The sequence below is a fragment of the candidate division TA06 bacterium genome (assembly GCA_016235665.1).
In the GTDB taxonomy this organism is placed as follows: Bacteria; Edwardsbacteria; AC1; order AC1; family EtOH8; genus UBA5202.
The window spans coordinates 1-57,671 of sequence record JACRJI010000015.1 but is presented as its reverse complement, the minus strand read 5'-3'; the positions used below and the strand labels follow the sequence as shown (position 1 = coordinate 57,671).

Annotated in this window: 40 protein-coding genes, 1 rRNA gene and 1 pseudogene (1 of these 42 running past the window's edge); 39 read left to right on the top strand and 3 right to left on the bottom strand. The window is 49.5% G+C overall.

Translation table 11 applies throughout. The features are described 5' to 3' along the window. From HZA73_10135 to HZA73_10065, 15 genes are all read left to right on the top strand, one after another. Positions 1-1,005: the 3' portion of an O-antigen ligase family protein gene (locus HZA73_10135; GenBank protein ID MBI5806391.1), read on the top strand. The gene continues 303 nt to the left of window position 1, outside the view; 1,005 of the gene's 1,308 nt are visible here — the last part of the coding sequence; the start codon falls outside the window, past its left edge; it ends in the stop codon at positions 1,003-1,005. Further along, complete coding sequence (locus HZA73_10130) at positions 998-2,257, top strand: flippase (GenBank protein ID MBI5806390.1); 1,260 nt, start codon at positions 998-1,000, stop codon at positions 2,255-2,257. Before HZA73_10135 ends, HZA73_10130 begins: the two co-directional genes overlap by 8 nt. 1 nt (position 2,258) lies before the next feature. Beyond that, on the top strand, positions 2,259-3,524 hold the full coding sequence (locus HZA73_10125; GenBank protein ID MBI5806389.1) for a glycosyltransferase family 4 protein: 1,266 nt from the start codon (positions 2,259-2,261) through the stop codon (positions 3,522-3,524). Positions 3,525-3,567: 43 nt separating this feature from the next. Next, positions 3,568-4,392 (top strand): glycosyltransferase family 2 protein, encoded by an 825-nt coding sequence (locus HZA73_10120; GenBank protein ID MBI5806388.1) that lies wholly within the window; start codon positions 3,568-3,570, stop codon positions 4,390-4,392. Between the two features lie 31 nt (positions 4,393-4,423). After that, positions 4,424-5,299: a glycosyltransferase family 2 protein gene (locus tag HZA73_10115; protein MBI5806387.1), complete on the top strand. Its 876-nt coding sequence runs from the start codon at positions 4,424-4,426 to the stop codon at positions 5,297-5,299. A gap of 40 nt (positions 5,300-5,339) precedes the next feature. Then, positions 5,340-6,554: a glycosyltransferase family 4 protein gene (locus HZA73_10110; protein ID MBI5806386.1), complete on the top strand. Its 1,215-nt coding sequence runs from the start codon at positions 5,340-5,342 to the stop codon at positions 6,552-6,554. Between the two features lie 14 nt (positions 6,555-6,568). Next, a complete protein-coding gene (locus HZA73_10105) occupies positions 6,569-7,489 on the top strand; it encodes a glycosyltransferase family 2 protein (GenBank protein ID MBI5806385.1) in 921 nt (306 codons plus the stop codon). Further along, a complete protein-coding gene (locus tag HZA73_10100; GenBank protein ID MBI5806384.1) occupies positions 7,486-8,949 on the top strand; it encodes a radical SAM protein in 1,464 nt (487 codons plus the stop codon). Before HZA73_10105 ends, HZA73_10100 begins: the two co-directional genes overlap by 4 nt. Further along, entirely contained in the window at positions 8,946-9,923 is a 978-nt protein-coding gene (locus HZA73_10095) for a glycosyltransferase (GenBank protein MBI5806383.1), read from the top strand. Before HZA73_10100 ends, HZA73_10095 begins: the two co-directional genes overlap by 4 nt. Positions 9,924-9,948: 25 nt before the next feature. After that, positions 9,949-11,364, top strand: a complete 1,416-nt coding sequence (locus HZA73_10090) for an undecaprenyl-phosphate glucose phosphotransferase (GenBank protein MBI5806382.1) — start codon at positions 9,949-9,951, stop codon at positions 11,362-11,364. Between the two features lie 108 nt (positions 11,365-11,472). Continuing rightward, positions 11,473-12,051, top strand: a complete 579-nt coding sequence (locus HZA73_10085) for an N-acetyltransferase (protein ID MBI5806381.1) — start codon at positions 11,473-11,475, stop codon at positions 12,049-12,051. Then, positions 12,048-13,121: a bifunctional phosphoglucose/phosphomannose isomerase gene (locus HZA73_10080; GenBank protein ID MBI5806380.1), complete on the top strand. Its 1,074-nt coding sequence runs from the start codon at positions 12,048-12,050 to the stop codon at positions 13,119-13,121. The genes HZA73_10085 and HZA73_10080 overlap by 4 nt, the downstream gene beginning before the upstream one ends. After that, complete coding sequence (locus HZA73_10075; protein MBI5806379.1) at positions 13,118-14,095, top strand: NTP transferase domain-containing protein; 978 nt, start codon at positions 13,118-13,120, stop codon at positions 14,093-14,095. The genes HZA73_10080 and HZA73_10075 overlap by 4 nt, the downstream gene beginning before the upstream one ends. 43 nt (positions 14,096-14,138) lie before the next feature. Next, positions 14,139-15,284: a methionine adenosyltransferase gene (locus HZA73_10070; protein ID MBI5806378.1), complete on the top strand. Its 1,146-nt coding sequence runs from the start codon at positions 14,139-14,141 to the stop codon at positions 15,282-15,284. A 106-nt stretch (positions 15,285-15,390) separates the two neighbouring features. Next, positions 15,391-16,647, top strand: a complete 1,257-nt coding sequence (locus HZA73_10065; GenBank protein ID MBI5806377.1) for an adenosylhomocysteinase — start codon at positions 15,391-15,393, stop codon at positions 16,645-16,647. 224 nt (positions 16,648-16,871) lie between these two features. On the opposite strand, the gene lptG is transcribed toward HZA73_10065, so the two are convergent. Both lptG and HZA73_10055 read right to left on the bottom strand, forming a co-directional pair. Beyond that, positions 16,872-17,966 (bottom strand): LPS export ABC transporter permease LptG, encoded by a 1,095-nt coding sequence (gene lptG, locus HZA73_10060; GenBank protein ID MBI5806376.1) that lies wholly within the window; start codon positions 17,964-17,966, stop codon positions 16,872-16,874. Continuing rightward, positions 17,963-19,189: an LptF/LptG family permease gene (locus tag HZA73_10055; GenBank protein MBI5806375.1), complete on the bottom strand. Its 1,227-nt coding sequence runs from the start codon at positions 19,187-19,189 to the stop codon at positions 17,963-17,965. Before HZA73_10055 ends, lptG begins: the two co-directional genes overlap by 4 nt. Before the next feature lie 164 nt (positions 19,190-19,353). Here HZA73_10055 and HZA73_10050 point away from each other — a divergent pair, with 164 nt between their 5' ends. The 23 genes and pseudogenes from HZA73_10050 to HZA73_09940 all read left to right on the top strand — a co-directional run bounded on the left by HZA73_10050 (position 19,354) and on the right by HZA73_09940 (position 55,601). Beyond that, on the top strand, positions 19,354-25,044 hold the full coding sequence (locus tag HZA73_10050) for a hypothetical protein (protein MBI5806374.1): 5,691 nt from the start codon (positions 19,354-19,356) through the stop codon (positions 25,042-25,044). 5 nt (positions 25,045-25,049) lie between these two features. After that, positions 25,050-25,484 (top strand): ComEA family DNA-binding protein, encoded by a 435-nt coding sequence (locus tag HZA73_10045; GenBank protein ID MBI5806373.1) that lies wholly within the window; start codon positions 25,050-25,052, stop codon positions 25,482-25,484. 326 nt (positions 25,485-25,810) lie between these two features. Next, positions 25,811-27,505, top strand: a complete 1,695-nt coding sequence (gene pilB, locus HZA73_10040; GenBank protein ID MBI5806372.1) for a type IV-A pilus assembly ATPase PilB — start codon at positions 25,811-25,813, stop codon at positions 27,503-27,505. Positions 27,506-27,633: 128 nt separating this feature from the next. Continuing rightward, the gene (tadA, locus tag HZA73_10035; GenBank protein MBI5806371.1) at positions 27,634-29,355 is read left to right on the top strand and encodes a Flp pilus assembly complex ATPase component TadA; all 1,722 of its coding nucleotides are present in this window, start codon (positions 27,634-27,636) and stop codon (positions 29,353-29,355) included. A gap of 52 nt (positions 29,356-29,407) precedes the next feature. After that, positions 29,408-31,168, top strand: a complete 1,761-nt coding sequence (gene pilB, locus HZA73_10030) for a type IV-A pilus assembly ATPase PilB (GenBank protein ID MBI5806370.1) — start codon at positions 29,408-29,410, stop codon at positions 31,166-31,168. Positions 31,169-31,364: 196 nt separating this feature from the next. Further along, positions 31,365-32,438: a type IV pilus twitching motility protein PilT gene (locus HZA73_10025; protein MBI5806369.1), complete on the top strand. Its 1,074-nt coding sequence runs from the start codon at positions 31,365-31,367 to the stop codon at positions 32,436-32,438. Between the two features lie 52 nt (positions 32,439-32,490). Then, positions 32,491-33,705, top strand: a complete 1,215-nt coding sequence (locus tag HZA73_10020; protein MBI5806368.1) for a type II secretion system F family protein — start codon at positions 32,491-32,493, stop codon at positions 33,703-33,705. Between the two features lie 190 nt (positions 33,706-33,895). After that, complete coding sequence (locus HZA73_10015) at positions 33,896-36,067, top strand: sigma 54-interacting transcriptional regulator (GenBank protein MBI5806367.1); 2,172 nt, start codon at positions 33,896-33,898, stop codon at positions 36,065-36,067. 73 nt (positions 36,068-36,140) lie between these two features. Next, positions 36,141-36,866: a glycosyltransferase family 2 protein gene (locus tag HZA73_10010; protein ID MBI5806366.1), complete on the top strand. Its 726-nt coding sequence runs from the start codon at positions 36,141-36,143 to the stop codon at positions 36,864-36,866. A gap of 798 nt (positions 36,867-37,664) precedes the next feature. After that, positions 37,665-37,793: pseudogene (locus HZA73_10005) on the top strand (prepilin-type N-terminal cleavage/methylation domain-containing protein). Between the two features lie 509 nt (positions 37,794-38,302). After that, complete coding sequence (locus tag HZA73_10000; GenBank protein ID MBI5806365.1) at positions 38,303-40,636, top strand: fused MFS/spermidine synthase; 2,334 nt, start codon at positions 38,303-38,305, stop codon at positions 40,634-40,636. Between the two features lie 21 nt (positions 40,637-40,657). Then, positions 40,658-42,367: a tetratricopeptide repeat protein gene (locus HZA73_09995; protein ID MBI5806364.1), complete on the top strand. Its 1,710-nt coding sequence runs from the start codon at positions 40,658-40,660 to the stop codon at positions 42,365-42,367. A gap of 189 nt (positions 42,368-42,556) precedes the next feature. Continuing rightward, positions 42,557-43,027, top strand: a complete 471-nt coding sequence (locus HZA73_09990; GenBank protein ID MBI5806363.1) for a type II secretion system protein — start codon at positions 42,557-42,559, stop codon at positions 43,025-43,027. Between the two features lie 186 nt (positions 43,028-43,213). Beyond that, positions 43,214-43,579 carry a hypothetical protein gene (locus HZA73_09985; protein ID MBI5806362.1) on the top strand — a complete coding sequence of 122 codons (366 nt, stop codon included), beginning with the start codon at positions 43,214-43,216 and terminating at the stop codon, positions 43,577-43,579. Then, positions 43,576-44,505 carry an ABC transporter ATP-binding protein gene (locus HZA73_09980; GenBank protein ID MBI5806361.1) on the top strand — a complete coding sequence of 310 codons (930 nt, stop codon included), beginning with the start codon at positions 43,576-43,578 and terminating at the stop codon, positions 44,503-44,505. The genes HZA73_09985 and HZA73_09980 overlap by 4 nt, the downstream gene beginning before the upstream one ends. Beyond that, positions 44,498-45,265: an ABC transporter permease gene (locus tag HZA73_09975; GenBank protein ID MBI5806360.1), complete on the top strand. Its 768-nt coding sequence runs from the start codon at positions 44,498-44,500 to the stop codon at positions 45,263-45,265. Before HZA73_09980 ends, HZA73_09975 begins: the two co-directional genes overlap by 8 nt. Beyond that, on the top strand, positions 45,265-46,122 hold the full coding sequence (locus HZA73_09970; protein MBI5806359.1) for a hypothetical protein: 858 nt from the start codon (positions 45,265-45,267) through the stop codon (positions 46,120-46,122). The genes HZA73_09975 and HZA73_09970 overlap by 1 nt, the downstream gene beginning before the upstream one ends. A gap of 78 nt (positions 46,123-46,200) precedes the next feature. After that, positions 46,201-46,692: a hypothetical protein gene (locus HZA73_09965; protein MBI5806358.1), complete on the top strand. Its 492-nt coding sequence runs from the start codon at positions 46,201-46,203 to the stop codon at positions 46,690-46,692. 128 nt (positions 46,693-46,820) lie between these two features. After that, entirely contained in the window at positions 46,821-47,750 is a 930-nt protein-coding gene (locus HZA73_09960) for a tetratricopeptide repeat protein (GenBank protein MBI5806357.1), read from the top strand. Positions 47,751-47,796: 46 nt separating this feature from the next. Continuing rightward, a complete protein-coding gene (mutS, locus tag HZA73_09955; protein MBI5806356.1) occupies positions 47,797-50,385 on the top strand; it encodes a DNA mismatch repair protein MutS in 2,589 nt (862 codons plus the stop codon). Continuing rightward, positions 50,378-53,911 (top strand): hypothetical protein, encoded by a 3,534-nt coding sequence (locus HZA73_09950; protein MBI5806355.1) that lies wholly within the window; start codon positions 50,378-50,380, stop codon positions 53,909-53,911. The genes mutS and HZA73_09950 overlap by 8 nt, the downstream gene beginning before the upstream one ends. A gap of 52 nt (positions 53,912-53,963) precedes the next feature. Then, positions 53,964-54,677 (top strand): polyprenol monophosphomannose synthase, encoded by a 714-nt coding sequence (locus HZA73_09945; protein ID MBI5806354.1) that lies wholly within the window; start codon positions 53,964-53,966, stop codon positions 54,675-54,677. 81 nt (positions 54,678-54,758) lie between these two features. Beyond that, positions 54,759-55,601 carry a glycosyltransferase family 2 protein gene (locus HZA73_09940; protein MBI5806353.1) on the top strand — a complete coding sequence of 281 codons (843 nt, stop codon included), beginning with the start codon at positions 54,759-54,761 and terminating at the stop codon, positions 55,599-55,601. 34 nt (positions 55,602-55,635) lie between these two features. Here HZA73_09940 and HZA73_09935 read toward each other — a convergent pair whose 3' ends face one another. Beyond that, positions 55,636-56,739, bottom strand: a complete 1,104-nt coding sequence (locus tag HZA73_09935) for a metallophosphoesterase (protein MBI5806352.1) — start codon at positions 56,737-56,739, stop codon at positions 55,636-55,638. 316 nt (positions 56,740-57,055) lie between these two features. Between HZA73_09935 and HZA73_09930 the strand changes: the two genes are divergently transcribed. Further along, positions 57,056-57,671: ribosomal RNA gene (locus tag HZA73_09930) — 16S ribosomal RNA — on the top strand; the annotation flags it as partial.

Below are 57,671 nucleotides of genomic sequence, written 5' to 3'. Positions count from 1 at the left end.
TATCTAGGGATTCAATGGTATACAACTTTAGCCATTATCCCCTTTATGCTTTATGTTTTGATACAGGATGAATATATCTCAAATGAAGGACAGCAATGGATATTAGTAAGAGGTTTACCATTCTTGTTCGGGTTTATAGTGATAGAGGCAATAATCGCTTTTATGTCCATATTGGTACAAAATGATTTAAATGTCAGTGCTTTTACATTTGCATTGTTTCGTAAATTATCGATACCGGGGAATGGAAGCAATCGATTAGCCGATATCCTTATTTTTATTGCAGTGTTCGGGTATACCAGTATGGATTTGTGGAAAGGGCGATGGGTGAAAAATATTTTTATGCAATTTATTGTCGTTTCTGCTTTTTTTATAGCACTTACAATGATGTCACGAGGGTCATTAGTCGGGTTATTCATGGCTGTTGTAACTTTTATATTCGGGAAAATGTTAACAGATAAAAAAATAAAAATATTGCCAATAATCATCTCTCTGTTAACAGTATTATTTCTGCTTAGGCCATTCATTAATCAAATAATATTTCGAGTGCAAAACATAAAAGTTGACTTTTCAACGTTGTATCGTTTATCAATGTGGTGGGATTGCTTGGTGCAAATAAAAAATGGGATATTTATCGGAACAGGCCCTGGTCAATTCCCTTATCGAATATTTAACGAAATACATGATGATCCCCACAATATGTTGTTGCGATATGGTGTTGAATTCGGTGGAATCAGTATTATATTAATGATGGCAATACTTGCGTTTCCGTTCTATCTATTTTTTAAAAAATATCGCAGTGATCCTAAAACCACAATGGCAATATTTCTTCTTTTTGCTCCTGCCTTGCTAGGTACACTGATGCATAGCCAAATAGATTATATAATAAACTCCAAGAGTTATGGTCCATTTTTCTGGTTAATGTGGGCAATATGTATAAAAATGTTGTCAAGCAATGTACAGCTAAACAAAACAAATTCTTTTGATTATTTGCCAAATCATGAGTGAACGTAAAATAATATTAGAAAATATGTTTTCATTAATGGGTGTGCAATTCATTAATTATGCCTTCCCATTGATTACATTCCCATATTTAGTTAGAGTGCTTGGAATTGATGGATTCGGGTTATACACATTTGTATTCTCGTTCAATCAATATTTTACGACATTAACAGATTACGGCTTTAATTTGACAGCCACGAGGGATGTTTCGATTGCTCGCGATAATAAACAAAGGCTTTCGGAAATATTCTCATCGGTCATGGCTGTAAAAACTTTATTTTTTATTATTAGCATATTTATAATGGTACTAGTTGTATTTGCTGTTCCGAAATTTACAAATGATTGGAAACTTTATACTGTTTCATTAATTAGTGTTTTGGGTAATTTAATATTTCCAGTATGGTATTATCAAGGTATAGAATTAACAAAATATATCGCAATATTTAATGTAATAGCAAAAATAATCACAACCGCATGTATATTTATTTTTGTGAACACTAAAAATGATCTGTTCTTGTTGGTTGTTATTCAGTCTATGGGAGTAATAATTGCAGCAACAATCAGTTTGCTGGTAATAATAAAATACAGACCGATAAAATTGATAATACCCGAAAAAAATGATCTTATAAAAACAATAATAGACGGAAAGGATGTGTTTTTAACAATCCTTTCTTCAACGCTTGTAAATAATACAAACATATTTCTCCTTGGTATAATGACAAACAATCAAACAGTGGGATATTTCGCAGTTGCTGATAAAATAGTAAAAGTATTCATTGCATTATGTGCGCCTATAAGCACAGCAATATTCCCAAGGGTAAGTAAATTGTTTTGTGAATCTCGTGAAAACGCAATCAAGTTTTTAAGAAAAGTATTGTTTTGGGGAGGAATTACTTTTTTTGCGATCTTTCTGACATTAATACTTTTCCCTGATATATTTATACAAATGATTACTGGCAGTCATTCAGCCCATATAAATAAACTTATAATGATCATGGCTATATTGCCATTAAGCATTTATATTGATAATATTTATGGCACTCAAATACTAATTAATATAGGGCGTACAAAGGATTTCTTAATGTCAGTTCTTATTCCTGGCTTGATATCTCTCGTTTTGTCATTTATATTTGTTCCCATGTATAAAGATTCTGGAACGGCATTTATTTATTTAATATCCGAAATAATGATATTGTTATTAATGATTCGTTTTGTCCGGAAACAAGGGATATATCTTTTACGATTGGGATGGTTATAATATGCGCATTGCAGTTTGGCATAACTTGCCGAATGGTGGTGGTAAAAGAGCGCTGTATGATCAGGTTAAAGGATTGCTATCATTAGGGCATCATGTAGAAGCATGGTGCCCATCAACAGCAGACCGCGAGTATTTACCATTAGATCAATTGATTACAGAGCATGTGTTGCCGATTGGTGAAGCTATGACGCTACCAGGGAACGTCGGAAATAAACTGATGCGATTGATTCGTAAATGGAAGCTATATCGGGAACTTGACATAAGTTGCCGTCGCTGTGCAGGTGAAATCAGGTTGGGTGGTTATGATGTATTATTGGCGCACCCTTGTCAATATTTTAGTGCTCCACACATTGGGAGATATTTAGCTATTCCTAAAGTGCTTTATTTACAAGAGCCGTGTCGTGTACTATATGAAGCATTGCCAGAGTATCCCTGGAAAGCCCGTGAGAAATATCGACGCGGCGAAAATATTAGTAATTACTTGATCAACACAATTGAAGATCACATAAGAATACATCAGATGCGTTTTAAAGTAAGGGAGGAATATCGTAATGCTGCTTCCTTTGATGATATTCTTGTAAATTCATATTTTTCCAGGGAAAATGTGTTGCGGGCGTACGGTCTTCAATCAAGCGTATGCTATTTAGGCATAGATGCCGATCATTTTATGCCCGACGAAGGTGTTATTAAAAGCAACATTGTAATCACAGTTGGTGCAATAGCCCCAAGTAAAAACATTGGTTTTATTATCAAAGCCCTTTCATTATTAGGTCCGGATAAGCCTTCCTTAGTTTGCATTGGTAATGGCAGTAATCAAGATTATAAAGATAAGCTAATTGAAGAGGCCCTGCAATCAAATGTAGTTGTAGAATTTATGACTAATGTTAGCGATAAAACAATGTTGCAGTATTTAAACAAGTCAAAAATATTTTTATATGCACCGCGCTTAGAACCTTTTGGGTTTACTCCATTAGAAGCAAATTCATGTGAAATCCCAGTTGTTGCAATTGCTGAAGGTGGGCTAAGGGAAACTATAATCAACAATGTTAACGGGATTTTGGTTGATTATTCACCATCACAAATGGCAGATGCAATTAAGTATTTACTCAATAATCAGAGTGTCAGGGAATCACTTGGGAAAAACGGGAGATTGCAGGTAAAAGAAAAATGGTCATTGCACATTGCAACAAAGCACCTTGAACAGCTGTTGGAAAAGGCGTGTCAGAATAAAAACAACAAAGGAATGCCACCGGTTAAAGTTTGTTAGCTTTTGTTAAACTTTTAAATATACATTACATAGGGGCAATTAAATGTCATTAGGAAAATATGATTTAGTTGTTGCGTATCGTATTTATCCGTTAGTGTCGAAAACCCCGTTCGTCCATAAAACAGATAAATATAAATTATCAGAGGTATGTCTTTGTTCATTTAAGAAAGCTCTTGGGCCATTAAAAGTTAAAATGTTTGCCATTTTAGATAATTGCCCTTACGAATATAATGAATTATTCCACAAATATTTTAGTGAAGATGATCTCGAGATCGTAAGAGTAAATGGTGTTGGGAATAAAGAGACTTTCAAAAAACAAATAGAATTGTTGTTGTCTCAAAACCAATCGGAGACAATCTATTTTGCTGAGGATGATTATCTTTACTTGCCAAATAGCATTGTCCACATGGTTGATTATCTAAATAATGTTGAAAATGTTGACTTTATTTCTGTTTATGATCATCTTGATTTATATACATATGAATTACATAAACACAACAACTATTTACAATTATTTGGGGATCATCATTGGAGAACAGCAAATTCTACTTGTCTAACATTTATTACAAAGAAAAAAATATTAGAGCAAACAAAGAAAGTGTTTTTAAGTTATTCAACAGGGAATCTTGATGCGAGCCTTTGGATTAGCTTAACAAAGCATAAACTAAATGTTGTAAAATGTCTATTTTATTATTTTACTGATATCGAGATGTTTCGAATCATTGCGAAAGCTTGGTATTATTGTTGGCCATATATATTATTTGGCAAAAGAAGAAAACTCTGGATACCAATACCTGCATTAGGGACACATGTTGAAAAAAAATATTTAGCACCAACAATTAACTGGAAAAAATATATTTCTGGTTAAGAAATATTATAAATATGTTATCATGGTATCTATGAATGTCGATGTAGCTATAGTAATTGTCAATTGGTGTAAAGCTGATCTGACAATTAAGGCAATTGAAAGCATTAAGTATGACCCTAATATAATAGTTAAAATTATTGTTGCGGATAATGGTTCCAATGATGATTCCATTGAAAAATTAAAACGTCTTTCAAATATTGATTTAATGCCATTGGATAAAAATTATGGTTATGCCATAGGTAATAATATTGCAACCAGGTATGCAATAAAGAATTATAATCCCAACTATATACTGTTGTTAAATAATGATGCAATTCTATCCCCCAATACGCTAAATCTATTTATGAAATTCTCAGAAACAGCTGCGATATTGGCACCCAAAATATATTATTATAATTCAGATATTATATGGGCATGCGGAGGATATGTTAAGAACAAGCAAGCGATGGCTATGAATATTGGACAGGATGAATGTGACAGGAATCAATTTAATATTATAAGGGATGTTGATTTTGCCAGTGGTTGTGCTATGTGGATAGATACAAAAGTAATTAAAGGAATAGGTTTGCTGGGAGAAAAATATATTAGTTATTACGAAGATGTTGACTATTGTTTGCGTGCCAGGAGATCTGGTTACTCAATAAAATATGTGCCAGATATTGTTGTTTATCATCATACCGGGGCAACTTCAGGAGGTGAATATAATAGTTATCAAAGTTATTTCCGTTGGCGTAATAGATTATTGCTTAACCAATCAAATGGCACTCAAATTCATAAAATAGTATTCATGATAATCTTACCTATAATAATCATAAGGGATTCGTTTAAATATGTATCTCGTGGCAAACACAGAGAACTAATTGAAGCTTATAAAGGGTTGCTAAGTGTGATCCAATATGGTAAATGATCTGAGAGGCGCAATTAATGTCATATAGAAGTAAAAATATATGAAGATTGCTGTTTGGCACAATCTGCCAAGTGGTGGAGGGAAAAGGGCTTTATATAACCACATTTGTGGTTTAATTGAGAGAGGGCATGATATTGAAGTATGGCAACCGTCATGTGCTGATAGGTCATTTCTTGATTTATCTGCAAAGGTAAAAGTGACAATTACTGATTGTAAGTATTATGATAAGCAAGCAGTAAGCAAGTATGATAAACTAAAGAGATTGATAGGGCATCGGCTAAATATAATTAATTTAAAAAATAATGCTATCAAAAGTGCCTCTCAATTATGTAATACAGAATACGATTTATTGTTTGCCAACACTTGCCAATTTATGGCTTCGCCGTTTATTGGCCGCTATTCAAATCTGCCATCTGTTCTTTATTTGCAAGAACCTAAAAGATCAATATTTGAGGCAAATAATAACAATCCATTAGCCTTGCCTAATGTCCCAAAAGGATTGTCGCAGATTCCATCTTTCATCGAGGATATGGGGGTGCATGAGTTCTATAAATTGAAAGCCAGAGAAGAAATAACTAACGCGCGTGCCTTCAAAAAGCTACTTGTAAATTCTTACTTCAGCCGTGAAAGCGTTCTTCGTGCTTATGGAATAAATTCCGAGGTATGTTATTTAGGGGTCGATACAAACTTATTTAAAACTGATAATTTAACTCATAAAGACAATTATATTATAATGGTAGGTTCAATTACCAAGAACAAAAACATTGATTTCATTGTTAACGCCATGGGCCACATAGCAGAGCCACGACCATTATTAGTGATAGTATCAAATTTCATAAATAATGAATATCAGAATATGATTATACGACTTGCTGAAGACAGGTGCGTACCCATAAAAATACTATCAAATGTAACAGACCTGCAGTTGGTTGAATTGTATTCTAATGCAAAAATGCTGACTTATGCACCCCGGTTGGAACCATTTGGTTACGCTCCTTTGGAAGCAAATGCCTGTTCCCTTCCAGTTGTTGCTGTTAAAGAGGGTGGTGTGCGTGAAACAATTACAAATGGGATAAATGGGTTATTAGTAGACGCTGAACCTGAGTCAATGGCTGATGCGATCAACGATCTATTGTGCAATTCCCGTAAGGCAATTGAACTTGGTGAAAACGGAAGAAGAATTGTTGCTGAAAAATGGTCGTTAGATAACGCTAACGATCGGTTGGAAGCAAAATTAATTAACGCAATCAAATAAACGCCATAGTTGATATGAATAACATCTATGTTATTATTCTAAATTGGAATAATTTGCATGATACCCTGGAGTGTGTTAACTCTCTAAAGAATAGCTCTACTATTGTTTCCAAGATTATTATTGTCGACAATGGATCTACCGACGATTCAGGCAGAATACTTAAAGAGAAATATGTAGATGAAAGGTCAATAGAATTTATCGTTAATGATAAGAACGAAGGTTTTAGCAGAGGTATAAATATTGGCGTTATAAAGGCCATTAAAGAAAACCCGGATTATATATTATTGTTAAATAATGATGCTTTCTTGGATGTTAATTGTATAAATAATTTACTAAAGGCCTTTGTTGCAAATAATAGATGTGGTGTTGCAGGCCCCAGGATATTTTATTCTCACAAAAAAGACATAATTTGGCAAGGTGGCGGCCATTTTAATTGTTGGACTGGGGGAAATGTTGTGCCCGAAAAAAATAGAATTCCCAAAGTGTTTAAAGATGAATATGTAAATGCTACTTTTATGACGGGTTGTATAATGTTAATAAAACGAGAAGTATTTGAAGAAATAGGTTTGTTAGATGAAGATATATTCTTTTATGAGGAGGATGTTGATTTTTGTCTCCGAGCTGCAAAAGCGGGATTTAAACTTATTTATGTTCCTTCTGCTGTCGCCTGGCATAAGGTAGAAGGGATAAGAATTACGCCATTTGCATTTTACAACAGAGCAAGAAGCAGAATAATTGTTCTGAGAAAAAATTTCAATATTATTTATGTTTGGTATGGCATATTATTGCATATTATATTATTTACGCCATATAAGATTTATCAGTCTATTAAATCTGATACGCCATTAGAGACCCTTGTTGCTTGGTTCAAAGGGAGTATTGATGGTGTTTCTGCAAAATTACATTATAAGGAAACGAGTTTAAATAAAAAATGAATATATTGTTTTTAAACCCACCCTTTCTCAATAAATTCTCCCGCGAACAGCGCAGCCCAGCCGTTACTAAAAGCGGCACATTTTACTACCCAATGTGGCTGGCCTTTGCCGCCGAAGCCCTCGACCAAAAGGGCCATCAGGTGAAGCTGATCGATTGCCCGGCAAAGGGCCTGGCCTGGGAACAGGTTGAAAATACGATCAAAGAGTTCAACCCCAAACTGGTCGTCATTGACACCAGCACCCCCAGCATTTTCAGCGATGTGGAGACCGGGGCCAGTATTAAGGAGCTTCTGCCTGCATCCTTCGTGGTCTTGGTCGGACCCCACGTCTCAGCCCTGCCCGAGGAAAGCCTGGGCTTGAATGGATCCATAGACGCCGTAGCCATGAGGGAGTATGAAGACACCCTGGTAGAACTGGCGGCAAAATTGGGCTCCGGCCAATCTGTCAGCGATGTCAAAGGCCTGGTTCTCAGGACTGGCGGAAAGATCATTAAAACCGGGGAGCGGGAGCTGAGGGTGGATGTTGATTCCCTGCCGTTCGTCAGCCAGGCATATCTTAAACACCTGGATTACAAGGATTATTTTTACGCCCACAGCCAGTATCCCATAATCACCGTCATCACCGGCCGGGGTTGCCCCTATCAGTGCGTCTATTGCGTTTATCCCCAGGTGTTCTGCAGTCACAAGCCGCGTCTCCGGTCCATACCCAATGTAGTGGACGAGATCCAGTTTATTTTAAAGAATTTCCCCGACGTCGAGGAACTTATGTTCGAAGACGACACCCTGACCTTCAACAAGAAAAGGTGCCTGGAGTTCGCCGAAGAGATCCTTCGCCGGGGAATCAAGATAAAGTGGTCGGCCAATTCCCGCTGCGATGTGGACCTGGAAACCATGGTAATGCTGAGGAAAGCCGGGGCCCGGCTTTTCTGCGTGGGAGTGGAAAGCGGCGACCAGGCAGTGCTGGACCAGATGAAGAAAGCCATGAAGGTGGAGCGGGTCAGACAGTTCTTTAAGGACGCCAAAAAGGCCGGGATAAAATTGCACGGCTGCTTTATGGTAGGCAATCCCGGAGAGACAAAAGATACTTTGGAGACGACCCTGAAATTCGCCAAGGAGCTTAATCCGGACACAGCCCAATTTTTTCCGATAATGGTCTATCCCGGGACCGAGGCCTATCAGTGGGCCAAGAGCAACGGCTTTCTTACCACCAGCGATTTCAGGGAGTGGCTGACGCCGGATGGGATGCATAACAGCATAGTCAGCCGGCCGGGATTGTCCAATACCGAATTGGTGGAGTTCTGCGACCGGGCCAGAAAAGAGTTCTACATACGCCCGTCATATATCTTCCGTAAAATGATCGACGGTCTTACCGATCTCCAGGAATTCAAGCGTTTGGCCAAGGGGGGGTGGACCCTGGGACGGCATATTTTCCGGGGTACATACGGAGGCGGCAAAAAGTGAGGACCTCGGTAATCATTCCGGCTTATAATTCAGAAAAAACAATAGGGCAATGCCTGGAGGCACTTTCGAACCAGACTGCCGGCAGATCAGACTATGAGATAATTGTAGTGGACGACGGCTCGACCGACGGAACCGCTGAGATCGCTGGCAAATACACCGGTATAAAATTGCTTAAACAGGGTAATGCCGGGCCGGCCGCAGCCAGGAACAACGGCGCCAAGGCGGCTCAGGGGGATATCATACTTTTCACGGATGCTGATTGCGTCCCGGACCCAGATTGGATAAATCACATGCTTCTTCCGTTTGAAAAAGAACAGGATTTATGCGGCGCCAAGGGGATATATAAGACCAGGCAAAAAGAGCTGGCCGCCCGTTTTGTTCAAATTGAATACCAAGATAAGTATGATCTTTTAAGGAAATCCAAGTATATTGATTTCATAGATACATACTCCGCCGGATTTAAACGGGATGTTTTTTTGCGTTTTCAGGGATATGATACCAGTTTCCCAGTGGCCTGCGCAGAGGACGTGGAGTTATCCTTTCGAATGTCTAATGCCGGTTTGAAAATGGTATTCAACCCCCAGGCTGTTGTCTATCATACTCATCCAAGCACCTGGATCAGTTATTTCAAAAAGAAATACAAGTTTGCCTATTGGCGGATGGTGGCGGTCAGGAAAAATCCCAACAAAATGATCAAAGACGGACATACACCTCAATTGATGAAACTGCAAACCCTGCTGTTCCCGCTTTTAATGATAGCAGCTGCGCTTTGGGTCTTCGATCAAAAACTAAAATTTATACCAGCCGCGGTTTTGTTCTCTTTTCTTCTGTCCACCATTCCTTTCACGATCAAGGCTGTCAAACGCGATCTAACTGCGGGGATATTAAGCCCTCTTGTTTTGATGGGACGTTCATTGTTTCAGTTCGCCGGTATAACCGGCGGTCTGTTCAAGACCATTACAATAAATAAATAATAACAAATTTATATATGAAGCAATAATGTTCACCCGCAAAGGCCAGCTGACATTCTCCGGCATCCTAATGCTGATGGATGCCCTGATCATCTTCCTGTCCTTCACCATCTCCTACTGGATCCGCTTCCTCTCCGGCTGGATACTGGTGCCCAAGGGCATCCCCCCCTATTTCTATTATTTCAGCGCCTCGGTGGCGGTGGGGATCCTGTGGGTTTTCATTTTTTGGATGGTGGGCCTGTACGAAAGCCGCCAGATCATGACCAGCGACGAGGAGATCTACCGGGTGGCCAAGGGAACGGTGGTGGGGCTGGTGGCCATCATGGCCTTTTCCTTCTTTTACCGCGAGGTGGTATGGTCCCGCCTGGTGCTGGGCCTGGCCACCATCATCGGCTTTGTGCTGCTTTCCATAGAACGGATCATAGCGGTGAAGGTTTACCGCTGGCTGATGAGCAAATACGGACTGGGGCTTAAAAGAGCGGGGCTGGTGGGCAACGGGGAGACCGCCCAAAAGATACTGGAGCAGATAGAAAAACATCCGGAATACGGTTACCGGATCGATCTGCTGATCGGCATCTCCGATTGCTGCAACGCCTCGCAGCAGAATGGAAAACCCGGGATAAACCTGGCTAAGATCGAAGACCTTTCGGCTTTGGTGGACCAGCATTCCCTGGACACCCTTTTCATCGTTCTTCCCCAGCAGAACCAGGGGAAAGTGCCCGACATAGTCAATGCGATAGAACACCGCCAGATCGAGCTGAAATTCGTGCCCGACCTGATAGGGATTATCAGCCACGACACCAGCGTCTCCCAGCTGGGGGACATACCCCTGATCAACCTGCGGGTGGTGCCCATGTCCGACTGGGACCTTCTGATAAAAAGGGCCTTTGATCTGTCCAGCTCCGTTACGGCCCTGGCATTGCTCTCGCCGCTGATGTTAGTGCTGGCCGGCCTGGTCAAACTGGGATCCAAAGGACCGGCCTTTTACTCCCAGGAAAGGGTGGGCTATGACGGCACCACCTTTAAGATGTATAAATTCCGTTCCATGCGGATGGATGCCGAGGAACAGAGCGGCCCGGTCTGGGCCAAGGACGGCGATCCCCGGCGCACCCGGCTGGGAAGCTTCATGCGCAAATACAGCCTGGACGAACTGCCCCAGTTCTACAATGTCCTGAAAGGCGATATGAGCCTGGTGGGTCCCAGGCCGGAACGCCCGTTCTTTGTGGCCAAATTCAAGGAACAGATTCCACGCTATGCCTCGCGCCACAAGGTCAAGTCCGGGGTAACGGGCTGGGCCCAGATCAACGGTTTGAGGGGAGACACCTCGATTATCGAGCGGACCAAGTACGATATATTTTACATAGAACACTGGTCGTTGCTGATGGACATCAAGATATTGTTTAAGACCGTGATCCAGGTTTTGTTCCCCAATAACGCCTATTAAGTTGTTGCTTATTTATGGACTTTGACCGGTTTATTTGGTATAATTAAAAGATATATTCGGACAAAACTGCAACATCATAACCGCACCTTATGACTGACCGGAAGCAATATGCTGACAAAATATTTTTTGCATAAAACATCCTTTGCCGACCTGCCGGTCAATGTGGGAAAAGGGACCAAGATCTGGCATTTCTGCCATATCTGCCGGGGGGCCACCATCGGCCAGGATTGCAGTATCGGCCAGAACTGCTATATCTCCGGCCGGGCGGTCATCGGCAACGGCTGCCGGCTGCAGAACAACGTCTCCATCTACGATCTGGTGACCCTGGAGGACCAGGTCTTCTGCGGGCCCTCGGTGGTCTTTACCAACGATCTCAATCCCCGGGCGGCCTACCCCAAGCACGGGAAATGGATCCCCACCCTGGTCAAGAAGGGCGCTTCGCTGGGGGCCAACAGCACCATCCTGTGCGGAATAGTCATCGGAAGGCATGCCATGGTGGCAGCCGGGGCGGTGGTCACCAGGGATGTGCCGGATTACGCCGTGATGGCCGGGGTGCCGGCCCGCCAGATGGGATGGATGTGCGAATGCGGCGGGGCGTTGGATTTCAAAAAGGGCAAAATATCAGTCTGCCCCGATTGCGGACGTAAGTATGTCAACCACGGTAAAAAGATAGGACCGTTGAAATGATAGACCTGAATAATCTCGAACCATCGTTCCTGAAATCAGCTGACCCCTCAGATATGTACGGGGTCATTTGTTCCATGCCCCGGCAGGCCCGGGAAGTGCTGGAGATTGTCGATAAAACTGAAATGTCCTTAACCGGCGATCCCTGCCGCAGCCTGATCATCTGCGGGATGGGGGGGTCGGCCATCGCCGGCGACATCATTTCGGCCTACGGCCAGGACAAGATGGCCATGCCGGTGTGGGTTCAGCGGAATTACGGGCTGCCGGGCTGGGCCGGGACGAATGACCTGGCCGTGATCAGCAGTTATTCCGGCGATACCGAGGAATCCCTCTCCGCCTATCACCAGGCCCAAAAGAAAGGTCTTCGGATAATGGCCATCACTTCCGGTGGAAAGTTAAAATCATTATGTCAGCAAAATAACAATCCCTGCCTGATCATCCCCGGCGGACTGCCGCCGCGGGGAGCCTTGGGATATTCGTTCTTCGGGCTTTGGGGGATGCTGACCAAACTCGGTCTGATCAAGGCTTCCCGTTCCGAGGCGGTGGAAGCGGTCTCCCTGCTGGATACTTTGGCTGCGGAGTTTGCCCTGGAAAATCCGGCTCCCAAAAACCAGGCCAAAGAGCTGGCCCTGAAACTCCAAAACTACCTGACGGTGATCTATTCCTCGGTGGACAGCCTGTGGCCGGTGGCCCGGCGCTGGACCAACCAGATCAACGAAAATTCCAAGATGCTTTCCTATTGCGCATTTTTCCCCGAACTCTGCCACAACGAGATCGTAGGCTGGCAGGAGCTTCCCCAGATCCGCCAAAGCACCAAAATCGTGATGTTGTCGGACCGGGAAGATCATAAATCCAACGAGCTCCGGGCCGGTATCATCTCGGATATCTTAAAGACCGAGGCGGCCGGGATAATCAAGCTAGAAACCCGGGGGCAGTCGCTTCTGGCAAGACTGTTCTCGGCTATTTTCCTGGGCGACATGACCAGCTACTACCTGGCGCTTCTGGACCAGGCTGATCCCACTCCGGTGGAGAGGATAAAATTCCTCAAAAGCAAACTGGGGGGAGGAAAATGAAAGCCATCATCCCGGTAGCAGGGGCCGGTACGCGTCTAAGGCCCCACACTCACAGCACGCCCAAGGTGCTGATCCCGGTGGCAGGAAAGCCCATTATCGGTCATATCCTGAGCCAGCTGCAGGGCCTGCCCATCGACGAGGTGATTCTGGTCATCGGCCATATGGGCGACAAAATTAGGGAGTACGTCGAAGGCAATTTCAAGTTCAAAACCACCTTCGTCACCCAGGAAAAGGCCAAGGGATTGGCCGACGCCATCTATCTCACCAAGCAGACGGTGGGAGACGATGACGCCATCATCATCCTGGGGGACACCATATTCAAGACCAGCTTTAAAGACGTCATTTCCAAGCCCAATTCCCAGATCGGAGTGAAGCAGGTGGCCGACCCCAGGCGGTTCGGGGTGGTGGAGCTGGACGGCAAAAAAATATCCAGGCTGGTGGAGAAACCTGAACATCCCAAGACCAATCTGGCCATAGTGGGGATTTACCTGATCAGAAAAATGCCCCGGTTGTACGCCGCCATCGACCAGCTGTACCAGAAAAAGATCAAAACCAAGGGGGAATACCAGCTGACCGACGCCCTGCAGTTGATGCTGGAACAGGGCGAGACCATGGAATCCTTTACCGTGGATGGCTGGTACGACTGCGGCAAACCGGAGACGTTGCTTTCGACCAACCGTCAGCTGCTGGAGATGAGTTCGCTCCATCCCACCCCCCGGCCGGGTGTGGTGATCAACCCGCCGGTCTATATCGACCCCGGCGCCAAGCTGGAACACTGCATCATCGGGCCCTATGTTTCCATCGCCGCCGGCAGTCACATAAAAAATTCCATAATATCCAATACCATCATCGGCGGCAACGTCCAAATCGAGACCATGATGCTCCAGAATTCGTTGTTGGGTGACAACGCTACGATCCGGGGCAAACAACGCCGGCTTAACTTGGGGGATGGCTCGGAAATTGACCTGACTTAAATGGAAATGTTATAAATAAACCATTCACTTTAGGAGAAAATCAATGGTAGAAAGAGTCCTGTACAGTTCGGAGTCGGTGACCGAGGGCCATCCCGACAAGGTCTGCGACCAGATATCGGACGCCATTCTGGACGCCATTCTGGAGCAGGATCCCAACGGCCGGGTGGCCTGCGAGACCCTGGTAACCACCGGGCTGGTAGTAGTGGTCGGAGAGATATCCACCAACTGCTATATTCCCTTTCCCAAGATCGTGCGGGAGACCATCAAAGATATCGGTTATACCGACGCCAAGACCGGTTTCGATTACGAATCCTGCGCCGTGGTGACCTCCATCCAGGAGCAGTCCGGCGACATCGCCATGGGGGTGGATGTGGGCGGAGCCGGTGACCAGGGGATGATGTTCGGATACGCCTGCAACGACACTCCGGAACTGATGCCCATGCCCATCCAACTGGCCCATCAGCTGACCCGGCGGCTTTCCGAGGTCCGCAAGAAGGGGACCCTGGATTACCTCCGCCCCGACGGCAAGTCCCAGGTGACGGTGGAATACGACAACGGCAAACCCAAGCGGGTTGACACCATTGTGATCTCCGCCCAGCATAATCCCGAGGTCAAGGAGGATAGGGTCAAGCGGGATATCATCAAGCATGTGATCAACCGGGTTGTCAATGCCAAGCTGATGGACGACAAGACCAAGATCCTGGTCAACCCCACCGGGCGCTTCGTGATCGGCGGGCCCCAGGGCGATTCCGGCCTGACCGGGCGCAAGATCATCGTGGACACCTACGGCGGGCTGGGCCGGCACGGCGGCGGCTGCTTCTCGGGCAAGGACCCCTCCAAAGTGGACCGGAGCGCAGCCTATGCCGCCCGGTACATCGCCAAGAATGTGGTGGCGGCCGGACTGGCCGATCGCTGTGAGATACAACTGGCTTATGCCATTGGAGTGGCCGAGCCGGTCTCCATTGCGGTTGACACTTATGGCACCGGCAAGGTGGATAGCGGCAAGATCACCAAGATCATCCGTCAGCACTTTGATCTGACTCCCCATGGCATCATCTCTATGCTTAACCTGAAACGGCCCGTCTACCGCCGGACCGCGGCCTACGGCCACTTTGGACGCGAGGAGGAAGGCTTTACCTGGGAAAAGACAGACATGGCCGCCAAGCTTAGGGCAGCGGCTAAAAAGTAAGTGATCATTCAGCCACAAAGTCACTAAGATACAATTCCATTTTTAATTTTGTGACTCCGTGCCTTAGTGGCGCTGAATAGTTCTAAAAATAAAGGAGAAAGAAAGAATGAACTACGATATCAAGGATATCAAACTGGCTGCCCAGGGCAGGAACAAGATCGAATGGGCCGAGAAATCAATGCCGGTGCTGCGGATCATCCGCCAGCGCTTTGAAAAAGAGAAGACCCTCAAAGGCGTCAAGCTCTCGGCCTGCCTGCACGTCACGGCCGAGACCGCCAATCTGATGCGGACCCTTAAGGCCGGCGGAGCCGAGCTCAGATTGTGCGCCTCCAACCCGCTTTCCACCCAGGATGAGGTCGCAGCCTCCCTGGTCAAGGACTTCGGCGTCCAGGTGTTCGCGGTCAAGGGCGAGAACAAGGAGACCTACTACCGCCACCTGAACCAGTCGCTGGACCAGCGGCCCAACATTACCATGGATGACGGGGCCGACCTGGTCTCCGAACTGCACTCCAAGCGGAGCGATCTTTTAAAGAACATCATCGGCGGGACCGAGGAGACCACCACCGGTGTCATCCGCCTGCGGAGCATGGAAAAGGCCGGGACCCTTGCCTTTCCGGTGATCGCGGTCAACGATTCCCAGACCAAGCACATGTTTGACAACCGTTACGGCACCGGGCAGAGCACTTTGGACGGCGTCCTGCGGGCCACCAACTTCCTGCTGGCCGGCTCCACCGTGGTGGTGGCCGGTTACGGCTGGTGCGGGCGGGGCCTGGCCATGCGGGGCAAGGGAATGGGCGCCAACGTCATCGTCACCGAGATCGACAACGTCAAGGCCTTGGAGGCCCTGATGGACGGATTCAATGTGATGCCCATGGCCCAGGCCGCCAAAGCGGGGGACGTCTTCATCACCGTCACCGGCGACATCAACGTCATTAGGCCAGAGCATTTCAAGGCCATGAAGGACGGCGCCATCGTCTGCAATTCCGGGCACTTTAACGTGGAGCTGGATCTGGCCGGATTGCGCAAGGTGGCCAAGGCCAAGCGCGAGGTCAGGCCGCTGGTGGAGGAATACACCATGCCTTCGGGCCGCCACGTCATCATCCTGGCCGAGGGCCGGCTGATAAACCTGGCCACCGCCGAGGGACACCCGGCCAGCGTGATGGACATGAGCTTTGCCAACCAGTCCCTGGCCGCCGAGACCCTGGCCAAAAAAGGCCGGACCATGCTAAAGAAGGTCTATTCGCTGCCCCCTGAAATGGACCAGCAGATAGCCAGTTTAAAACTGAAGGCCATGGGGGTCAAGGTCGATATCCTGACCCCGGAACAGAAGAAATACCTGGCATCATGGGAGATGGGAACCTAGGTTACAGTTTAAGGCTTAAATATAAAATGGGCCAGGCTGTATCCTAATGAATACAGTCTGGCCCGATGAAAACAAAACTAAGAGGAAACACTAACGGCCGTTTAAGTCAGTTTCTTCCGGCAAAAACCAAATATCCTTTATCCCCTTTTTGCTTTAGATAAACAGCGTTAAGGGGCGGTGGATATTTTGTTTTGATCCGGGGATCTGAGGAAGACGGTCTTTTTTTATTTGGGAGCCCGGTAAAGGATGTACAAGCCCAGCGCTCCGAATAGCAGATTGGGAAGCCAGGCCGCCACCGTGGGCGGCAGGGAAGCATTATGGCCCAGGGCCCGGCCGGTCTGCAATATCCCCCAAAATACAAAGCAGACCAGCAGCGAAAGGGAAAAACTAAGGGTGGCCCCGCTTTTGCGGGAATTGGATAGGATGGGAAGCCCGAACAGCAGAATGATGAAGTTGGCGAAGGGGAATGAAAGCTTGAAGTAGAGGTCCACCACATAGCGGTGGGCATCCCCGCCTGAGCGCTGCAGGGCATCTATATACCTGGATAATTGGGCAAAGTTCATCTCGTCCGGCAGCAGCACCCTTTTGGTGAATGATTCCGGGGTCTCGGCAAACCCGGTTAAAGCCAGGAACTGGAGGCTGTCCTCCAGCATCTGGTCGTTGATGAACTGGCGCCTGATGATGGGCGTTCCTTTGATTCCCTGAAGCTCCCAGTGGTCGTTGACCCATAACCCTCTGGGGGCGTCCACCCGCACCGCCAGCCGGTTCAGGGTGTCCATCTGCCAGATCACCACCGAGTCCATGGAGGCTTTGGGAACATCGTATCTTTTAATGAAATAAAATCTGCCGCCGGTTCCGGCATAATAAAGATCATTGCGGATAGTTTCAAAATGCAGGCTGCGCTTGCGGATGTCCTGGCGCTCCAAATTTCCCCGTTTTTGGTTGGTGAAAGGGACCACGGTTTCCCCAAATCCCAGCACCAGCAAGCTTACCAAAAGGCCCAGCATTAAAAGCGGCATGAATACGCGATTGAGGCTGATGCCGGATGATTTAAGGGCCACAATCTCGTAATGCCGGGACATCTGGCTGATGGTTCCCATGCTGGCCAAAAGCATGGCCACCGGTAGGGTCAACACCAGAATGTAGGGAATCTGATACAAATAATAAAGGGCCACCATCCAAAGCTTGGCTTTGGCGTCGATGAAAATGTCCAGCTTTTCAAAGACATCCACCAGGATGAAGAGCAGTACAAAGGAAACCAAGGCCAGCAGCATGGTTTTGAGGAATTCCCGGATCAGATAGCGGTCTATGATCTTCATTTTGCCTTTTTGGTGATCAGTTTGCGAAGGTCAATTTCAGAATTCTGCCACAAAAGCAGCAGGACTCCGCAGGTTCCCAAAGCAATGTTGGCCACCCACATGGCCAGCCAGGGAGACACTATCTGGCGGTCGGCCAGTTCTTCGCCGCCCACCAAAGCCAGGTAATAGAGCACAAAAAATCCTAGTGCCATGCCGATACTGGCGCCCATGGAACCCTTTCTGGTCATCGATCCCAGTGGCACTCCTAATAATACGAAGACCAGGCAGGCAAATGGAATGGCGAGCTTCTTTTGAATTTCCACCTGATAACGTCGGATGTCGCTGGTCTTATTGTGGATGTCCTGCTTGAACTGTTCTTTCTGCCAGGCCGAGAGCCGGGCAGAATCAGCCAGCTGGGTTCTTACCGGGGCGATGGTCTGTTCTATCTGAGTGATCTGTCCCTGCATCATTCTGGAGGTCATCTCCCGGTCTCCCCGCTGGGCCTGCACCGTCTGAACCGTGGCCGGGTCCAGGGGCAGGTTGATGACGTGGGTGTTGAAATCCATTTTATGGTAGGTCCGGGGATCCTTGACGTCGGCTTCGTGGATCTGGCCCCGCCACAGCTCCAGCCGCAGAACATTCTGCCTGGTCATCATGGTCAGCTGTCCCTCGTCTGCGATAATGGTCCGGGGGTAGCCGTTGGGAATGCTTTCGTATATGGTGACCTTGTGCAGGCGGGAACTGCCGGCATCCACTTTGCCCACCAGGATATTATAGCCGGTAAAATCGGAAACGAATGTGTTCTCCTTCAGCCGCAGGGCCGGTTTGGCGGAGGAGATGGCCATAAAGGTGTTTTTCAGAGAGTGGTTGGCCTCGGGCAGTATCCGGTCGGTGAAAAAATACAGGCCTAGGGTCAAAGCCATCCCGGCCAGGACCGGGGCCACCAGCAGCCGGGACAGCGGCAGTCCGGCGGATTTAAGCGCGGTCAGTTCATTGTCGCCGGAGATGCGGCCGAAGGTCATCAACACCGCCACCAGCACCGCCATGGGCACGGTCAGAGCCAGAATCGAGGGCAGGCTTAAGGCAAAGATCTTCAGCACCAACAGCCCGGCCACCCGTTTGCCGATCAAAAGGTCGATCAGCTCAAACAGTTTGTCCATCAGCAGGATGAAGGTGGTGACTGCCAGCGCAAAGAAAAAGGGGGCCAGGTGCTCCCTTAAAAGATAGCGGTCCATTATTTTCATGGGCTTAATATTAACCTGTAATTCTCAAAAATGCAAGGATTTTCTACATTCCGGCGGAAAGGCTGGAAACCAATTAGACAGGATTAACATGATTTACCATACTAACTAGTGACTGCCTGGTGAACCATGAAACAATATTTTTCACGTTTTTTTAAAGATGACTGTTGAAACCATTTTTCATAAATAAGATCGTAAAGTTCAGCCTGTCACTTTTCCTGGCAACACTGGCCGGTGCAGGCATGGCTATAGCCCAGGAGCAGGGTTCTCTTGATTCGCTGGCTTCGGGGTTTATCGGACAGCAGGCCAGGGATCAGAACATTTCGGTCAAGGACAGCCTGGATCTGAATCTTAACGCTATGCTGGAACTGGAAATGTACAGGGACTTTCCCCTTTTCCAGAAATTCAATACCTTGGAAGGTTTTGGGCTGAAGCGCCGCCAGGCCGGGTTGTCAACCTTATGGCGGCAGAACAATGCTGACTTTTTGGCCAAGGCGGCCGCCGATCGCTCAGGCGAAGGATTGATCCCGGACATCAAAGTACCGTTGCCTGGAATCGGCAAGATACTGGGCTCCGGGGCCCAGATAAAGATCAGCGGCAGCGAAAAGATCACCATAGGCGGCCAGCAGACCAATAACTACGGCAGGGAAAAAACCACCGAGGTTGCCGGGAATACAGGCAGTTTTGCCCTGAAAATAAAGCAGGAACAACAAGTGAATCTGGAGGGCATCATCGGGGAACGGCTGCACGTTCTGATCGACTGGAATAGCGAAGCATTGACCGACAAAAAAAGCAAGATCCGCCTCTATTACGAAGGCAAGGAGGATGAGATATTACAAAGGCTGGAGGCCGGTGACACCGAGTTCAGCCTGGCGGGATCATCGCTCATCGGCGGCTTAAGCACCCAGCACAAGGGGCTGTTCGGCATCAAGGGGGTGGCCAAGCTGGGCGGCCTGGAACTGACCGCCATTGCCAGCAAGGACGAGGGGCAGGGCGAGACCAAGAAATTTGTGGGCCAAAGCCAGCAGAAGGAGAACAAGCTTTACGACAAGGATTTCATAGCCCATCGTTTTTTCTGGATACCGGTGGCGGACACCAACGATCCCATAACCGACATGAGAGTTTATGTGAATTCACAGACTCAAACACAAACCGGCACAAAAAAAGTCTTTGGGCTGAACCGCAGCTGGCTTGATTTTAACGTAATGGATTCCGTTGCCTTCACAAGAAGTTACGTAGCGGTGGAAAAGAAATTGATTGAGGAGTTCAAATATGAACGATTAGGCGGAGGCAATGGTTATCTATTGACCTTGGCATATGGTCTTCAGACCACCGATGCGCTGTTGGTGGCATATAAAACCCAGAACGGGCAATATTATCCAGACCAGACCGTCTTCGATACCACCAGCCTGCCAAATGTTGCCGTAATCAAACCCGAAAATTGCCGCCCCGCGGACAGTTTGTCGCGAGACGGGTATGCCTGGAACTATGAGTTCAGGAACTTTTATAACATAGGTTCCAATGACATTGTGGAAAGCAGCCTTAAGATCGATGTTAAGAAAATATCCAGTTCGGGGTCTGATGTCCAGTCCCGGGATTCAGCCAGCGGAAGATTGTTCACGGATCTGATGAGTCTGACCGACTCCAACGGAGTGATTGAATTTGAGAAATTTGGCAGCATATCCGAGGGATATTTTTCCTTTGATCTGATGCCCCGTCCCCACTGGACCCGCCCCTTTGATGATCCGGTCCTTCCTGTACGTAATCCAGCCATTTACGACAGTTCCAATCTTGAGAGGGTCACTCCCCAATACCAGATAGTGATCAGCTATCTTACCAAGCAGGCGATTTATAATTTGGATGTTGCCGGTCAGTTGATAGAAGGAAGCGTCCAGGTAAGCATCGGAGGGGAGAATGTGCCTTCAAGCCAGTATACGGTGGATTATGAGACTGGCACCGTCACCTTTGCCGAGGCCTACCGGGAAAAGGTGATTCAGGCCGGAACCAGCCTCAACATCAGCTATCAATTCATGCCTTGGGCCTCATTCGGCACCAAGACACTAGCCGGGATGCGCGGTATTTATAAACTTGGCGAACATGCTCAACTGGGAGGGACTTGGCTTTACCGCAGCGAGCAAAGCCTTGAGACCAAGCCCCGGTTGGGCGAGGAGCCCAAAACGATGATAGTAGCCGGCCTGGACGGATATTACAAGACCAGTCCAGGGTTCTTGACGGCGTTGGCCAATTACCTGCCAGGGGTGGAAACAGAGGCTGCCTCAAATTTTGAGGTTTCCGGTGAGGCTGCGGCCAACTTTCCCAATCCCAATACCAAGGGCGAAGTTTATCTGGACGATATGGACGGCACCAAGCTGACCGACGGCCTGAATCTATATCGCCAGGGCTGGGTTCATTCCGGCCTCCCCGACTCCAGCTTTCACAAGACCAGGGAACAATTTGCCGCCAGGGCATTCTGGTATAATCCCACCGCCAAGGTGACCCAGGGAGAGATCAACCCGGCCATCACCGATTCTACCCTGCGAAAAGACCCCGTGACCACTCTTAAAATCTATCATCAGCCGGATATTGCCGCCGGCGATAGTTCCTGGTCTGGTGTAACCCAGCTATTAAGCAGGAACGGGATGGACCTGAGCCAGAGCAAACTGCTTAACGTCTGGGTCAGGACCAAAGACAATATTGCGGTCCGACTGCACATAGACTTCGGAGAGGAGATGGACATGGACCAGGTAAGGCGGGATGCCTGGGGTTATATCAAAGGCCGGCCAGGAATTGTGGATGCTGAATCTTTGGCACCAGCCGCCCAGCAGATATATACCGGAGACAATGACATCGGTTTAGATATGATAAAAAGAGATGATAACGATCGTGATATCAATTCAGGCGATGACGGGAACGACGATTTTCTTGCCACCGATTCTTCCAAATACAACGGCACCGAAGGCAACGGGATATACGATACCGAAGATCTGAAGCTGTCGGGCAATGGTCCCGGGACCGTCTGGAAACAAACCAACAGTTATTATACCTTTACCTTTAATCTTTCGGACAGCAATGGAGAACCCAATGCTAACAACTGGCGAAAGTTCTCTGTGCCGCTGGATTCGGCTAAAGCTGTCGGTAATCAATCCGGTTGGGGCAATATCTACTATGCCCGGGTCTGGGTGGACAGTTGTGAAGCCGCTTCGGCAGAGGTAGAACTGGCCCTGGTGGAAGTATCGGGCAACCGGTGGCAGGAAAAACCGATCGTCCCGGCGCTGTATCCCATTCCGGTGGACAGCACGGAAGAATTCAACATAACTGTTAAAAACAACAAGGACGATGCCGACTACCTTCCGCCGCCCAATACGGTGGAGAACGATGAGAATGGGCATCCCAAATTCGAGCAAAGTCTGGTCTTAAAGCTGGCCAATCTTAAACCCGGACATTTGGCCCTGGCCCAAAGGAACACCAACACCCGGGAAAACAATTATACTGGTTATAAAAAACTCAAGCTCTGGGTAAAAGACAGCCTCGGAGCCGGGCAATACTTGATCCGGTTGGCTTCGAACGCAGACAGCTCCAGCCCTTATTATCAATACACCGGCCAGCTTACCTCCGGTTGGCAGGAACTGACGTTGAACCTGGACGAACTTACCAGCGTGAAAACGCTTGATACTAATTCTTTGGGTCTTAAGACAAAGGGTGCATATACCGTCAAGGGCACACCCAATTTGGCCAATATCGGTGCTTTGTATTTGGGCGTGCTCAATCCGGACACGCTAATCCCATACAGCGGCGAGGTATTGTTTGATAACCTCCGGTTAGATGAAGTGCGGCGGGAACGGGGCACGGCAGTAATCGCCAGCGTAAAGATAGGGATAGCCGACCTGTTTTCCCTCAGCCTGGGGTATGACCGCAGAGACGCATATTGGTACACCATGGGCCAAGCTCCGGCCCTGGCCCAAAGGTTAAGTTACAATCTGGGCGGAAGCCTGCAGCTGGATAAATTCTACCTTAACCGTCTGGGGCTTAAGGTCCCGGTAAGTTTCGGGGCCAGTCTGTCCGAAAGCTATCCCTGGTATGGCGGAGACGACCGCAAGCTGACCGATCAGGAAAGCTCCGAACAAATGGAATGGACCCGGGGCCGGAACATAAAAGTGGATCTTAGTAAAAACCCTTCCCGGTGGTGGTTGACTGATTTTACCATAGACCGGATGTCGGCTTCGCTGGCCTGGAACCGGAGCACTTCCAGCGATAGGTATAATTCTGACAGTTCCACCACCATCAATACCGATCTCAGCTGGGGGTGGACACCCGCAACAAGGAGGAGTCTGGGCCTTGGCGACTGGCTTAAGCTTTATTACCTGCCATCGGGGCTTTCTTTTGCTGTTAACAATAAACGTACCTGGCACTGGAACCTGGACAAGCAGGTCAACGCGGTAAGCACCGCAGGCAGCGGACTGACCAGGGGCGGCAGCGCCCAGCTTTCCTGGCAGGTCGCTGATCCATTAAATTACCGTTTTTCCACTAGCCGCAATCTTTTGCAAAGGACCGGGGCCGGCGAGCTGGCCTGGAAATACGGGCTGGGTGCGGAGGTCTCCCGCTCCCAGACGGTGGATTACCATACCACCCTTACCTGGCTGAAGCTGATCCAGCCAAATTTTAATTACAGCACCACTTATAGCCAGACCAACCAGGCCTATCTGGTCCCCAGCAGGCCAGATTCCGCGTCGCTCCTGAACATTTCAAACGCCAATAATCTTTCGCTGAACGGAAATCTGGAAATAGCCAAGTGGCTGATAAAAATAACTGCACTACGAAACGAATCCAAGGACGATTCCACCGAGGCTGGGACTCCTTTGTGGCTGGTCATTCAGGTAGAAAAGATACTGAAGAAGATCAATCCGCTGGACATAACTATTTCCCAGAGCAAAACCAACAGTTCCTCGGGTCTGTACAGCCGGACAGATGTAATTTACCCCGATATCTATTATCAACTGGGATGGCGGCGAAGGCCGCTTTACTCCGAAAGCTATGCCCCCCTGGCCTCGGACCGGGCCGGCATCACCAACAGCTATTCGGCCAGCACCGGGGCTTCGCTTGGGCAGCTAAGCATCAATGCCGGATGGCAACGCAGCGATTCCTGGACCTGGGAGCCGAACAGCGCCATCTCCCGGCAGGGTACTACCTGGCCTGACCTGAGGGTCAGCCTGAACTCGGTGGAGAAGGCATTGAAAATGATCAAAATGCTGGCCAGTGCCAACCTTAACAGCAACTATTCCAAGCGCGAGGAAATGGCCTTCCAGGCCGGCCGGGACCGGGATACTACCAGCTGGACCATCAACCACAGTTTCAGTCCCCTGATCTCGCTTAATGCCAGATGGAAAAAACAGGTCAGCACCCAGGCTTCCTTTGATTACTCCACTACGGACAGCCGTTTACCGGTGACCTCCGCTGAATTTCCCAGCGGCTGGCAAAAAGCCTATTCCCGAAATATGAAGATCAGCGCTTCAGGGAATTATTCCTTCAGCGCTCCCCAGGGTTTTGTGCTGAAATTGTGGAAGATGGGGAAGAAGAGGTTCAAATTCAAAAGCGATCTTAACCTGGGTCTGCAAGCCAGTTATTCCAATACTATTTCTGCCCCCGCCCTGGACATCGGAGTTGATGTGAAGGATATCCCCGATGAAAAATTCATAAACAATAAAACCGACATATCCATTTCTCCCAATGCCACCTATAATTTCACCCGGAACATAAAGGGGGAGTTAAGCGGTTCGTATACCAGCAGCACAGACGCAAAAATGCCCACCTTGGACAGCGAGTCCTACAGTCTTAACACCACCGTCACCATAACTTTTTAACTGTTATGTTCGGATTCACTCCTGACGAAAAAAAGGCCGTGATCTTCCTGATAGCAGCTTTTGTGACCGGCACAGCCATCCTGGTCTACAAGAAAAGCCATCCCGGTTTTGCCCCCGGATTGAAAAGCATTATTGCCAACCTGCCGGCGCCAGTTGACAGCGGTTCGGCCCAAGGACTTTCATCCGGTTCAGCCACCGGCGATGTGGAAACATCGTACAGGCAAAGCCGGAAATATTTTCCGGCACAAAAGGTGAATATCAATCAAGCATCACAGCAGGCTCTGGAAAAACTTCCAAATGTCGGACCGGCCATGGCCCAAAGGATCATTGACTACAGGGCCGCCAAAGGGGGATTTAAAAAGGCGGATGAATTGGGAAACGTAAAAGGCATTGGCCCAAAGCGGCTGAGCCAACTGATGGAACATGTAACGGTGGAATAGTGAGAGCGGGGATTTATTTTGGTCCCAAACATCTTTAATTTACCGGCTGCTACAGGCCGGTATTTTTATTGGCCAAAATACTTGAAAATTATTGCAAAAAACCCTTTATTTCCGGTTTTAATTATGTTATATTAAATAATTGGTATTGCTTGACAACCCCTTGTCGTCTATGGTATAGTAAATTGTTGCTGGGTTTGTAAAGTGCGTCTTTGTTTTTCTCCTGGCCATTCAACATATATCATGAAGTTCAAAGTGAACATGGTGATCAGCGGGCCAATTGGCACATTAAAATTCCCCTTGTAATAATGACGGAGGTGAAATAGTTTATGGCACTTAAACTGGGAGACATGTTGCTGCAGGCCGGGCTGATCACCAAGGAACAGCTGGAGAAGGCCCTGGTGGAGCAAAAGAGCAGCGGTGACAAACTGGGGGCCTGCCTGATAAAAATGAAATTCATTACCGAGGAAGCCACCACCGACTTTCTTGGCAAGCAGTTCAATGTGCCTACCATCAATCTTTCCAACAAAGAGATCGATCCCCTGGTGCTGAAGCTGATCCCGGCCGATGTAGCCCAGAAGTGCCAGGTGATCCCGGTGGCCCGACAGGGCAGGACCCTGCAGGTGGCCATGTCCAATCCGGCCGACGTCTTCACATTGGAGAATATCCAGTTTTTGACCGGGATGGAGGTAAAACCGCTGGTCTGCGCCGACACCGCCATTGCCCGGGCCCTGGAAAAGCTTTACGCCGGCTCTGCCGGACTTAACGAAGCCATGAAGGCGGTTCAGGAAGAGGAAGGCCAGGTGGAATTTGTGGACAAGGAACAGGAGGATGTGGTCACCCAGGCCGACATGGAAGCGGCCCCGGTGGTCAAACTGGTCAACCAGATGGTCTTTGATGCAGTCAAGCGAGGGGTCTCGGACATCCACATCGAACCTTACGAAAAGGTTTTAAGGGTACGCTTCCGCATTGACGGGGTGCTGCAGGAAGCCATGTCTCCGCCCAAGCGGATTGCGGCCGCGGTGGCCAGCCGCATCAAGGTGCTTTCCCGGCTGAACCTGACCGAGCGCCGCCTGCCACAGGACGGTAGGTTCTCGGTGAAGGCCGGCGACCAGAACGTGGATTTTCGCGTCTCCACCATGCCCATTAAACACGGCGAGAAGATATGTATCCGGATCCTTCGCCAGTCAGGCCTTTCCTCCGATCTGACTAAACTGGGGCTGGAGGGTAAACCGATGGAGAATTTTTTGGCCGCCTCTTCCAAGCCCAATGGGATGATCCTGATCACCGGGCCCACCGGTTCGGGAAAGACCATGACCCTTTATTCGCTGATCAACCGGCTCAATACCCCCAAGGTCAACATCAGCACCGCCGAGGACCCGGTGGAATTCGACATCATGGGCATCAATCAGGTGAACATCCACCCCGAGATCGGGTATACTTTTGCCGTGGCTTTAAAGGCCTTTCTGCGCCAGGACCCCAACATCATCCTGGTGGGGGAGACCCGGGACCGGGAGACCGGCGAAATTGCCATGACCGCGGCTATGACCGGGCATTTGGTGCTTTCCACCCTGCACACCAATGACGCCCCCAGCAGTCTGAACCGTCTTCTGGACATGGAGATCCCGCCCTTCCTGATCGCCGCCACCGTCAATGTCATCGAGGCTCAACGGCTGGTGCGGACCATCTGTCCAAACTGCAAACAGCCGGATCCCAGCATTACGCCGGAACTGATAACCAAACTGGGGGCAGACCCGGCCGAGTTCGAAGGGGTTACCTTCTACAAGGGTGCTGGCTGCATGGACTGCAACCGCACAGGGTTCAAGGGACGGATAGGACTATACGAGATATTGGTGATCAGTCCGGCCATCCGCAAGCTGATCTTGAGCCGGGCCTCCACCGATGAGATCAGGGATATGGCCGTCAAGGAGGGGATGCAGCTGCTGCGTCAGGACGGTTTTAACAAGGTCAGGAAAGGAATAACCACGCTGGAAACTGTGATCGCCAAAACAGTGGCCGATTGATCATTAATGGCGGGATGCAAGAAGCGGCGCTTTCGTGTAGGAAGCTTTGAACATTGGCATGATTTTTCGGACAGGTATGGTTTCTTTCAAAAGACGGTCAACACTATAATATCAGGATATCAGGAAATATGGCGTTAAAAATCGGCGACATGCTTTTAAAGTCCGGGATGATCAGCGCGGAGCAGCTGGATAAGGCTTTAAAAGAACAGCAGTCCACCGGAAGCAAGCTGGGGTCGGTGCTGGCCAAGCTTGGTTACATCACTGAGGATGAGATATTACAGTTCTTGTCCAAGCAGTTCAATGTGCCGGCGGTGAACCTCAACGATTATAATTTTGACAAGGCCATCCTAGGCCTGATCCCGGCCAAACTGGCCCAAAAATACGGGGTGTTACCGCTTAACCGGCTGGGGCGGGTCTTGACTGTGGCCATGATAGAACCCACCAATTTTCACGCCATGGAGGAGATAAAGTTCTCCACCGGGTTCGAGGTCCATCCGGCCTTGGCTCTGGAATCTGCCATCTGGACCGCCATCGACAAGAATTACGGCGCCTCCGGGATGCTGGAGGAAGTGATGCAATCCATGGAAGAGACGACCGAGGGCGAAGAGGGCGGCCTGGAGGTGCTGGAGGAGGAGAAGGACGACGGGGGCGACGCCATGTCCGAGATGACGGCGGCCATCGAAAATTCCCCGGCCGCCAAACTGATCAATGCCCTGATCGCCGAAGGCGTCAAGCGCCACGCCACCGACATTCACCTGGAGCCTTACGAAAAGGACATGCGGGTGAGGATGTCAGTGGATGGTGTGCTGCACGAAGTGATGCAGCCGCCACTTAAGATGAAATCATCGCTGGTGGCCAGGATCAAGATCATCTCCAAACTTAAGGTGGAGGAGAAGCGGATGCCCCAGGACGGCCGTCTCCGGCTTAATGTCATGGACCGGCCCATTGATCTTCGGGTATCCATCATCCCTTCGGCCTTCGGGGAAAAGGTGGCCATGCGTATTCTGGACCGGAGCACCGTTACCTTTGATTTGAACCTGTTGGGATTTGAGCCCGGGCCCCTGAAACATCTTTTAAAGGCGGTCCACACCCCGTTCGGGATCGCCTTGGTTACCGGTCCCACCGGCTGCGGCAAGACCACCACCCTCTACGGGGCCTTGCAGGAGGTCAACAAGCCCGATGTCAACATCATGACGGCCGAGGAACCGGTGGAATACAGCCTGATGGGCATCAACCAGGTGGCGGTGCACGAGGACGGAGGCACCACCTTTGCCGCCGCCCTGAAGGCTTTTTTGCGGCAGGATCCCAACATCATCATGGTGGGTGAGATCCGGGACAAGGAGACAGCCGAGATAGCCATCAGGGCATCTCTGACAGGGCATATGGTGCTTTCCACCGTTCACACCAATAGTGCCTGTCTGACCATCACCCGTCTGGTGGACATGGGGGTGGAGCCCTTCATGATATCATCCTCGCTGCTGGTGGTGGAGTCCCAGCGGCTGGTGCGCAAGGTCTGCCAGAATTGCAAAGAGCCGTATCAGCCCGATCAAAGGTTGCTTGAGGAATTCGCTCATTCCAAGATTGACTTTTCCAAAGCCAATTTCGTCAAGGGCCGGGGCTGTTCCGAGTGCCGGAACTCCGGCTACAAGGGCCGGTTGGCCCTGGCAGAGATACTGCCCATCACCCCGGCCATCCGTGAATTGATCATGCGCCGGGCCACTAGCGCCGAGATAGAGGCCAAGGCCATAGAGGAGGGCATGCCTACCCTGAGAATGGACGGCATCACCAAGATGATGAACGGGATGACGACCATCGACGAGGTAATGAAGGAAACCGTGGCTGCCGACTAATCCCGGGAAGAGTTACGGCGGAATAATCAATCAACAATACAAGAAAAATAAAATGGCGCAAAACATAGGCGAAATGCTATTAAAAATGGGCCTGATAACCCAGGCTCAGTATGACAAAGCCGCAACCGAGCAGCGCACCACCAGCGAGCCGCTGGTGGCTACCCTGATCCGGCTGGGTGTAGTGACCGAGAACGTAATGCTGCAGTTCGTTTCCCGGCAGTTCAATGTTCCTTCGCTGGATCTTTCTAACTTTCAGGTGGAGCCGGCGGTGATAAAAATGATCCGGCCCGACATTGCCAACAAATTCATGGTGATCCCGATCAAGAAACTGGGCCGTTCGCTGACTCTGGCCATGATAGATCCTTCCGATTTTTATGCTCTGGAAGATATAAAATTTTTGACCGGCCAGGAGGTCAAGCCGGTGGTGGCCGCTTACAGCGCGGTTAAAAAATTATTGGAACAGCACTATCCTTTGGGACGGGACCTGCAGGTCATTGCTGAGGGAGGCGATCTGGCCCAGACCAAATCCGATGACATAGAAAAATTGCCGGAGCACGAAGAGACCTTGGATGGTGACTTTGGGAACGTGGAGATGGTGGATGAAGGTCTGGAAGAAGAGGACGATATTTCGGCCCAGCAGGCCGGACAGTCAACCCCAGTGGTCAAGATGGCCAATTATATTCTGACCGAGGCGGTGCGCCGGGGAGCTTCGGACATCCACGTTGAGCCTTATGAAAAGGTGTTCCGGATCCGGCTGCGGCAGGACGGCGTACTGGTGACCCTGATGGAGCCGCCCATGAAGATGAAATCCCCGCTGGTCTCCCGCTTGAAGATCATGTCCAAGCTGGACGTGACCGAGCGGCGCAAGCCCCAGGACGGACGCATCGCCATCAAAGTGCTGGACAAGAAAATCGACCTCCGGGTTTCCACTCTGCCGGTGTTGTTTGGGGAAAAAGTGGTGATGCGTATCCTGGACTCGTCCTCCCTGACCCTGGATCTGGCCAACTTCGGGTTCACCGAGGATGCCCTGCGCAATTTCATGAAATCCATCCACGCTCCATACGGCATTGTGCTGATCACCGGGCCCACCGGATCGGGCAAGACCACCACCCTATATTCTGCTCTTTCTCAGCTGAACACCCCGGACCGGCACATCATGACGGTTGAGGATCCCATAGAATATAATCTGAAAGGCGTAAACCAGATTCAGGCCGAGGCCGGCATCGGTTTCACCTTCGGGCTGGCTCTGCGCTCCATGCTCCGGCAGGCTCCTAATATCATCATGCTGGGGGAGATCCGGGACGGCCCCACCGCTTCCATCGCCATCCGGGCGGCCCTGACCGGGCATCTGGTGCTATCCACCCTGCACACTAACGACGCTCCATCCACTATCAGCCGTTTGGTGGACATGGGAGTGGATCCGTTCCTGGTGGCCTCGTCCACGGTGCTAATCCAGGCCCAGCGGTTGGTGCGCCGGATATGCAAAGCCTGCAAGGACACCCATGAATACAATCCCAAGGTGCTGACCGATCTGGGCATCGCTCCGGAGGAACTCAAAGGTGTGACTTTTTACAAGGGAAAGGGCTGTGCGGTATGCAATAACACAGGATATAAGGGACGGGTGGGCCTTTATGAGGTCATGCCCATATCCCGGACCTTGCGGGCTCAGATATTAAGGCGGGAGCCGGTAACCACCATCAGGGCCACAGCAGTTAAAGAAGGAATGCTGACCCTGAGAATGGACGCCTGGGGCAAGGTCAAACAGGGTATGACCACGGTGGAAGAGATGATCCGGGAAACTGCCGAAGGATAAAACCAGCAATGATTTAGTATAATGTCCAAATGATATAAAGGCGGTAATAATAAACTGGAAATCGTAATTGTAATTGTGCCCATTCGATTCAATTCATTTTGCAATTTATGCGGCCGATTATAGAAAACTTATGGCACATGCTGCTAAACAGGCAAAGAAATCAACTCATTATCAATAAACATAGACAGGGCATAAGATGATCACCTTACAGCAACTGCTGGAGGAAATGATCCAGAAGAAATCCAGCGATCTTCATATTACCGCCGGGGTGCCGCCGGTCTTCCGGATCGACGGCGAATTGATGCAAAGCACTCATGACAAACTTACCCCTGATATGACCCAGTCTTTAGCCTACAGCATCCTCAACGACCGCCAGAAGAAAAGATTTGAGATGGAGCAGGAACTGGATCTTTCATTCGGCGTTCAGGGCCTGTCCCGGTTCCGGGGAAATATCTTTCTGCAGCGGGGATGCGTGGCCATGGCTTTAAGGACTATTCCCTGGGAGATACGCACCTTCCAGGATCTGGGACTTCCTCCGGTGGCTGCCGAACTGGCCTCCAAGCCCAGGGGGCTGGTATTGGTGACCGGGCCTACCGGATCGGGCAAATCCACCACTTTGGCCACCATGCTGGACAAGGTGAACACCGAGCGCCGGGCCCACATCCTGACGGTGGAGGATCCAATTGAGTACATGCACAGCCATAAGAAATCAGTGGTTAACCAACGCCAGTTGGAGGCCGACACCAAGAGCTTCGAAAATGCCTTGAAATACGTGCTGCGACAGGATCCCGATGTGGTGCTGGTGGGAGAAATGCGCGACCTAGTGACATTTGAGTCGGCCCTTCGCATCGCCGAGACCGGACACTTGACCTTTGCCACTCTGCACACTAATTCGGCGGCCGAATCCATTCACCGCATCATTGATGCTTTTCCGGCTTACCAACAGCCCCAGGTGCGGGCCCAGCTGGCCTTCGTGCTGGAGGGGGTGATGACCCAGCAGCTGCTGCCTTTGACCAAGGGCGGCCGGGTGATGGCGTTGGAGGTGATGGTCTGCACTCCGGCCATCAAGGCCATGATCCGGGACGACAAGGTCCACCAGATATATTCCTTGATCCAGGCAGGTTCCAAGTACGGAATGCAGACCATGAACCAGGCTCTGTTCCAATTATTCATGGATAAGAAGGTCAGTATGGACACTATTTTCGATTATACTCCCAACAGCGAAGAACTGGACCAGATGATAAAACGCCGTCAGGCTCTACCCGTCTGAGTTTTACCAAAATATAATAATGTAAAATTAAACCAAAAAAAGGAGCGTTCCCATGCCAATATATATATGGAAGGGCCGGGATTCCAAATCAGGGATCGTCTCGGGAGAACTGACCGCCGAGAACGAGGCAGCGGTAATTGAGGCGTTAAGGAAACGCAATATCATAGTCTCGTCGGTGAGGAACAAACCCAAAGATCTTATGAAGCTAAGCTTCGGGGCGGCCAAGGTCAGCGGCAAGGATCTCTCCATCTTCACCCGGCAGTTCGCCACCATGATCAATGCCGGACTTCCCTTGGTACAGTGTCTGGAAATTCTGGGATCGCAGAACGACAATCCCACCATGCGCAAGGTCATTGAACAGATCAAGACCGACGTTGAAGGCGGATCCACTCTGGCCGAAGCCATGAAGCGGCAAAAAACAACTTTCAGTGAGTTGTACATCAACATGGCGGCGGCCGGTGAGGCCGGCGGTATCTTGGACAACATCCTTAACCGGCTGGCCATATATCTGGAAAAGAACGAAGCTTTGGTCGGCAAGGTAAAACGATCCATGATCATGCCTGTTATCCTGATATCGGTTTGTATCGGCGCCGCCGCCATCCTTCTGATCTTTGTCATTCCCATCTTCGAGAAGATGTTTGCCGGGATGGGCGCCAAGCTGCCGGGTCCGACTTTGTTTGTGGTAGCGCTTTCAAAATTCTTGCAAAAATGGATCATTGCCATTATTGTAGTGGTGGTAGGCGCGGTGGTGGGTATCAAGAGATGGTACAAAACCGATAAGGGCCAGCTATATTTGGATTCATTGATGCTGAAACTCCCAGTCCTGGGGGATCTTCAGCAGAAATCGGCCATAGCCAGATTTGCCCGCACTTTGGGGACACTGCTTTCCTCGGGCGTAGCCATTATGGATGCCCTGGAGATAACGGCCAAGACCGCCGGCAACCGGGTAGTGTCGGACGCCATCATGTTCGCCCGCAAATCGATCGGCGGCGGCGAGACCATCTCCGGACCGTTAAAGACCATGAAGATATGTCCTCCAATGGTGGTTCAGATGGTGGCGGTGGGCGAGGCTACCGGCGGTCTGGACGAGATGTTGAACAAGATAGCCGATTTCTACGATGAAGAGGTGGACGGCGCGGTGGAGGGTCTGACTGCGGCCATGGAGCCCATCATCATGGTGGTGCTGGGTCTGGGCATCGGCGGAATGGTAGTGGCTATGTACCTTCCCATCTTCACTATGACTTCGGCTATGATGGGGGGGAAGTAACTGTTAAGGAATATTCCTTTATCAGGATGATGCGGGCGTTCCGCCTTTGCGAGAAATGCTGTTTAACTATCACCCGAAGAATTTACCCTGGTGCCATTGACAAAACTCTTAGTCAGACCGGCTTTCAGTCGTGCTCAGAATGACGGGAATAGAGTAGTCATTTAACGCAGCAGTAAAAAATAACAACTGCATGATAAAAACAATATTTAAAAACGATCCGGCCATAACATTTGGCCGGATCCTGTTGGTCGTCATAATGACTGGAAGCGCCATGGCCCTTAACCGTCTGGGGGCACTTCCTTTGAATTTAGGCCTGGCGGTATGGGCCGGCTTGGCCTTCTGCCTGTTTTCTACGCTGCTCAGGTTGGGCCATATCAAGCTTATCAACTGGGGATGGGATTACGGCCAGATGGTGCTTAACGTAGCATGGATATTTCTGTTCATAAGGATTACCGGGGGAGCCGAAAATCCGTTTTCCCTGCTGTTTTTTTTGGCAATCATAGCCGCCGCCAATACCCGGCTGGTCAAGGGAGCGATATTTACCGCAACCATCTCTGGTCTAGCTTACGCCGGAATACTGGCGCTGGAGTTTCAGACCTTCCGGAAAGCGGCCGTAATTGCAGATAAGATTGATTTTATATCGGCCTTCAGCGCCGATTTTTTGTTTAGGGGATATATCTATGCCATATGTTTTTATCTGGTGGCGGCCTTTGCTGGGCTTCTGGCCGAACGCCTGCAGGCCAAGGGAAAGCTGCTGGAAGCGGCCAACCAGGCCTGGGAAGAACTCAGGCTTTCCACCGGGGATATCCTGGAAAAAATGGGCAGCGGACTGCTGACCCTGAACACCCAGGGGCAGATCAAATTCTGCAACCGGGCGGGCGCCCAGATATTGGGACTTGATCCGGCCCTGGTGACCGGCGCCAGTCATCAGACCCTTCTGGGTGAGGGATTATCGCCGCTTTCGGCGATCCTGCATCAAAGTCTTTCCGGCGATCCTGGGCGGATCATCCGTAACGAGGTGGTTCTGACAGTAAAAGACGGCCGGGAGATCCCCCTGGGCATCAGCACCAATGCCATCCGCTATGGTGACGGCCGGCTGCAGGGTATCATTGCAATCTTTCAGGATCTGACGGAGGCCAAAAAGATCGAGACCAGACTTCAGGAAATGGAGCGCTTGGAAAATGTCAGGGAATTATCCCAAACCCTGCTGCAGGTGATCCAGCCGGCCATCGAGCAGATAAACCGGGAAGCTGCCATTTTGATGGACAGTCCGGAGCACGGTCAGGCCGCCGAGACCATAAAACAGAAGGCCGAGGCCATAAAAAAGACTATGGCCGATTTCATCCGCTTTGCCAGGATCGAAAACCCGGAAAACCTGCCCGGCCCAGATGAAATAAGCAGTCAGGAAGGCGCTATTATCGGGCAGAGTAATAATTTTCTGGATATTTTGAGATTGGTCCAGCAGGTGGCCCCCAGCCAGAGCACCGTTTTGATCCTTGGCGAATCCGGCACCGGAAAGGAGCTGATAGCCAGGGAACTTCACCGGCTCAGTCCCCGCAGTGCCTCCTCATTCGTGTCGATCAATTGTGCGGCACTGCCGGAGACCTTGCTGGAATCCGAGTTGTTTGGGCATGTCAAGGGTTCTTTTACCGGAGCCTTTCGCGACAAACCTGGCCTGTTTCAGGCGGCCGAGGGTGGCACCTTCTTTCTGGACGAGGTTTCCGAAACCTCTCCCGCCATTCAGGTAAAACTGCTGCGGGTGTTACAGGAGCGCGAAGTGGTGCCGGTGGGTGGCTCCAAGCCTATCAAAGTTGATGTCCGTCTGATATCTGCCACCAATGTCGATCTTTACAAGGCAGTGGAAGACGGAAAATTCCGCCGGGACCTTTTTTACCGGCTAAATGTCATCCAGCTGGAACTGCCGCCTTTGCGGCAGAGGGGCCAAGACATTTTAATGCTGGCCGATTATTTTCTGAATAAATACTGCCGCCGCCAGGGCAAGTCCTCCAAAATACTGTCACCGGAAGCCCGGGAATTCTTATTGGGCTACCGTTGGCCGGGGAATGTCCGGGAATTGGAGAATGTAATGGAGAGGGCGGTGGTCCTAAGCAAGGGACCGTCTATAGAAAAGAACCACCTGCCATCCGACCTTTTTAAAAAATCAACCAATGTTATTCCCGATTCTGGGCAGATACAGCAATTTCAAACTAAAACCTCCAGTTCGCTGAAGGACGAGGAAAAACAGATAATCTTGAGCATGATCCAAAGCTGCGGGGGAAACAAGACCCATGCAGCCAAGAAACTGGGCATCCATTACGCCACACTTTACCGTAAGCTGAAGCTGTACGGGATAAAGGGGTAATGATACATAGCCCCAACCTTAAGGTCGGGGCTATGAAAGGCCTTTCACGAAAATAATATGCAAATCGAAAAGAATGCCTGATATAAAAAACAAAGTGGTAGTGGTCTTTCCGGCCTATTTTGCTGAAAAGACCTTGGAGCGGACGGTGAAAGAGGTTCCCGGGGATTTTGTGGACCAAATGATACTGGTGGATGACCACAGCAGCGATGGCACGGTACAGCTGGCCAAAAAACTAGGTTTGACCGTCCACCGGCATTCCCAAAACACAGGCTATGGCGGAAACCAGAAGACCTGCTATAAGCTGGCCCTGGAGGCCGGGGCTTCAATAGTAGTGATGCTGCACCCGGATTACCAGTACGACCCCAAGATCATCAAATATTTTGTGGAATTGATCTCAGCCGGATATTTTGACCTGATGCTGGGCACCCGGATCCGCTCCCGGCGCGAGGCCCTGGCCGGGGGAATGCCTCTTTACAAGTATGTTTCTAACCGGGCGCTGACTTTTTTCCAGAACCTGGTCAGCGGGCAGAACCTTTCCGAGTGGCACACCGGGATGAGGGCCTACCGGAGAGAAGTGCTGGAGAACATAGATTTCAATAAATTCTCTGATGACTTCGTGTTTGATACCCAGATGCTTTTTGCGGCTGTCCAAAAAGATTACCGCATAGGGGAGATCTCGGTGCCGGTGCGCTATTTTAAGGAAGCCTCCAGCATCAACTTTGTCCGCAGTTTACAATACGGAGTAGCCACTATTTGGCAGGCCGTGCGCTTTTTGTTCAACGGCTTCAGACAATACTAATTGCCTGGCATATATTGCGGAAGTAGACTAAAGTAAAGGCTGTGAACGACCTATGACTGGGAACAGTATCTGTCTTTAACCCAGCCCTTAAGGGCTGGGTTAAAGACATCCATCAAAGGTAACAAGGCCATACTTGTGCTGAGCTTGGCGAAGCAATGGCTTTACCAGTGGTGAGACTGCCGAACCGTGTCGGGTATTACCTCCTTTCATTAGTAATTACCGGAGCAAAACCTGTCAGGCATATATATTGCAGTAATATGCTTAAAATACAACAAGGAGTTCAACATGGGTTCAAACCGAAGGTCAAACATCCTGCCCCACAAGGATCTGCAGTATAGAATAGTGATCAGGATCTTAGCTGTAGCCTTATTAGGCATCTTGCTGGTGGGTGGTATAATCTATTTTGTGATTTGGAATGAACTGACTTCTTCAGCTTATGCCTCGGGAAGTCTTTCCATTATTCAGGTTTTTGACCGAGTCCATAAAATTCTATTTGTAACCATTCCCCTAGCCGTAGCACTGATAATATGGTTAGGGCTTTTCATCTCTCACAAGATAGCGGGACCTTTGGTTAGATTGAATAACGGTCTACGAGGATTAAGCGAAGGAAACTGGCCCAAGCAACCTATGAAATTTCGTAAGGGAGACGAGCATCACCACCTGGCTGATCAGTTCAACGGAATGGTGGAAAAAGTAAAATTGCAGATGGAGCACGAGAGGAGCAGGATGGACGCCATACTGGCCGAAGTGGCATCCATTTCCGTAAAATTAAAGCAGGAGAAAAAGACCGAGCAGGAAATGCTGAAGGAACTGGGTTCATTGCAGGAAAAGATCAAAAAATCAGGCACCAGGGGCTTTACCCTTATTGAGTTGATGATAGTGGTAGTGATCATAGGAATACTTGCGGCCATTGCGGTTCCCAATTATATAAACATGCGTAGCCGGGCGTTGGAGGCCTCCACCAAGTCCAACATGCATACTCTGCAATTGGTGGTGGAGGATTTTGCGGCCAGGTCTGACGGGCTTTACCCGGATAACCTTGATACTAAAATCTCGGATGTTGTTGATATTGATATTGAATCTTCTATTGCCGAAGGAGCCAGAAAGCCGCCATTCCCTGCTAACGCTTTGATAAGCCCGCATTTTGGTTATGTAAATCCCTTTAATCCTGCATCGAACGCATTAGACAATCTTCCTGGCGGGCCACCGGTAACAGAAATAAGTGGAGATGTATTTTACACAAGTTATGACTTGAACGGCAACCTGAACGGAGGGATAAGTCCCGTTGCCAGAGGATATATGATAAGCGGTTTTGGAAAAATTGCAGTAATAACCCAATCTTTCAGTGGTGGTTCTGCAAACTGAAAGCATAGCAGTAGTGTAACACCATTGCATATTGCAAGACATTTAATGTAAAAAGGATTTTTTCATATACTATGCGCAGTATAAAAGAAAAAACAGTCATTTATCTATTATTTTTCTTTTCTGGCCTATCAGGGTTGATTTATGAAACTGTTTGGTTGAGAATGCTTTCCCGGATATTGGGTAGCACAGTCTATGCAACATCCTTGGTTTTGGCAGCCTTTATGGCCGGACTAGCTCTTGGCAGTTATTTTACTGGGAAAATAGTTGACAATTATACAAAGCCATTATGGTTATATGCCGTGATAGAAGCCGGGGTAGGAGTTACGGCATTAATCTTTATGGTCGGCTATAATAATTTGATTCCGTTGTATAGAGTTGCATACGCATTTGCAGGCGGCAGCAGGATGGTTCTGACCATTGTACAATCCTCGTTGCTTTTTTTTATTCTTATAATTCCTACCAGCCTGATGGGAAGTACACTGCCATTACTTGCATCCTACACAAAAAGATTTAACACGGAATACTCCCAAAGGCTGGGTTTTTTGTATTCCCTTAACACTTTTGGAGCAGCATTGGGTGTAATCGTCAGCGGTTTGATTTTAATTGGGCTGATCGGAGAATTGAATACTGTTTTAATCGGTGTGCTTATCAATCTTGCTGTTTCATTTGCCGCTATGCATTTATTCAATAAAAGGGTCATTGTTTCCAGCGAAAAACAAATCCAAGCAGGCGCAGGTAGTATCTCACCATACCGGCTGGCAATAAAAAAGATTATTTTACTTATGTTTGCCCTTAGTGGCTTTACTGCAATGGGTTATGAAATAATATGGGCTAGGACATTGCAATTGTATCTGGGCACATCAATGTATTCATTCAGTATGATGTTGGGCATTTATTTATCCGGCGTAGCTTTGGGTGGTTATACCGGGGCCCTGTTTTCAAAAAGGATCAATGATCCGTTATATGTTTTTGGGCTGGCTCAAGCATGTATAACAATATACAGCATTATCGGATTTTATTTTTACGGATTTTTCAAACCGGTCACCATCTCTTCAGCTATTGACTTCAACAATATAATATTGGTTCCTCTGGTAATTATTTTTCCCATAACTTTTATTTTAGGCGCTATATTTCCAATCATCTCCAAAGGTTTCGTCTCGGAGGAGAGAACTACAGGCCAAAGCACGGGCCATCTTTACTCAGCCAATACCATCGGGTGTATCTTGGGGTCGTTGTTTTGTGGCTTTGTACTGGTAGGATTTATAGGCACGAAATGGTCACTGTTGATGCTGGGCGGGGTCAACCTTATGATTTCCGTTACTGCTCTGCTGCTAAGCTTGAGCCGGAAAAATAGTGTTTTATACACTTCGTTGCTTATCCTGGCGACCGGGGCAGTTTTGTGGTGGGGATCGGTCGCCCCGGATCCTTTTTTATCTGCCATAAAAAATGAAATGGTCAGAATATATGGGAAGGATGCGGCTATCTACTTCCACAAAGAAAGTTCTACTGCATCCACTACTGTAATTGGCAGGGAAAATGACCCTATGCAATCCAGCCTACTGGTTAATGGCATTGGAATGACCCATTTGTGCATAGAAACAAAAATAATGGCTCATCTACCGCTTCTTCTATGCCAAAATCCCAAAAAAATCCTGGTGGTATGCTTTGGGATGGGGACGACTCTTCGCTCAGCCTCCCGCCATCAGTGGCTGAATTGCGAAACCGTGGAATTAGTGCCGGAAACATACGAATGCTTTGATTATTTTCATGGTGATGGCAGAGAAGTTCTATCCAACCCCCGTGTCAGACATTATATCGATGACGGACGTAATTTCCTTCTGATGCGTGACAATACTTATGACGTGATTACCATGGATCCAGCCCCTCCGTTGTGGAGCGGGGGCACGGTGAACCTGTATTCCCTGGAGTTTTTTGAATTATGCAATCAAAGACTGAATTCCGGCGGAGTAATGTGCCTTTGGGTGCCTCCGGCAGCTTATACAGAGGTAATGATGATTTTGGCTACATTTAATAAAGCTTTTCCCAATGCCATGGCTTGGGGCGGACCCCGCTTCCCTGGAATATATTTGACAGGCTTTAAAGAACCTTATACCGCAGATATTGAGCGTTTTAAATCTGCAGACAAAGATACCGCAATCATAAACGATCTGACCGAGTGGGATTCATTGGTGCCCAATCCTGGAAGTCTGCTGAAATACTTTCTCCTTCATCCAACTGATCTTGCGGATTTTACCAGGGGTGCAGCAATCATTACAGATAATAACCCTTACACGGAGTTTCCCCTTTGGCGACAAAAATATGACCCCAACCGTAAATATATATTAGATGGTAATTCTCTGTACCGATGGAAAAAATTAAAAAACGAATTATTACGGAAGCATTAGGGTATAGAATAAGGCCGGGGAATGAGATATTCATTAGAACAACTTACTAAATCATGGAGGCCTTATGGTGTCTTGATGGCCTTAATCTTGCTGGTTTATTTTCCGGCAGTAAACTTTGGCTATTCCCATTATGACGATACCGATTTGGTCATCAGCAATTATGGTATCTTGTCTGATCTCGGGAACATAGGAAAGATATTTTTAAAGGATGCTTTCGGGGGACGACACCAAAGCTGGTATTACCGGCCAGTATTAACCTTAAGCTTAATGGTGGATGCGGCCATCGGTGGAATAGCACCGATGATCTATCATGTTACTAATATAATAATTCATATTTTGACCTCCTGGTTGTTATGGCTGTTTATGCTCAGGCTCGGGGTCCCAAAAACAAGGTCATTGCTGTTGTCTCTGTTATTTTCCGCTCATCCGGTATTAAGCCAGGCCGTGGCCTGGATCCCCGGGAGGAATGATTCCCTGATGGCATTATTCAGCATGTCGACCATGATCACTTTGATAAACTATGGGGAAAATCACAAGTTAAGATGGCTTTTGGGGCACTTGGCATTCACCGGGCTGGCTTTTTTTACCAAAGAATCGGCTTTGATTCTACCCTTAATATTTTCGGTTTATCTGCTTTGGGTGATAGACAATAAAGCGCCGGTAAAGATCTGGGTTTATCTTATCTCTAGCTGGGTGATCCTATACGCTGGTTATTTTACTTTAAAATTACCTAACTTGGGGTTGAATGACATTCATGTAAGTAGATTTTCGGATATACTCTTTGGCCTGGTAACTTACTGGGGTAAGATCTTTTTCCCTGTCAATCTGGCTATAGTTCCGGTACGACCGGATATGTCAATTATTTGGGGCTTGGCTGGATCAGCAATTGCGGCGTTTTTGTTGATCAGCCAAAGTATTGGCTCTAAAAAATTATTCAGCTTAGGGTTGCTGATCTTCATTTCTTTTCTCCTGCCCCCGCTGTTGTTCAGCCCCAACCTGCCCGGTTTTATGGAGCAGCGTTTGTATCTCCCGTTTATAGGGTTTACGCTTATGCTGGCCAGCCTAAAAACCGTGATCAGAATACCGGTAAAATACCAATATGCAATTTTCTTTATTAGCTTGGCGGCTTTTTCCCTGAAAACCAGTAGGTATATAAATGTTTTTGCAAATGCGCAATCCTGTTGGGAAAGCGCGGTCAAATCATCACCAAGCTCGCCCTTTTCTCATAATAATATTGGTGTTATTTATCAAAAAGAAGGAAAATTGGACCAGGCAAAGGAGCATTACCTTCAAGCAACCAAACTCAACACTAATTGGGCGGCACCATACAGCAATCTGGGATTAATCTTCGAAATGGAAAAGGAAACTGATCAAGCGGTAAAATACTATCTCAAAGCCATTAATTTAGAACCAAATAATTTCAAGATTTTACTCCAACTGGGAGACCTGCTTAAGCGCAAAGGGGATCGGGATAAAGCAAGGCAATATTATAATAGAGTAATCAGCTTAAGTCCGGATTACGCTGAGGCGCATTCCAAGCTGGCAAGGGTTTATCAGTCAAATGGGGAAAATATCAAGGCGCGTGAAGAATATATCAGAGCATTAAATTTAAATCCTAACATGGCAGATACAAGGAAATTATTAGCTAAAGTGTATTTTGACTTGGGAGATACTGTTAAGGGAATTGAAGAATACAATAAAGCAGTTGAGATAGGTAAAAAGAGGTTTTAAAATCATCTGAACACTTGCAGATTGATATTGTTGCATTTTGCGATGATTTTAAAATGAAAATCACATTATTTTGGGTAAAAAACCTTAAAAAACCATCCATTTTTGTCTGGCATGTCATTTGCATTATAAATTGGATATAAAAGGAACAACTTATAACCACCCTAATAATTAACAAAAAGGAGAACAAACATGAAAAAAGGTTTTACTCTAATTGAACTGATGATCGTGGTGGTCATCATCGGTATTTTGGCGGCCATCGCCATTCCGAACTTCATGTCCATGCAGGACAGAGCCAAGGAAGGCTCGGTAAAAGCCAATATGCACACCGCCCAGCTGGCGGCCGAAGACTTCAGCACCCAGGCCGATGGTGTATATCCGGTTGATATAGCTACCGAGGTCTCGGAGGCCAACGCCTTGGCTGCCGGCAACACTAATTCCATTTTCGGCGGGACAGTAAATTTATTGCCAGCCAACTTTAAGAATCCCTTTACTGCAGATGTGGCCGCACCCATGGTTGATGATGATGCCACTACAAAGGGTGAGGTGGGTTACACCGACAGCTTGAACGATGCCACTAATACTAATGCTTCCGGTGCTTATCGCATCTCTGGTTTTGGCAAAACATCTCTTCTGCCTTTGATGTTGACTTCCGGCCAGTAATAAACCTCGCCAAAAGGGTAGGCTGTAACATTTTACGGCCTACCCCTTTTTTTATGGGAAGTTTATCCTTAGGGATAATTCAGCTCACTATGCCTAAGTATCTGTAAATGGTCACAAATTGAATGGATAAAAAGGCCAAGTGAATTGCTACTACAGAACAAGGGAGAAGATAGATATTTGAAACAAATGACAACGATATTGTTGTTGTTCCTTTTCTGCGGCTGCATCAACAAAGATAAAAGCCCAGAAGCAGCGGTAAGATACTTTTGGAAGGCAATGGTTGCAGGCGACAAGGATGAAGTGTTAAGGACCCAGGTCTACTATCTTGATGGTATGACCTCCGAGTTCATTAACACGCCCCAAAATATTGAATGGCTTTATCTGGACAGCGTTTCCACGGTTTACGAAAGCCAGACCAGGGCCCTAGTGTATTATCAGGTGGTTTTTAAAAAAAATGACCAGGCAGTTCTAACCCGTTACAAGACAGGCACCATGACCATAAAAAAGGGGAAAAACTGGAAAGTGGGAATAGCCGTAGGAAAGTTAAAATGAGCAAGGCAATAGAACTGATAAACCTGCGCAAAACCTACCAAAGGCACTTTTGGACCCCGGTCCAAACCGTGCTCAAGGGCTTGAACTTGGAGGTAGAGCCGGGGCAGATATTTGGCTTTCTTGGCCCCAACGGGGCCGGCAAGACCACCACCATCAAGACCCTGATGGGCATCATCCGGCCCAGCCAGGGCCAGGCCATTGTATTCGGTAAAAACTCCTGGGAAACGGAACCTAAGCAGAGTGTTGGGTTCCTGCCGGAGTCCCCGTATTTCTATGATTATTTAACCGGGCGCGAATTTCTAAATTTTTGCGGCCGGTTGTTCGATATAAACAGCATTAAACTAAAAGACCGGACTAAGGAACTTCTGGTCCTGGTCAACCTCACCCACGCCGCCGACCTGCAGATGCGTAAATATTCCAAGGGCATGCTGCAAAGGATAGGTTTGGCCCAGGCCCTGATCAACGACCCGGAGCTGGTAGTGCTGGACGAGCCTTTGACCGGACTGGATCCCCTGGGCCGCAAGGAATTCAAGGATATAATTCTGGACCTTAAATCAAAAGGCAAAACCGTATTCTTCAGTTCCCACATTCTTCCTGACGCCGAGATGGTCTGCGATCAGGTGGCTATCATCAACAAGGGCAAACTGCTGAGGGCCGGAAATCTGAACCAGTTATTGAACGCCAAGATCAAAGCGGTGGAGTTCGGCTGCCGAAATATCAGTCCTAAAACTGAAAAACTGCTGTCGGAATTATCACTCTCCGCCAGCCAGGTCCAGGAGCAATGGCTGTTCAACTTAAAACAGGAATCCGGCGTGCCCCGGGCGCTGGATATCATCGCCCAAAACGGGGGACAGGTGGTAAGCATAGTCCCCCAGAAGGAAAGTTTGGAGGAATTCTTTTCCCGGGAGGTAGCGCAAGATGAATAAAATATGGGCCATAGCCCAAAATACTTTTATTGAGGGGCTGCGATCCAAAACCCTGTACGCCCTGCTGGCATATCTGTTCCTGATCCTTTTCAGCGTTACTGCTTTGGTGCCATTGACCCTGGGTGAACATTCCCGAATCCTGCGGGATTTCGGTCTGGCCGGGATAGAATTTCTCAGTATCATGCTGGCCATAGTGGTGGGCACCACCCTGGTCTACAAGGAAGTGGAGAAACGGACCATCCATGTGATCGTTTCCAAGCCGGTGGAAAGATTTTACTTTTTGCTGGGAAAATATTTGGGGATGGAACTTTTGCTGGGGCTGATGATAATCCTGATGACGGCCATCTTTACGGCTGGCATCCTTATCCTTGACGGTAAATTTCCATTAAGTCTTCTGATGCCTATCGGCATGACATTTTTAAAGGTTTCGGTGATCAACTCCATCGCGCTTTTTTTCTCCAGCCTATCGTCCCCGATCCTGGGAGCGGTTTTCACCTTCTGTCTGTATCTGGCCGGGACCCTTAACCGCGATATATTAAACCTGGCCCAGCGGCTGCCGGCCGGCCTGATCAAGACCACCCTAAAAATATTCTACTATCTATTGCCCAACATGGGAAATTTGGATCTTAAGAACCAGGCGGTGTTCGACCAGCCGGTCTTATGGCCCCAGGTCTGGTGGTCGTTGTCCTACAGCGGAGCCTATATCATGGCGGTGCTGATGATAACCTCCCTGATCTTTGAAAAGAAGGATTTCAAGTGATGGGGGCGGCCGGAATCATAAAAAGCAATCCGGTCAAACTGGCCCTGGCCTTGCTGGGTGCGGGGATCGTTTTTTTCAGCCAGGTAAAGCTGGATATGCTGGTCAAGGAAAACCGGCAGGGCGAGATGATGTATTTTCCCAATGCCGCCGTGACCAAGGCCGCGGCCTTCGGCTACGACAACCTGGCCGGCGACTGGATCTGGCTGCAGACCGTCCAGTATTACGGCCAGCATACTTTGACCGACCGGCAGTATAAATATCTGGGGCACATGTTCGACATCTTAAGCGTGCTGGCTCCAGATTTCAGAGTAGCCTATAACTTCGGAGCTTTGCTGCTGGCCCACGATGCCGCCGACGTTCCGGCCGCCGACCGGCTGATGAAAAAGGGAATGGAGAACAACCCGGAAGACTGGACCATTCCATTTTTCCGGGGCTTCGTCCATTTTGTATTCTCCCGCAATTACAGGGAGGCTGGCCGGTGGTTCACCGTTTCCTCCCGCCAGACCGGAGCTCCGGAAATGCCGGGGCGTTTTGCTGCTTTTGCCATGCGAAAGGGCAAGGACCTGGAAACATCCCGGGCCTTGTGGGTGGAGCTTCTTAATAAGACCGGAAACAAAACAGAAAAGACCTTAGCCCAGTTCTACATTGATAAGATCGACAGGGAAATGATCCTCAAACGGCTGCAGGAATTGTCTGATACATTCCAAAAACAGGAAAAAAGAAAGATATCTGTGATTAAAGACCTGGTGTTGTGGGGATACATAAAAAGGATACCTGATGATCCTTTGGGCGGCGTATTTTTTTGGGATCAGAAAGCGGGAAAAGTTTACGCCAAAGGCGGACGAAAGATTAATTAAAACGGGCTTAAAAAAAGCCCGTTTTTTATTGCAGTTTTTTGTTGAAAATGATAGACTTATAGGCTAAAATGTAAGATTATGGTTAAAAGAAAAAATATATCTATTTGGCCGGTTTGGATCTTTGGTCTGCTGACCCTTTTGACTTTGGCGGCCGGCTGCAGTAAATCGCCCACCGAAGCTCCGGATAGTACAGTTATTTCCGGTTATGATTCGCTGGGCGTGAGCCAGGGCGATTCGCCGGACGTATTTTATTTCAAAAGCGGGACGGCCAACTATGGCAGTTTTCAGTTATGGTGGCTTTCCGCTACTTCGCCGGCCACAGTCCAGCTGCGCTCCAATTACGGCATAAAACTGGGCACCGGTGATGTGGCCCCCGATTCGGGCTACTATAACGAGATCACCTTGGATAATTCCCTGCTGGGGAAGTCGTTTTTCATCAAAACTGACAATGTTCCCCATTACGGGAAGATCACCTGGACCTCCCGTCGCGATGAAGCATCCACGGGCTATTCCTTCATAGGTTTTCAGTGGGTGGTGCAGACCGTAGCCGGGAAGAGGGAACTGTATTGACTTTAAATATGGGAAATGGGAAATTAAAAAATAGGAAGCCATACGGGCTGTTTTTTCAGTTTAAAATAGTCAGGGTCTTTCTGCTTGCCCTGTCTCTCTTGTTGCTGGGCATATCCTTGCTTTGGGCCATGACCGAGGAAGAGGAATACAACATCGCCTGGCAATACTGCCAGACCGGAAAATACCCCCAGGCGGTGGAGGCCTACCAAAAGTTTCTTAAGCACCATCCCCGGGGAAAACTTCTGGCCGAGGCCCATTTCACCCTGGCCCGGATAGAGAACAGCGGGACCAACGCCTTTGCTCATTACCAGTTCATCCTGGACAACCACCCCACCCACGCTTTGGCGCCTCAGGCGGCATTTGCCACGGCCCAGTACTGCCAGAACGCCGGAGCCTTCCCCGAGGCCAAGACCCGCTATCTTTTCACCTATTCCCGCTACGGCCAGACCCCGCCCGGCAGCGAAAGCCTGTACCGGCTGGCCCTGATGGCGCTGGCCGCGGACAGCCTGACCCAGGGGGCATCCTATGCCCAGGCCTTCGTCCAGCAATACCCCCAGAATTTTCGGGGGGCGGCCATCGTTCGTTCCCTGGCCGATTGCTGGAGGCTGAAAAGCGATTCGGCCCAGGCCAATTATTACTGGCGACAGATCCTGGAGCTTTATCCCGAGAGTTACGAAGCCGGGGAGGCCCGGGAACAGCTTTTGTCCGACATCGAGGACAGCCCCGAGGCCCAGGAAGACAGCCTTCCGGCTTCAACGGACGAAATCCCAGCCATTAAATCCCCGCCGGTTAAAACCGCCGTACCTGGGCCAAAACTGGGAAACGTCCAAAGGTATTATCTGCAGGTTGGAGTTTACCGGGACCGGGCCGTGATGGCCGACTGGAAAAAGCGGCTGGAGAAACAGGATCACCAGTGCCGGGTGGACAGCAGCGGTTCCAAGAACAGACGCAGCTACCGGCTTTTTGCCGGACCCTACGGCGGAAAAGAGGAGGCCCGGAATGCCTCCCAAAAACTGTTGAGAGCCTACGGCATCAAAACCATGCTGGTGCAAAAATGAGACATTGCCTGTTTCCAATAAATTCAGCCATTGGCCGGGTCCGTTGATGGAAAAGATCACCCCCATGATCGCCCAGTACCATCAGATCAAGCAGGAGCATCCGGATGCTGTGCTGCTTTTTAGGGTGGGAGATTTTTACGAGACCTTTTTTGATGACGCGGTGCTGATCTCAAGGGTTCTGGGGATCGTGCTGACCGCCCGCAATCACGGCAAAGACAATAATGTTCCCCTGGCAGGGATTCCCCATCATGCCCTGGAACGCTATGTGACCAGGCTGATCAAGGCCGGGCACAAGGTGGCCATTTGCGACCAGGTGGAGGACCCCAAGCTGGCCAAGGGCATAGTCAAAAGGGCGGTGACCGAGGTCATCACTCCCGGAACCGTGATGCGGCCCTCGCTTTTGGAGGAGCGCCGGGAAAATCTTTTGGCGGCGGTCAAGGTTCAGGGAACCAATTGCGGCCTGGTTTTGTGCGATCTCCCGGCTGGAAACCTCAGATTGACCGAACTGCCGCTGGCCGACCTGGCTGACGAGCTGGGGCGCAGCCAGCCTGCGGAGATACTTGTCCCAAAAGGACAGGCCGATGCTTTAAAGTCGGCAGTATCCGGTTTTGCCCTGACCCTGCAGGACGATTACCGTTTTGACGGGGAATCCGCCCGGCGCAGATTATTGGATCATTTCAAGACCGCTTCCCTGGCTGGGTTCGGCTGCCAAGATATGGAATTGGCCACGTCCGCAGCCGGGGCCGCTCTGCGCTATCTGGAGGACAACCAGAAGACATCAGTGGGGCACATCGCCAAACTTACGCCCTACAGCCTTTCCAGCCAAATGCTGCTGGACAACGCCACCATCCGCAACCTGGCCTTGCTGCCGGAAAGTGCGCCCGGCCAGTCCAGCCTGCTGGAGGCCATAGATAAGACCCTGACGCCGATGGGTGCCCGGCTGCTGCGGCGCTTTCTAGCGGCCCCGCTTCTGTCCCTGCCCCGGATCAAGGTCCGCCAGGATGCGGTGGAGTCGCTGTTTAACTCCCGTCCGCACCGGGAGAACCTGGCCGCCCAGCTCAAGAAAGTGCAGGACCTGGAGCGGCTGCTGGGGCGGATAACCTGCCACCGGGCCGGGCCCCGGGACCTGCTGGGACTGGCCCAGTCGCTGGATGCGGCTAAACAGATGAAAGCATTATTGCCCGGAGGGGAATACTGGAGCGGACAGAGCGCAGGGCTGCATGATATGGAAGACCTTTGCCTGCTGATCAACAAGGCCATAGTTCCCGAGCCTCCGCTGGCCTTCATGCAGGGCGGATTCATCAGCCCGGGATACAGTCCGGAGCTGGACCAGCTGAACGCCCTGGCCTCAGGCGACAAATCCTGGATCGCCGGACTGCAGAAGACTGAGCGGGAGCGTACCGGGATCAATTCCCTGAAGGTCGGCTTCAACAGCGTGTTTGGGTATTACATCGAGATCAGCAAGGCCAACCTGGATTCTATCCCCCAAAATTACATCCGCAAGCAGACCCTGACCAATGCCGAGCGTTACATCACCGAGGAGCTCAAGGCCTACGAGGACAAGGTGCTGGGGGCCGAGGAAAAGATCCGGCAGTTGGAGCTGGAACTTTTCAACGGATTGAAGGAAAAGGTCTGCGGACAAAGCTCAAAGATCAAGGAAACAGCCGAGGCCGTTGCGGCCATTGACGCCATCTATTCACTGGCCCTGGCCGCGGTGGAGAACGGTTACCGCCGGCCGCTGGTGGACGAAGAATCAAGGCTGTTCATCCAGGGAGGCCGGCACCCGGTGGTGGAGAAGAATTTCCGGCTGGGGCAGTTCGTGGCCAACGACGCCCTGCTGGACGGCGACCAGAACCGGCTGATAATATTGACCGGGCCCAACATGGCCGGTAAATCGACCTACTTAAGGCAGATTGCGCTGATAGTGATCCTGGCCCAGATCGGCTCCTTCGTTCCGGCCCAGCAGGCCCAGATCGGAGTGATCGACCGGGTCTTCACCCGGATCGGGGCTTCGGACGACCTGGCCAAGGGGGTCAGCACCTTTCTGGCCGAGATGAATGAGACCGCCAACATCCTGAACAATGCCAGCGGCAGAAGTCTGGTGTTGCTGGACGAGATCGGACGGGGTACCAGCACCTTTGACGGGCTGGCCATCGCCTGGGCGGTCAGCGAATACCTGCATGATCAGACGCGATGCAAGACACTGTTCGCCACTCATTATCATGAACTGACTGAGCTGTCATCCTGGATGACCGGGATCAAGAACTATTCCATGTCGGTCAAACAGTGGGGGGACGAGATAATCTTCCTGCGACAGGTGGTGGCCGGTCCGGCAGGGCAGAGCTATGGAGTGCAGGTAGCCAAGCTGGCCGGTCTGCCCAAGGCCGTCATAGAACGGGCTCGAGAGATCCTTTTTAACTTGGAATCGGACGCTCTGTCCGGGGACCAGACCCCACGGCTGGCCCGGCACCCGGTTTCCCAAAATGAAACAGGGGAAACGATCTTCAACCGGCAGGAGCAGGCGGTGCTAAAAGAGATAAGATCGGTCGATCCCGAAACCCTGACACCGATAGAGGCATTAAATAAACTGGCCAGGCTTAAAGACATGACCAAAGAGGACGGCAAAGATGGATGAAGAAAGACTGGAAAAAGAAGAGCTGAACCGGGAGCAGGAAGTGGAGGTCGTTTCCCCAGTTCCGGATGAAGTTCCTGTGGAGGCAGGATCCCGGGCCCGGTCAGGGGGACGGGGACTTATCTCCAGGCTTATGAATTATTTCAAAGCCGGAACCGCCAGTACTTCCGGGGATGGGCTGCTGCCCCCTCCGGAGAATGAACCCGCGGAGGAGCAGGCGTCTGCTGGGGATAAAAGCGCTGAGTTTTATGAAGAACAGTTTGAATCCGGCGACCCATCTCCGTCCGATGACATTCCGGAAATGTCAGGGATCATGAAGCAGAATGCTGAACCGGCGCAAGACGCGGACCGGTCAGTTGCAGAGTCCGAGAATGATCTGGAGCCCATGGCAACCGCTTCTTCCATGATCTCGCAGATAAGAAAAGATGTCAAGGAGTTTGCGGCACGCTTTCTGGTACGCCGCCAGACATTGGGATCCGGTGCAGAACAGCCGGCCGATGCTCCCGTTGATGATATTATCCCTGTTGCGGAAGCTGCCGGGGAACCAGCCGTGACAGAGGCGGTCTATACCGGGGATATCAGCCAACCGGAACCGGCAATCCAATCTGAACAGGAGATCCAGCCGGAGCATTCAATCGAAGATCAGCCTGCTTCTGCTGCAGCCGATCCGGAATCGTCTCCAGTCGCTCCGGAGCCGGAGCAGGATGGAGAGTTTGACGATCATTCCTCCGGGAAAGAGAGCATCCTGACCCGGTTCTTTGAAGGCGCCGCTGCCGCATGGGCTGCCGCAACGGGGGGGGTGAAAAGAATATTCCATAAGGAGCCTGATCTTCCGATAGACGAAGCCCTGGCTTTGAAGCTTTCCCAGAAAAAGCTTTTGGATGACGAGATAAAAACAAGACGCAAGGAAACCGCCCACACCCTTAAAAAACTGAACCGTTCCAAAAAGGAACGGAAGGAACTTTTACAATACCAGGCCAAGCTCAAGGGAGAACTGACCCAGATCCTGGCTACCATGAAGGACCGGACCCGTGACGTCAGCGGGCTGGAAAAGCAGAGCCTGGCCTTGCAGCGGGAGATCGAAGAATCATCGGTACGCCACGGGCAGTTGCTGGACCAGATCCAGTCGGCCAAATCCCAGATGGAATCGGTGATCTCTGTCATCGGCCAGCATAAGGCCCAGTCGGAAATATTGGACGGTGAACTGGCGGCCAAACAGAATTCCCTCTCCACATTGATAGCTCAGCTGGAACAGACCAAGGCCGAGCTGGATACTGTCCGGTCGGAAACTGCATCGTTGCACAGGGAAAAAGATGCCACCGAGCAGGCCAGGAATGACCTGAAAGAGCAAATAGCAGCGACGGAACAGGATCGGATCGGGAAAAACAGCGAATTGGAAAACATCCTGCGCCAGTTGGAACAGAAACAAAAGGAGACAGACGAGAAACTCCACCAGTCAATGGTGCTGGAGGGAGTATTGGAGGGTTTGCGCCAGGATCTGCGCGCCAGTCAAGAGTCCCTGCAATCGGACAAAGATCAGGCGGTGAGTCTGGAGGCAAGCATCAAAGAGGGCCGGAGCCAGCAGGAGAATTTAAACGTTCAATTGGAACAGTTGCAAAATCAGGTGTCCCAGCAGCAGCAGATATTGTATCTTCTAAAAAATGAGACGGAGACCCTTTCCAAGGCCAGGTCCGAGATAGAGGGGCACATCCAGCGGAATCAGGAGGAGCTGACCGGAGCGGAAAGTCTTTTGGTGGAACGCAACCGACAGGTGGCCAGCCTGGAAAAGGGGATCGAAGAACTTCAGCAGAGCACTGCCAACCGCCAGAATATCCAGCAGCTTTTGCAGCAGAAGATAGACGGATTGAAAACCGATGGTCTGGCAATAGCCCAAAAAATCGATGAAATGTCCCGGCAGAAACAATCGATGGAAACAGGCCTGGAGCAGGCCTGGAAAAAACTGTCGGAGGCTGAGGCTAAGATCAGCCAGCGGGAGAATTTCAGGCTGGAGGCCGAGGGCAAACTTCAAAAACTGCAGGCCGATATCAAATCTGCCTTTGTCCAGCTCGAGGCCTTGAAGCAGGACAAACTACAACTGGAAGGCTCCCGTGATATCTCCATCCAGCAATTGGAGGAGATAAACCGCTCATTGACCGAGGCTCAGCAAAATCAAGTGAAAGCAACCAATGAATTGGAGCGGACCAAGGAGGCACTAATCCAGTCCCAGGAGGAATATGATAAGCTGGGCGAGGAACGATCGGCTCTGCAAAATGAGATCAATCAGAAGAAGGCCGATCACGCAGCCCTGGAGTCCAGATATCAGGCCCTGCAGGCCAGCGTTAACGATTCCCTGTCCCAACTGGGCCAAACCGCGGGGGAACAGCAAAAACTCAGCGCTGAGGTGGCTGCTCTGGAAGACGAGCGCCAGAGGCTGAAGGATGAGATCAAACTGCTCAACCAAAGCGGACGGGAACTGAACCAGGCCCGGGAAATGCTCCAGGCCCAAAAGCGGGAAGTGGAGCAGTGGATCAAGGAGGCGGTGCCTTTCCAGAAACAACAGCAATCCCAGATAGAACAGCAGTTGGCCAGCCTTAAAGAACTTCAGCAACAGGCGTCACAAACCAGACAACAGGTGGAAGAAAGCCGCCGGGAATTGGAGGAGGTCAACCAGCAGAATCAGGAGCTGATGCAGGAAAGGGCCCGGAGCGCCATGACCGCTGAATCCGAGCTGGCCAATTTGAACCAGTTGGTGGACGGCAAGAACCGGGAATTGAACGGCTTGAATGAGCAAATTACGGAAAGGCAATCTCAAGGCCGGCGGATGGAAGAAGAGAACGGCAAAGTCCAGGCAGAACTGGAAACCCTGAAGAACAACCGCGATCAAGCCCAAAATGATCTGCAAGTGGTGCATAAGGAACTCGAACTGGCCCGTCATGAAATGGAGCAAAATCGGAAAGACCAGAACGAAGAGCTTAGGAGGCTGAACCAGGAGATCGAGGCTGCCAAAGACCAGGCCCGCCAGGAAATGGAGCAAAGGCAGAAAAACCAGAACGATGAGCTTTTACAGATGGCACAAGAGACGGAGACCGCCAAAAAACAGGTAAAACAACAGTTGATTTCCGTCCAGAGCCAATTGGACGACAAATACAGGCAGTTGGATGATGTCACCGAGATGGTGCGTCAGAATGAGGAAGAACTTACTGCCAAACAGCGCCAGAGAGATGAACTGGATCAGCAGTTGATCAGCCTGAAAAACGAACAGAAAGAGAGCGCTTCCTTCAAGGAAAATTGGGATAAAATGAAAGCATCCCTGGAACGTGAGTTGGAGGAAAAACAAAAATCGGTCAGCCAGAAGTCCGAGGAGGAGTCAGTCATCCTAAAACGCTTAAAGATACTGTCGGCGGAAGCCGCCGAGTATCAGGCCCGCAGCAAGGAGCTGAATGAACTTACCAGAAAGATCGAGGATCAAAAGAGGGTGCTGGAGGATCTGGAACTGCAAGCTGAGAAAAAATCGGGCTTATTCACTTAATATCTATTGAACAATTGTTGAAACCTTAAACCATAATCCTAGGAGTCATTCCATGAAGGCGCTGGTGATAATACCCACCTATAATGAAAAAGGCAACATTGCCGAGATCATCTCCCAGATCCAGTCGGTGAACCAGGTGTTCGAGGTGCTGGTGATAGACGATAATTCGCCGGACGGCACCGGCAGGCTTTTGGATGAGATATCCCAAAAGGACCAGAGGGTTCACGTCATTCACCGGCCGGGCAAGATGGGGCTGGGCACGGCCTATGTCACCGGTTTCAAATGGGCGCTTTCCAAGGGTTATGACCTGATCTGCGAAATGGACGCTGATTTCTCGCATCCGCCCAAAACGCTGGCCGTCTTCCTGGAGAAGATCAGGGACTTTGACCTGGTGATAGGCTCTCGCTATCTGGACGGGGTCAACGTGGTCAACTGGCCTTTGAAGAGGCTGTTGCTCTCATATTTTGCCAACATTTACGCCCGGGTGGTGACCGGAGTGCCGGTGCGTGACCTGACCAGTGGCTTCAAATGTTACAAGCGGAAAGTGCTTGAGGCCGTCAACCTGGACCGGATCAAATCCAACGGGTATGCCTTTCAGATTGAAATGCATTTCAACTCTTATTACAAAGGTTTTAAGGTGACAGAGGTTCCCATCATTTTCGAGGAACGAAAGGTGGGGCAGTCCAAGATGTCTAAGAAGATCGTCTACGAGGCGGTTTGGATGGTCTGGCGGCTGCAGTGGCTGAGGCTGACCGGGCAATTATAAAGGAAAGATGACCTGAAAATTTAAAACAGAGACGAATTGTTTCGTCTCTGTTTTTTAGCCGACTAAACTGAAAAGCTGCAAATGACTGCTAAAAATGACATAAGCCTGATCATAGTCAACCGCAATGTAGGGGAACTGCTTTCCCGGTGCCTGGATTCCATCAAAGCGGCCGGGGGCATCAGTTACGAAGTGATAGTGGTTGACAACGATTCAACTGACGGAAGTCAGGCCATGCTGGCCCGAAAATATCCCGAAGCCAAGCTGATAGCCAATTCCCAAAACCTGGGGTTTGCCGCCGCCTGTAATATTGGAATCAAAGCTTCATCCGGGAAGTACCCGGTCCTGCTCAACCCCGATACCCTGGTGGAGCCGGGTTGCCTTAAAAGCTTATTCGATTTCATGGAGTCAAACCCGAAAGCAGGTCTGGCCGGCCCCAGGGTCCATAATCCCGACGGCAGCCTCCAGCCTACCATCCGGGCCATTCCTGGTTACCTTAACATTCTTTTTTCCCGCAAATCACCTATTACTGCCATTTGGCCAGGCAATCCAGGATCTTCCCGGTACATGCTCCGGGGTCTGCCGAATGACCAGCCTTCCGCCGTTCCCGCTCTGGCCGGAGTCTGTCTTATTTTAAGACGGGAGATGCTGGAACAGACAGGAGCTTTAGACGATAGATATTTCATGTACTTGGAGGATATTGATCTTTGTCTGACTGCTTCAAACCACGGCTGGCAGGCGTTTTATGTGCCCCAAGCCGGGCTCATTCACCATTGGGGCAAGAGTTCGGAGCAGGAGAAGGACCGGATGGAAGAAGAACACCGGAGATCGATGTACTTGTTCTTTGAAAAGAACCACCTGCCGAATATGCTGCAAAAGATATATCTAAAAGCGGCGCTGCAGGCGCATAAGTTACTGACAAAATAAGGGGCGGTTCTTTTAGAACCGTCCCTTAATCTTTTCACTTTTCCGCCGGCACTATGTCAATTTTAATTATCTCGCTTCGGGAGCCTATCCTTAAAGGCGGCCCCCAGTTGCCAACTCCGTGGGAGACGTAGATCTGAAAATCGCCATCCCGGCCGTATCCGTTGTAAAATCTGTAAAACAGGGGCATCAAGAGATTGAATGGGAACATCTGGCCGTTGTGGGTGTGTCCGGAAAGCTGAAGGTCTATCCCCCGTTCCTTGGCCTGTTCCAGTCCTACAGGTATGTGATAAAGCAATATTGAGGGCTTGTCCGGGTCTATAGTACCGTCAAATTTATCAAAAATCCCGGATTTTCTTCCTTCCCGCAAGGGAGCATCCAGACCAATGATCTGCAGCCCCTGGAACTTAGCTAACCGGTTGCGCAGTGCCGTCACTCCTGTTTTTGACACCAGTTCGGTGGTGACGTCCAGACCCTCGTAAACCTCATGATTGCCGGTGACGAAGAAGGCAGGGGCCTGCAGGCCTTCCAGGGGCTTCACCAGGCGGTAATCAGGCTTGGCCGAACCATCGAACAGGTCCCCGGCAATGGCCACCAGGTTGGGGTTAAGGGCATTGGTTCGGTCCACTATATTCTGCAGGTATTTTGGACCATAAACCGCACCGACGTGGATATCGGTCAGCAGGGCGATGGTGACTTTTGGTTCTCTTAGGCCCTTAATCCCGATGGTTATCTCGGTGGTCCGGATCAATGCGGCGTTCAACAGGCCGTAGAAGAAAACCAGCAGGCTCAGGCCGATTGTTGACCAGCCCAGGGTTCTCTGGCCTAGGGGATGGCGGGCCAGGTCAAAAAGCAACTGGATCAGGTGGACAAGGGCCGAGGCGGTGAACGATTGGAACACCAAGCCCAGCCAGGAAGCAGCGGCGATATATAGTACCCTCACTAAAGGACCGTCCACCGTGCGCGAGAGGATCATGGCCAGCGGGAACAGAATGGTCAAAAGGGTCAGGGCAATGAAAAGCGCCGGGCTTTTGGGCAATCCCAGCAGGGCGCCGGTTCTCTTGTAAACGTAAAAGTGCATCAGGCCCATCAGCGTAAACAGCAGGGCCACCATGAAAGCAACGGCCAGGGTGCGGATCATAAACCTCCTAATTAATCATTCTGATTGGTTTCAATGATAACCCAACAGGGATGAAAAGTCAAATGTTTGGCCGTTTTTAAATGCCGGATACCCATGAACAGGGCTTTGTTAATAAAAATTCAAAAATAATGATAATTCTTTAAATTGGTACTTGACATTAAGGGGCTGTTCGTGTATAATTACAAACTCTACGGGACGTTAGGAAGCGACTGATTTTTAGTTCTTTGAAAACTGAACAAGCAAGCACAGTGTACATATGATTGAGTTTCTGGATCGTTTTTTTAAATTTTCCATTTATAAAATTTAATATTTTTTTATGGAGAGTTTGATCCTGGCTCAGGACTAACGCTGGCGGCGTGCCTAATACATGCAAGTCGAACGGTCATGCATTTGTAGCAATATGAGTGCATGGTAGTGGCGAACGGGTGAGTAACACGTGGATAACCTACCTTTATGTGGGGGATAACTCCGGGAAACTGGGGCTAATACCGCATGACATCATTTTGGGGCATCTCAGGATGATCAAAGTCGCAAGACGCAAAAAGATGGATCCGCGTCCCATCAGCTAGTTGGCGGGGTAATGGCCCACCAAGGCTTTGACGGGTAGCCGGACTGAGAGGTCGATCGGCCACAAGGGGACTGAGACACGGCCCCTACTCCTACGGGAGGCAGCAGTAGGGAATTTTGGTCAATGGGGGAAACCCTGAACCAGCGACGCCGCGTGGGTGATGAAATCCTTCGGGATGTAAAACCCTTTTCATCGGGACGAAATAAAAATGACGGTACCGGTGGAATAAGCCTCGGCTAACTCCGTGCCAGCAGCCGCGGTAATACGGGGGAGGCAAGCGTTGTCCGGAATCACTGGGTGTAAAGGGCGTGTAGGCGGGCCTTTAAGTCGATCTGTTAAATCTCTCCGCTCAACGGAGAAACTG

Excerpts from the sequence above, each read along its gene's own strand:
- HZA73_10130 (MBI5806390.1), top strand. The coding sequence starts at position 998 with ATGAGTGAACGTAAAATAATATTAGAAAATATGTTTTCATTAATGGGT.
- HZA73_10125 (MBI5806389.1), top strand. The coding sequence starts at position 2,259 with ATGCGCATTGCAGTTTGGCATAACTTGCCGAATGGTGGTGGTAAAAGA.
- HZA73_10120 (MBI5806388.1), top strand. The coding sequence starts at position 3,568 with ATGTCATTAGGAAAATATGATTTAGTTGTTGCGTATCGTATTTATCCG.
- HZA73_10115 (MBI5806387.1), top strand. The coding sequence starts at position 4,424 with ATGAATGTCGATGTAGCTATAGTAATTGTCAATTGGTGTAAAGCTGAT.
- HZA73_10110 (MBI5806386.1), top strand. The coding sequence starts at position 5,340 with ATGAAGATTGCTGTTTGGCACAATCTGCCAAGTGGTGGAGGGAAAAGG.
- HZA73_10105 (MBI5806385.1), top strand. The coding sequence starts at position 6,569 with ATGAATAACATCTATGTTATTATTCTAAATTGGAATAATTTGCATGAT.
- HZA73_10100 (MBI5806384.1), top strand. The coding sequence starts at position 7,486 with ATGAATATATTGTTTTTAAACCCACCCTTTCTCAATAAATTCTCCCGC.
- HZA73_10090 (MBI5806382.1), top strand. The coding sequence starts at position 9,949 with ATGTTCACCCGCAAAGGCCAGCTGACATTCTCCGGCATCCTAATGCTG.
- HZA73_10085 (MBI5806381.1), top strand. The coding sequence starts at position 11,473 with ATGCTGACAAAATATTTTTTGCATAAAACATCCTTTGCCGACCTGCCG.
- HZA73_10080 (MBI5806380.1), top strand. The coding sequence starts at position 12,048 with ATGATAGACCTGAATAATCTCGAACCATCGTTCCTGAAATCAGCTGAC.
- HZA73_10075 (MBI5806379.1), top strand. The coding sequence starts at position 13,118 with ATGAAAGCCATCATCCCGGTAGCAGGGGCCGGTACGCGTCTAAGGCCC.
- HZA73_10070 (MBI5806378.1), top strand. The coding sequence starts at position 14,139 with ATGGTAGAAAGAGTCCTGTACAGTTCGGAGTCGGTGACCGAGGGCCAT.
- HZA73_10065 (MBI5806377.1), top strand. The coding sequence starts at position 15,391 with ATGAACTACGATATCAAGGATATCAAACTGGCTGCCCAGGGCAGGAAC.
- lptG (MBI5806376.1), bottom strand. The coding sequence starts at position 17,966 with ATGAAGATCATAGACCGCTATCTGATCCGGGAATTCCTCAAAACCATG.
- HZA73_10055 (MBI5806375.1), bottom strand. The coding sequence starts at position 19,189 with ATGAAAATAATGGACCGCTATCTTTTAAGGGAGCACCTGGCCCCCTTT.
- HZA73_10045 (MBI5806373.1), top strand. The coding sequence starts at position 25,050 with ATGTTCGGATTCACTCCTGACGAAAAAAAGGCCGTGATCTTCCTGATA.
- pilB (MBI5806372.1), top strand. The coding sequence starts at position 25,811 with ATGGCACTTAAACTGGGAGACATGTTGCTGCAGGCCGGGCTGATCACC.
- tadA (MBI5806371.1), top strand. The coding sequence starts at position 27,634 with ATGGCGTTAAAAATCGGCGACATGCTTTTAAAGTCCGGGATGATCAGC.
- pilB (MBI5806370.1), top strand. The coding sequence starts at position 29,408 with ATGGCGCAAAACATAGGCGAAATGCTATTAAAAATGGGCCTGATAACC.
- HZA73_10025 (MBI5806369.1), top strand. The coding sequence starts at position 31,365 with ATGATCACCTTACAGCAACTGCTGGAGGAAATGATCCAGAAGAAATCC.
- HZA73_10020 (MBI5806368.1), top strand. The coding sequence starts at position 32,491 with ATGCCAATATATATATGGAAGGGCCGGGATTCCAAATCAGGGATCGTC.
- HZA73_10015 (MBI5806367.1), top strand. The coding sequence starts at position 33,896 with ATGATAAAAACAATATTTAAAAACGATCCGGCCATAACATTTGGCCGG.
- HZA73_10010 (MBI5806366.1), top strand. The coding sequence starts at position 36,141 with ATGCCTGATATAAAAAACAAAGTGGTAGTGGTCTTTCCGGCCTATTTT.
- HZA73_10000 (MBI5806365.1), top strand. The coding sequence starts at position 38,303 with ATGCGCAGTATAAAAGAAAAAACAGTCATTTATCTATTATTTTTCTTT.
- HZA73_09995 (MBI5806364.1), top strand. The coding sequence starts at position 40,658 with ATGAGATATTCATTAGAACAACTTACTAAATCATGGAGGCCTTATGGT.
- HZA73_09990 (MBI5806363.1), top strand. The coding sequence starts at position 42,557 with ATGAAAAAAGGTTTTACTCTAATTGAACTGATGATCGTGGTGGTCATC.
- HZA73_09985 (MBI5806362.1), top strand. The coding sequence starts at position 43,214 with ATGACAACGATATTGTTGTTGTTCCTTTTCTGCGGCTGCATCAACAAA.
- HZA73_09980 (MBI5806361.1), top strand. The coding sequence starts at position 43,576 with ATGAGCAAGGCAATAGAACTGATAAACCTGCGCAAAACCTACCAAAGG.
- HZA73_09975 (MBI5806360.1), top strand. The coding sequence starts at position 44,498 with ATGAATAAAATATGGGCCATAGCCCAAAATACTTTTATTGAGGGGCTG.
- HZA73_09970 (MBI5806359.1), top strand. The coding sequence starts at position 45,265 with ATGGGGGCGGCCGGAATCATAAAAAGCAATCCGGTCAAACTGGCCCTG.
- HZA73_09965 (MBI5806358.1), top strand. The coding sequence starts at position 46,201 with ATGGTTAAAAGAAAAAATATATCTATTTGGCCGGTTTGGATCTTTGGT.
- HZA73_09960 (MBI5806357.1), top strand. The coding sequence starts at position 46,821 with ATGACCGAGGAAGAGGAATACAACATCGCCTGGCAATACTGCCAGACC.
- mutS (MBI5806356.1), top strand. The coding sequence starts at position 47,797 with ATGGAAAAGATCACCCCCATGATCGCCCAGTACCATCAGATCAAGCAG.
- HZA73_09950 (MBI5806355.1), top strand. The coding sequence starts at position 50,378 with ATGGATGAAGAAAGACTGGAAAAAGAAGAGCTGAACCGGGAGCAGGAA.
- HZA73_09945 (MBI5806354.1), top strand. The coding sequence starts at position 53,964 with ATGAAGGCGCTGGTGATAATACCCACCTATAATGAAAAAGGCAACATT.
- HZA73_09940 (MBI5806353.1), top strand. The coding sequence starts at position 54,759 with ATGACTGCTAAAAATGACATAAGCCTGATCATAGTCAACCGCAATGTA.
- HZA73_09935 (MBI5806352.1), bottom strand. The coding sequence starts at position 56,739 with ATGATCCGCACCCTGGCCGTTGCTTTCATGGTGGCCCTGCTGTTTACG.